This is a genomic window from Nonomuraea sp. NPDC001636 (assembly GCF_040298265.1).
Classification (GTDB): domain Bacteria; phylum Actinomycetota; class Actinomycetes; order Streptosporangiales; family Streptosporangiaceae; genus Nonomuraea.
Genome location: NZ_JBEOZT010000016.1, coordinates 55,273 through 110,555 on the forward strand (window position 1 = coordinate 55,273; position 55,283 = coordinate 110,555).

The following is a 55,283-nucleotide window of genomic DNA, read 5'->3' on the forward strand; positions in this document are numbered from 1 at the left end:
CCCTGGGCGGCCCGGCGCAGGGCGGCGCTGGCCGCGCGTTTCCCCGGTGAGCGGCTGGTCGTCCCGTCGGGCACGCTCAAGGTGCGCAGCAACGACAGCGACTACCGGTTCCGTCCGCACAGCGCGTACTCCTACCTGACGGGCGCGGGCGAGCCCGGCGACGTGCTGGTCATCGAGCCGTCCGGGCAGGCCGTGCTGTACGTGCGCCCGCGCTCGCCGCGCGAGGAGGGCGAGGAGTTCTACCGCGACCGCCGCTACGGCGAGTTCTGGGTGGGCCGCAGGCCCGACCTGGCCGAGGCGTCGGAGCTGTACCAGATCGAGTGCGCGCACATCCGCGACCTGCGGTCCGAGGGCCCGGCCCGGGTGCTGCGCGGCGTCGACGCCGCCGTCGACGCGCTGGTCCCGGCGGGCGGCCGCGACGCCGAGCTGGAGGTGTTCCTGTCGGAGATGCGGCTGGTCAAGGACGAGTGGGAGGTCGGCGAGCTGCAGTCGGCCGTGGACGCCACCGTGCGCGGCTTCGAGGACGTCGTGCGCGCCCTGCCCGCGGCCCTCGGCCACCCGCGCGGCGAGCGTTACCTGGAGGGCGTCTTCGGGCTGCGCTCGCGCCTGGAGGGGAACGCGGTCGGCTACGACAGCATCGTGGCCTCCGGCGCCCACGCCTGCGTGCTCCACTGGATCCGCAACGACGGCGCGCTGGCCGAGGGCGACCTGCTCCTGCTGGACGCCGGCGTCGAGACCGACACCCTCTACACCGCCGACGTCACCCGGACGTTCCCGCTGTCGGGCCGGTTCACCGCGGCGCAGCGGCAGGCGTACGAGCTGGTGCTGGCCGCCCAGGACGCCGGGATCGCGGCGCTGAAGCCCGGCGCGAGCTTCCGCGACTTCCATCTGGCGGCCATGCGCGTCATCTGCGAGGGCCTGCACGACTGGGGCCTGCTGAAGGACTCCCCCGACGCCCTCATGGAGTCGGGCCTGTACCGCCGCTACACGCTGTGCAGCAGCGGCCACATGCTCGGCCTCGACGTGCACGACTGCGCCAGGTCGCGGTCCGAGGTCTACCTCGACGGCGTGCTGGAGGAGGGCAACGTCCTGACGGTCGAGCCGGGCCTGTACTTCCAGCCCGACGACCTGACGCTGCCCGCCGAGCTGCGCGGCATGGGCATCCGCATCGAGGACGACCTGGTGGTCACCGCCGAGGGCGCCACCCTGATGTCGAAGGCCCTGCCCCGCCACCCCGACGAGATCGAGTCCTGGATGAACGTCGTCCGTTCGTGACGGCCCGGTCACTTTTCGTGGGCGACTGACAAGGTGTGACCCGGCTCTCATAGCTTTTGCGCAAATTCCCGACAAGGCATCGACTACTAGACAACCCGTCAGTAAGGTGACTGATCCGTAGGCGGAGGTGGTCGGTCATGGCGGGTACACGCGTGCGGACGGACGCCTGATGGCCCTGTCCGGGTACGTCGGACGCGCGGCCGGGTCGCTCCTGGGCCAGGTGGGCGAGCTGTTCGTCATCGTCCTGGAGGGCTTACGCCGCACCTGGGACGTCAGGAACTGGTGGTGGGAGTTCGTCGACCAGTGCTGGTTCCTCGCCAAGGTCACCAGCGTCCCGGTGCTGCTCGTCTCCCTGCCGCTGGGCGCCACCGTGGCGCTGCAGGTGGGCGAGCTGGCCTGGCAGCTCGGCGCCGGCTCGGCCACCGGCAGCGCGGTGTTCGTCGGCCTCATCCGCGAGGTGGCGCCGCTGGCCAGCGCGCTGCTGATCGCCGGGGCCGGCGGCAGCGCGATGACCTCCGACATCGGCGCGCGGCACATCCGCGACGAGCTGAGCGCCATGGAGGTCATGTCCGTCAACCCCGTCCACCGCCTGGTCACGCCGCGCATGTGGGCCGCCTCCACGGTCGCGGTCTGCCTGTGCCCGCTGGTCATCCTGGCCGGCGCCACCGGCGGTTACTTCTTCAACGTCGTGGTGCAGGGCGTCACGCCGGGCGCGTACTTCGACGGCGCGCTGTCCCTGGTCGTCGCCTCCGACCTGTACGTCACCCTGTTCAAGGCGTGGATCTTCGGCTTCGTCGCCGCCGCCGTGGCCTGCTACAAGGGCATGACGTGCGCGACCAGCCCGGTGGGCGTGGGCCGGGCGGTCAACCAGGCGACCGTGCTGACGTTCATGCTGGTGTTCACGTTCAACTACGTGATCTCGGCCGTCTACTTCCTGGCCTACCCGCCGAGGTCGATGTGACGGCGGCGCCGGCGGCCGGGGCCCGGCTCGCCCACCGCGGGCGGCACCTGGCCGAGCGGTTCGCGACGCTCGCCGACTGGCCGCTGTTCGCGGGGAAGGTGCTCTTCTACTCCGTCCGCGACGTCGTCCTGCGGCTGCGTTACCGCAAGGTCGTGATCAGGCAGGTCAGCGACGTCGTGGTGGGGGTCGGCGCGACCGTCGTCGGCGGCGGCATGATCTTCGTGGTGTTCACGATGGCGTTCGTCGTGGGCGCGACCGTGGGCCTGCAGGGCTACCAGGGGCTCCAGGCCATCGGCGCGGAGTCGTTCGTGGGGCTGATCGGCAGCTTCGCCAACGTCCGTGAGATCACCCCGATCATCGCCGCGACCGCGCTGGCCGCCCAGGTGGGCTCGGCGTTCACGGCCGAGCTGGGGGCGATGCGCATCTCGGAGGAGATCGACGCCCTTGAGGTCATGGGCATCAACGCCTTCACCTACCTGATCTGCACCCGGGTGGTGGCGGCGCTGCTGGCGCTGCTGCCGATCTACCTGATCGCGCTGTTCGCCAGCTTCTTCGCCACCCGGCTGATGTGCACGGCGCTGTTCGGCCTGGCGCCCGGCGCCTACGACTACTACTTCTACCTGTACCTGCCGGTCAGCGACATCGTCTACAGCCTGGTCAAGGTCGGGATCTTCGCCTTCGCCGTCATCGTGATCCACTGCTACCACGGCTTCCACGCCACCGGCGGCCCGGTGGGCGTGGGCGTGGCGGCCGGGCGCGCCATCCGCCAGTCGATCGTCACGATCGTGCTGCTGAACCTGCTGCTGTCGTTCCTGTTCTGGGGCGGCGGCGGCAACATTCCGCTGACGGGGTGAGCCGGTGTCCCGATCCGAACTTCCGCTCGCCGTCCGCGCCGGCATCGCCGCGGGCGTCGTCCTGGCGCTGGCCGCGGCGACGTTCCTGGTCGTGCGCGGCGCCACCGAGGCGCGCGGCACCCGGATCGAGGCGGTGTTCGGCCGGGCCGGGCAGGGCATGGACACCAACTCCAAGGTCAAGATCCGCGGCATCACCGTCGGCGACGTGACGGACGTGACCCTGGACGCCAGGGGCCGGGCCGTGGTCACGATGCACCTCCAGCCCGGCGTGCGGGTGCCGCGGACCGCCGTCGCGGCGGTCGAGCCGCTGTCGGTGTTCGGCCCGAAGATGATCGACCTGCGGCCGGGCCCCGGCGAGGCCACCGGGCCCTACCTGGGCAGCGGCGCGGTCATCACCCGCACCGAGGAGCCGCTCGACCTGTCCGACACGCTCGGCGACGCCTACCGGGGCCTGGACGCCGTCGATCCCCGCGAGGTCACGGTCATCGTGCACACCCTGGCCAAGGGCCTGGACGGCGAGGGCGGCAACCTGCGCGAGCTGATCGGCGACGCCGGCACGGTCGTCGGCGTGGCCCACCGGCAGCGGGAGCGGGCCCGGCGGTTCCTGCGCGACGCCGCCGCGCTCGGCACGGCCCTGTCCGACAAGGGCGACGAGCTGGTCTCGATCGCCTCCGACGCCGACGTCATCACCCCCGACCTGCTGCGCCGCGCCGACAAGGTGCGCGTCCTGCTCCAGGAGATCACCTCCGTCTCCGGCCTGGCCGCGCACGGCCTGCGCGCGCATCGCCAGGACCTGCGTGCGGCCGTGCACTCCGGCGAGCGCGTGGCCGCCCTCGTCTACGCCCAGCTCGGCCTGGCCGGCGACGGCGTACGCGGGCTGGGCAGGCTGGTGGACCTGCTCAACAAGCTGATCGAGACACCGGGGCCGGACGGCAGGGGCATGCTCCAGGTCGAGGCGTTCGTCGCCACCGACGTCTGCGAGCTGGTCGTCGGCGTCTGCGGACCCACCGACGGAAGGCGCTGAGATGACGGTCTCCAGGACGCGGGTCGCCCGCAGGTGGACGTTCGTCCGGTTCGCGCTGTTCGTCGGCGTGACGATGTCGCTGATCGTGCTGATCGCCGTCCAGGTCGCCCGGGTGGGCACCGGCGGCGGCTACCGGCTGGTGGCCGCGTTCGACGACGTGTCGGGGCTGACCGAGGGCGACCAGGTCAAGATCGCCGGAGCGCCGGTCGGCCAGGTGGAGTCGATCGAGGTGGTGGCCGGCCGGGCGGAGGTCACCATGCAGGTGCGGGACGAGGTCCGGGTGCCCACCGACACCGAGGCGGCCGTACGCTGGCGCAACGCCATCGGCCAGCGCGTGGTCTACCTGCTGCCGGGCACCGCGCCGGGCCGGCTGCCGCCGGGGTCGCGCATCGTCCGCACCTCGTCCGTGGTGGACATCGGCGAGCTGGTCGGCGACCTCGGCCCGCTGACCCGCAGCCTGGACCCCGAGCAGATCAACCGGCTCCTCACCGCCGCGGCCGGGTCGCTGAAGGGCAACGACAGGAACCTCCCGCGGCTGCTGGACAACGTCGACGCCGTCACCGGCACACTGGCCGAGCGCCGGGCGACCATCGAGAAGCTGCTGAAGGACTACGCGACGGTCACCGGCGTGGTGGCCCGGCGCGACCGGCAGATCGAACGCCTGGTGGACGACCTGGTGACGCTCTCGGAGGCGTTCGCCGGCAACCGCAAGCTGGTGGACGACGCCCTCGTCGAGCTGTCGGCCACCTTCCACACCTCCGACCAGGTGATCGGGAAGAACGCCGGCGAGCTGGGCCGGGTGGTGGAGAACCTGTCCGGGCTGACCGGCGGCATCCGGCGGCACGTCCGCGAGATCGACCGGACGGTGAGCACGTTCCAGCCGCTGTTCGCCCGCGCGTACTCGACCGTGGACCGCGGGCACTACTTCATCACCGCCGTGCCCTGCCTGGCGCTCGGCCCCTCGCCGTGCCCGTACCCCATGCGGTCGCCGCCGCCGTTGCGCAACACCCGGGTCCAGAGCGAGAAGGACCTGCGCAGGCTGCTGGTGGGCCGGTGATGGCGGTCAGGTCGTTCCGGGACCGGAACAAGGTCGTGGTGGGCCTGGTGTCGGTGGCCGTGCTGGGCGCGCTGCTGGTGGCCACGTTCCTGGCAGGCAACCTGGGGCTGCTCGAAGGCGGCTACTACGTGTCGGGCGTCTTCGTGGACTCGGGCGGCCTGCGCGCCGGCAACGACGTGCGCGTGGCCGGGGTGCGGGTCGGCGAGGTCACCGAGGTGCGCGCCGACTACGCCCAGGGCAACGTGGTCGTCACCTGGAAGGTGCACGACGGCGTGCGGCTCGGCCGGTCCACCCGCGCCGACATCGCCCTGTCGAACCTGCTCGGCGGCCGCTACGTCAAGCTCACCGGCCCGGTCGCCGCCCCGTACCTCGACCAGCTCCCCGAGGCGCGGCGGCGCATCCCCGTGGACCGGACCGGCGTGCCGACGCTCGTCAACGACGCGGTCAACGACGCCACCCGGCTGGTCCGGCGGCTCGACACCGACGCCGTGGACGACCTGCTCACCGAGCTGGGCAAGATCGACACCTCCCGGCGCGGCCGGGTGGGCAGGCTGCTGCGGAACATCGGCGCCCTGTCGGACACCGTCAGCAGGAGCGAGCCGCAGCTCCAGCGGCTGCTCGACAACGGCACGAAGATCATGAACGTGCTGGAGCGGAAGGACCGCCAGCTCGGCCGGCTCATCGACGCCGTCCAGATCATGCTGAACGAGCTGCGCGCCCGCAGGAAGGAGCTGCGCACCCTGCTCGGCGACGGCAGCGGCCTGGTGCGGAGCACCACCCGCCTGATCGACGAGCACGAGCGGGCCCTGATCCGGATCCTGGACGACACCTCGGCCGTCACCAGCCGGCTGAGCGGCAGCGGCGAGCGGCTCAACTCGCTGCTGGCCTGGGCGGGCCCGACGTTCTCCGGCCTGGCCGCCATGGGCGGTCAGGGGCCGTGGCTGGAGGCCGTCGCCACGGGACTCGGCCCGATCGACCCCGAGGTGCTGGCCGCCGTCGCCAAGGACAGGAAGGGCGACCGATGAGACGACTCCTCCCGGTCCTGCTGGCCGGGGCGCTGCTGGCGGCGAGCGGCGGGTGCTCGGTGCTGGGTGAGCAGCCGTACCGGCTGGTGGCGGTCTTCCGCAAGACGCCCTCCCTGTACGAGCAGGCCCGCGTCAAGGTCATGGGGCTGGACGCCGGACGCGTGGAGAAGATCCGCATCGACGGCGGCCAGGTACGGGTCGAGCTGCTGGTCGACCGCGAGGTGCCGCTGCCGGCCGAGGTCAAGGCCGTGGTCGCGCCGCAGAACACGCTGGGCGAGCGCAACGTCGTGCTGTACCCGCCGTGGAAGCCGGGCGACCGGCGGATCGAGCCCGGCGCCGTCATCCCGCTGGAGCGCACCGACCTGCCCGTGGAGATCGACGACGCGCTGGCCGCCTTCACCAGGCTCACCGACGCCCTCGACGGCGAGAAGCTGGGCGACGTGGCCGGCAATCTGGCCGACGGCCTGCGGGGACGCGGCCGGACGATCAACGACGCGATCGCCGGCACCGCCCGGCTCACCGACACCCTGGCCCGCCAGGACGAGCAGCTCATCGCCCTGGCCAAGGGCCTGAACCGGCTCGCCACCGGCCTCAACAGGCGGCAGGACCAGGTGACCGGCGCGATCGACTCCTTCGCCGAGGCCGGCGCGATCCTGGCCGAGGAACGGCAGCGCCTGCGCGGCTTCGTCGCGGACATGGCGGGCTTCGTCCGGCGCGGCGACCTGATCATCGAGGCCTACTCAGAACGCCTGCCGCGGGCCGCGAGCACGCTGGCCGAGCTGGTGCTGACGGTCCGGGCCAACAGCGAGTCCATGGCGCGGGCGGTCAAGGGCGCGGCCGACCTGGCCGACGTGCTGATCGACTCCTGGGACCGGGACCGGCACGTGCTGAAGATCCGGGTCGTGCTGAACGCGATGACCAGGACCTGGCTGACGCCGCTGTTCCAGGCGCTGAACCTGGGCGAGGTGCCGTGCCTGCCGGCCGGTCTGAGCAACTGTCCCTTCGAGCGGAAGAAGGCCACGCGATGAGGGCCCGCCTGCTGGCCGCGCTGCTCGCGCTCGCCGTCACCGCGTCCTGCTCGTTGCGCACGCTCGGCGCGACCACCGGCGACCTGACGCTGAACGCCGCCTTCGACGACGTCCAGAGCCTGGTGGCCGGGCACAGCGTGCAGATCGCCGACGTCCGGGTGGGCACGGTGACCGGCATCCGGCTGGAGGGCTACCGGGCCAGGGTGACGATGTCGATCCGGTCCGCGCACCGGGTGCCCGTGGGCAGCACCGCGACCGTGGCCAAGACGTCCGTGCTGGGTGAGAACTACGTCCTGCTCAGCCCGCCGGCGGGCCGGGACCTGGCCACCGGCCCGTACCTGGCGGACGGGGCCACGATCGCCGACACCTCGGTCGAACCGGACATCGAGCAGGTCACCGCCAAGGCCGGGCCGCTCGTCGAGGCGCTCGGCGCCCAGGACGTCAACGCGATCCTGGACGCCGCCTCGACCGCGTTCGCCGGCCAGGGCGCCGACGTCAACCAGCTGATCCGGCGGACCGCCGAGGTCACCGACGCCTACGCCGCGGCCCGGCGGGACCTGGCGACCGGCATCGACGCGCTGGCCGGACTGGGCGACGACCTCGCCAAGGGCAGCGACGAGCTGGACCGGCTGCCCGGCGTCCTGGCCGCCGCCACCAGCCGCGTCGCGCACGGCCGCAAGCACGTCAAGCGGGCCGTCGCGGCGCTGACCGAGCTGGCCAGGGAGGCCAACCTCACCGTGTACCCGCGGCACGCGGCCCGGCTGCGCACGCTGCTGCGCGAGCTGGAGGCCGTCTCCTCGGCCATGCAGCGGGGCAAGGACGACCTCAAGGGGCTGGTGGCGCGGATCCAGGCGTTCATCGACGCGCCGCCGATCACGGTCAACGGGCAGGTACTGATCTACGTCTGGCTGAAGGGCCTGCTGCTGCCCGGGAACCCGCTCGGGAACAAGGGGCACAAGGGGGCCGATGCCGCGAGGAAGGCCGCCGACCGGCTGAGCGACTTCCGCCTGCTGTGGGAGCCGCCGCGATGAGGAACCGGGTGCACCTGAACGTCGGCTTCTTCGTGCTGCTCGGCGTGGTCATGACGATCTGGGCGTTCAGCACGATCATCCGGCTCGACGTGATCGAGCGGCCGTACCGGGTGTCGGCCGAGTTCGCCTCCTCCCCCGGGCTCGTCCGCGGCTTCGACGTGGCGTACCTGGGGGTGCGGGTCGGCAGGATCGGCGACGTGCGGCTGGCGCCGGGGAAGATCGTCGTCGGGCTGGACATCGACAAGGAGATCAGGCTGCCCAAGGGCAGCACGGCCGAGGTGCGCCGCAAGTCCGCGGTCGGGGAGCCGTACGTGGAGCTGTCGCCGCCCGCCGCCGGCGTGGGCGGGGTCTCCCTCGCGCCCGGCGACACCATCCCGCTGTCGCGGACCACCGTGCCGCTGGACTACCGCAAGCTGTTCGAGGGCGTGGGCAGGCTGCTCGACGCGGTGCCCGCCGGCGACGCCGAGACGATCACCCACGAGCTGGCCACCGCCCTGGACGGCCGCGCCCCCGCGATCAGGACCGTCATCGAGAACACCCACGACCTGACCGGCGCCCTGGCCGACGACTCCCGGACCCTCGACGACCTGTCGGTGCAGCTCACCCGGCTCACCCACACGCTGGCCGGCCGCAAGGACCGGCTGGCCGCCGGCATCACGGACCTGAGCGCGGTCACGGGCTCGCTGCGGGCCTCGCGCACGGACCTGAACGCCTTCCTCGACCAGGGGCCCGGCGTGTTCGCCCGGCTCGACGCGGCGATCAGGAGGTCCAGGCCCGGGTTCTCCTGCCTGCTGACCGCCGCCGGGCTGCCGCACCGGCCGGTCTTCTCCGCCGCGACCGAGAAGGACGTGCACCACCTGCTGAGCGTGGTGCCGACCGCGCTGAGCCTGGCCGACGACATCAGCGATCGGCAGGGGGACACGGTGTACGGCAAGGCGTCGTTCATCTTCAGCGTGCCCGGCGGCCCTGCTCCTGCCGAGGAGTACGCGGGCCCCGTCGGCCCGCCCCGCGTCCCCCGGCTCGCCGCCTGCCCCTCACACCCCCCGGCCGGCACCACCCAGGAAACCTCCACCACCACCCCGGACCTCTCCAGGGCCACTCCGGAGACCTCCAGGGCGGCCCGGGACACCGGCGGGCCGGACGGCGAAAGCCCGAAGGCCGGGAGGAAGAAGCCCGACGCATCCGAACCGCCGTCCCCGGAGTCGTCGAGCAGCGTGGCCGCCGCCGGCGACGCGTCCCGTACCCCACCGAGCCCCACGCCGCTGATTGTCGCGATCTTCCTCGCCGTCGTGGTGAGCGGTGGCATCGTGGGCTGGATCGCGGCGGGCCGGGCAGCCCGCCGCCGTGAGGAGTCATCATGACCACCGACCACCACCTCACCGCCCCCGCCACCCCGGACACCGAGGCACCTCCCGAAGCCCCCACCGAGGTCGCGGACGGCGGGCCGGCGTCGGGGCGAGCGGTGGGCGGGCGGTTCACGCGGGCACGGGTGCTCGGCGCGCTGGCGGCGATGCTGGCCGCGGCCGTCGCCGCCACGGCCGTGCTGCAGTGGCTCGACGCGTCCCGGGCCCGGGACGCGCTGGCCCGCCTGGAGAACGAACGCGCCCTGCGCCTGGAGGTCTCCGGCGCCGCGAGCGCCTTCAGCCAGGCCCTGCTCAGCTACGACTACAAGGACCTCCAGAGCACCCGCTCGACCCTGTCCGCCCAGGCTACGGGCGACTTCCAGGCCACCTACGACGCGGCGTTCGGCGGCGCGATGTCCCAGGTGATCGTCAAGCTCAAGGCCGTCTCCCAGGCCAAGGTCCGCGAGGTCTACCTGGCCGACGCCGACGAGGCCACCGCGCACGCCATCGTCGTCGTGGACCAGCAGGTGAACACCGCGCAGGCGATTCGCTCGGTGAAGGATTCGCACCTTAAGATCACGCTTGTGAAGCAGAAGGGCGCCTGGAAGGTCCAGGACGTGACCGTGCTCGGCGCGGCCTCGGAGGACCAGTACAAGCTCGACGACCCCGCGGCGAAGAAGAAGGACTGACGATCGTCCCCCTGGCGATGGGCGGCCGCCCCGAAGAGGTGCGCGCCCCCGAGACGTGGCTGACCGAGGCCGAGCGCGAACGCGCCGACCGGTTCGTCTTCCCCGCCGACCGGGCCTGTTTCGTCGCGGCCCACCTGCTCGTCCGCCTGTGCGCCGCGGCCGTGCTGGATGTCCCGCCGGAGGGGCTGACCCTGCTGCAGCACTGCGAGGTGCACGGCCCCGGCCACGGCAGGCCGTACATCCGCGAGGCTCCGGGTCTGGGCGTGAGCTTCAGCCACACCCGCGGCTACGTGTGCGCCGCGGCCGGCCCCGGCCGGGTCGGCGTGGACGCCGAGCACGTGCCGCCGGGCCCGCTGAACGAGGGCCTGGCCGACCACGCGCTCACCCCCGCCGAACGCGCCCTGGTGACCGGCAACGACGACCTGATCCGCCACTGGACCCGCAAGGAGGCCCTGGTCAAACGCGGCGAGCTCACCCTGGACGAGCTGCGCACGACCGGCGTCGACCCGCTGCCGGTCGGCCACCTGCTGGAGTGGCGGGCCGCCCCGGACATCAGGGTCGCCGTCGTCACCGACACGCCGGCCGAGCGGATTCCCGTCCCGTCCCTGTGAGGGCCCGGCTAGCGGCGGCGGGTCGGGGTGGGGTCGAGGAAGACCAGGGTGACGCCGGAGAAGCGGTCGCGCAGCCGCCGGTCGATCTCGTCGCAGGCGATCTCCACGCCCGCCGCGCTCGCCTCGTCCCGGAAGTCGATCTTGGCGGCGACCATGATGGAGCCCGGCCCGATCATCATCGTCAGCAGCTCGACCACGTCGTCCACCTCGGGCTGGGCCAGCAGCACCGCGCGGATGCCGACCTCGATCTGCCTGGGGGCGGCCTGGCCGATCAGCAGCGACAGGTTCGACTGGATCAGGATGAGCGCGACCACCAGCAGGAGCAGGCCGATGGCGACCGAGGCCGCGCCGTCCCACAAGGCCGAGCCGGACCACTGGGAGCCGAGCAGCCCGAGCGCCGCGATCACCAGGCCCACCAGCGCGGCGGCGTCCTCGAACAGCACGGCCTTGAGCGCGGTGTCGGACGTGATCCGCACCAGCCGCGCCGGACGCACCTTGTACCGGCCGGCCTGGGCCCGCAACTGCGAGTACGCCTTCGTGAACGAGATGCCCTCGATCACGAACGAGACGGCCAGCACGATGTAGGACGGCGTGAGGTTGCCCAGCTGCTCGCCGTGGCTGATCTCGTGCAGCCCGTGGGTGACGGAGAACCCCGCCCCGCCGACCAGCGTCGCGACCGCCGCCATCATCGCCCAGAAGAACCCCGCCTTGCCGTAGCCGAACGGGTGGCGCTCGTCGGGCGGCTTGCCCGCCCGGCGAACGGAGACCAGCAGCAGCAGCTCGGTCATCGTGTCGGCGGCCGAGTGGGCCGCCTCGGACAACATCGCGGCCGAGCCGCCGATCAGCCCCGCGACGAGCTTGGCCAGGGCGATGGTCAGGTTCGCGGCGCCCGCGACCAGCACGGTCGCCAGGCTCTCCCCCGACTTCTCCTCCATCAGATCACTGTACGGCGGCCCTGCGCGGCGGCCCCCCGCAGGTAGCCGCATCGTCGGGGGCGTGCGATAGATTGGGGATCATGAGCGCGCCCCGCTGGCTTTCCCCCGCCGAACAGCGTGCCTGGCGTACGCATCTCGCGCTGCACAAGTTGCTCATGCACCGCCTCGACCGCGAGCTGCAGGAGCACCAGCTCTCGCTGAACGACTACGAGATCCTGGTCAACCTCTCCGAGAGCCCCGAGCGGCGCATGCGGATGAGCGACCTGGCCGACGCCACGATCCAGTCGCGCAGCAGGCTGTCGCACCAGATCTCGCGCATGGAGGCCAAAGGGCTGGTCACCAGGGAAGACTGCCGCGACGACCGGCGCGGCACGTTCGCCGTCCTGACCGACGAGGGCTGGGCGACGATCCAGCGGGTGGCGCCCGACCACGTCGCGAGCGTGCGCGAGCATTTCGTCGACCGGCTCACCGACGACCAGCTGGAGGCGCTGGAGCAGGCGTTCGGGCCCATCGTCGACCACCTGAAGAAGCTGCGCTGAGGCCCAACCGATATCGGTGACGGCTCACCGGCGTTCCCGGGCGCTCGCTACGATCCGCTCATGCTCCGAAAGCTGCTGATCGTTGTCGTGCTCGCGCTGATGCCGGCCTGCTCCGCGGGGGGCGGCGGGGGTGACGAGCTCCCCGCCGGGCCGGCGGTGATGAAGAAGTCCGCGGAGGCCATGAAGGCCGTCAGGTCGGCCGGTTTCTCGATCGCCACGGAGGGCAAGCCCAACGTGCCGCTCAAGAAGGCCGACGGCAGGCTCACCGCGGCGGGCGACGCCGACGGCACGATCACGCTGGAGGTGCTGGGCACCCTGCAGGAGATCACCTTCGCCCTGATCGGCGACACCGTGCACTTCAAGGGGCCGACCGGCGGCTTCCAGACGATGACCAGGCAGCAGCTCGCCCAGTTCTACGACCCGTCGGTGATCCTCGACCCGGCCAAGGGCATCGCGCAGCTGCTCGCCTCGGCGACCGACCCCAAGGTGGAGGCGGTCGAGGACGGCTCCTACCGGGTGGCCACGACGTTCTCCGGGCAGGTCGTCGGGCAGATCGTCCCGGGCGTCACGCAGGGCGTCAACGGCAAGGTCTGGATCGACAAGGCCACCGGCAGGCTCACCAAGGCGAGCCTGCCGCTGCAGAACGGCACGGTGACGGTGACGTTCAGCGACTACGACACGCCGGTCACGATCACGCCGCCCCCGTCCGGATGAGCCGGGTGAGCCGGAACGTCCCGGCGGACCGCGCCCGCCGGGTCGCGCTCGGCGCGGGCGGCGCGGTCGTGCTGCTGGCCGCGCTCGACGCCTACGTGGTCGTGACGGTCCTGATGGACATCGCCCACGACGTCGGCGTGCCGCAGAACCACCTGGAGCGGGTCACACCGGTCGTCACCGGGTTCCTGCTCGGCTACGTCGCCGCGATGCCGCTGCTCGGCCAGCTCTCCGACCGTTACGGCCGGCGGCCGCTGATCCACGCCTGCCTGGCGGCGTTCGCGCTCGGCTCGGTGCTGACCGCGCTGGCGGCCGGTGAGGCGATGGTGGTGTCGGGCCGTACGGTGCAGGGCGTGGCGGGCGGGGCGCTGCTGCCGATCACGATGGCGCTGATCGGCGACCTGTGGGAGGAGCGCGACCGGCCGCTCGCGCTGGGCGCGGTGGGCGCGGCGCAGGAGCTGGGCAGCGCCCTCGGCCCCCTGTACGGCGGCGTGCTGGCGCTGGTCCCGCCGGTCGCCGTGGCGGGCGTGGAGCTGGGCGGCTGGCACGCCATCTTCTGGGTCAACGTGCCCCTCGCCGCCCTGGCCGCCGTCGCCGTACAGCGCACGGTCCCGGCCCGGCCGCCGTCCGGCACGGCCCGTGTCGACGTCGTCGGCGGCGCGCTGCTGGCGCTGGCGCTGGCCCTCCTGGTCGTCGGCCTGTACAACCCCGACCCGGCCACGACCGTGCTGCCGCCGTGGGGGCCGCCGGTGATCGCGGCCGGGGCGGTGGCGGGCGGCGTCTTCGTCTGGTGGGAGATCCGCTCCCCCGTCCGGCTGCTCGACCTGTCGGCCGCCCGCAAGTCGCCGCTGCTGGCGACGCTGGGCGTGAGCTTCCTGGCGGGCGCGGCGCTGCTGGTGACGATGGTGTTCGTGCAGTTCGCCGCCCAGACGCTGCTGGACCAGGACGCCCTGGGCGCGGCGCTGGTCCTGGCCCGGTTCCTCGGCGCGCTGGCCGTGGGGGCGCTGCTCGGCGGCGTGCTGGCTAGGCGGGCCGGCGAACGCGCGGTGGCGGTGCCCGGCCTGCTGATCGCCGCGGCCGGTTACTGGCTGATGAGCCGCTGGCCGCTCGACCTGGCCGGAGCGGGCCTGGCCGTGGACGCCGACCTGGTCGTGGCGGGGCTCGGCCTCGGCCTGGTGATCGCGCCGGTCTCGTCGGCGGTCCTGCGGGTGAGCCCGGCCGTCCAGCACGGCGTGGCCTCGGCGGCGGTCGTGGTGGCCAGGATGATGGGCATGCTCGTCGGCGTGGCGGGCGTGTCGGCGTGGGGGTTCCACCGGTTCCAGTCGCTGACCGCTCACCTGGACACACCGCTGCCGTTCGGCGTGGACGCGCAGACCTACCAGCGGCGGCTGGCCGACTACCTGGCCCAGGTCGACGCCGCCCTGCACGTCGAGTACACCGAGATGTTCCTGCTCACGGCGTTCGTCTGCCTGCTGGGGGCGGCGGTGGCGCTGCTCATGCCGCGCCGCGCCCTGCCGGAGGCGGCGCCCGCCCTCGCGGACGCCGCCCCCGACCCCGAACTCTGACCGCGGATCAGGTGGCGCCGCCGGTCAGGGCGACAGGCGGTGCAGGTCGCGGGGGAAGGCGGTGGTCTGGCGGATGTTGGCGGCGCCGGTCAGCCGGGCCGTCCAGCGTTCCAGGCCGAGGGCGAACCCGCCGTGCGGCGGCATCCCGTACCGGAACGCCTGGAGGTAGCCCTCGTACGGCGCCACGTCCCCGTCCAGGGCCTGGACGTAGTCGTCGTACCGGTGCAGGCGCTGGCCGCCGGTGACCAGCTCCAGGCCCCTGAACAGCAGGTCGAAGCCGTTGGAGTAGCCCGGTCTGGCCGGGTCGGGATGGGTGTAGAACGGCCGCTTGGACATCGGGTAGCCGGTGACGAACAGGAACTCCGACCCGTGCTCGCGCAGCGCCCAGTCCGACAACCACCGTTCCTGGGCCGGTGACAGGTCGGGCTCGTCCTCGCCGGTCAGCCGCTGGGCCTCGGTGAAGTGCACGGCCGGGATCTCGGCGGGCACGGCGGGCAGCACGGCCCCCGTCACCTCGACGGCGGAGACGGCCCGGCGGCGCACCGACTCGACCATGCCGGCGACGACCTCCCGCAGCACGGCCATCACGTCCCGATGGTCGGCGATGAACCCCAGCTCGGCGTCGAGGCTGGTGTACTGGGCCAGGTGGCGGACGGTGTCGTGCGGCTCGGCGCGGAAGACCGGCCCGACCTCGTAGACCCGCTCGAACACCCCGACCATCGTCTGCTTGTAGAACTGCGGCGACTGCGCGAGGTAGGCGCGGCGGCCGAAGTAGTCGATGCCGAAGACGTTCGCGCCGGACTCGGTGGCCGAGGCCACGATCTTGGGCGTGTGGATCTCGGTGAAGCCGAGGCCGTCCAGCGTCTCGCGGAACCCGGCCACGCTCGCCGCCGAGATCTCCAGCGGCGCCCGCAGCAGCGGATGCCGCAGCGCGACGGGCGCGTGGTCGAGGACGGTCGGCAGCGTCGCGGCAACGACCGGCCGGTAGAGGTCGAACGGCGGCGCCTGGGCGGGCTCGGTCAGGACCTCGATCTCCGGGCCGGTCAGCTCGACCCCGCCCGGCGCCTGCCCGGCCGGGGTCACGGTGCCGGTGACCCGGACGACGCTCTCCTCCGGCGGCAGCTCCCCGTCCGCGCTGACCACCTGGGCCAGCCCGGCACGGTCGCGTACGACCAGGAAGGAGACGGATTTCAGGTGCCGGCGGCGATGGACCCAGCCGGCGATCGTCACTCGTCGGCCGGCGTGCTCAGCGAGCGACGCCGACAGGACACGAGAGATCATTACAGCTCCTCTGCAGGAAATGCATGACCCCTTGGGAGTGCGGGGGAGAAGGGAGCTCCCGGTGCCACCGCACTTTCGCCGCCCGCGAGGGGCGGCCTCCACGACCCGATGACGGGGGTCAGGCCGGCGGGGCATTTCCTCCCCGCACTCGGGAGTGTCTTCACCAGCGGACACGGGACCGCCTTCACAGCTGCCGGCGGCTCTCTGGGCCCGTGCGGCCCGCTGGCTACTCGTCTCCGTCCACGTGTTGCCGTAGATGATACGGCAACACCGCTACTTGTCCTTCTTGGGGCGCTTCTCGCGGATCTTCATCGTGACGTCGATCGGCGACCCGGCGAACCCGAACTCCTCGCGGATGCGCCGCTCGATGAAGCGCCGGTAGGTGTCCTCCAGCCAGCCGGAGGTGAACAGCACGAACTTGGGCGGCTCGACCGACGCCTGCGTGGCGAACAGGATCTTCGGCTGCTTGCCACCCCGGACGGGCGGCGGCGTCGCGTGCACCAGCTCGGTGAGGAACGCGTTGAGCCGCGCCGTCGGCACCCGGGTGGACCAGGAGTCGAGCGCCTTCTCCAGCGCCGGAACCAGCCGGTCCATGTGGCGGCCGGTCTTGGCGGAGATGTTCACCCGCAGCGCCCACGGGGTGCGCACGAGCTGCCGGTCGATCTCCTTCTCCAGGTAGTAGCGGCGGTCTTCGTCGACGAGGTCCCACTTGTTGAACGCCACCACCATGGCCCGCCCCGACTCGATCACCAGGCCGATGATCCGCAGGTCCTGCTCGGTGAGCGGCTCGCTGGCGTCGATCAGCACGATCGCCACCTCCGAGCGCTCCAGGGCGGCGCGGGTGCGCATGGCCGCGTAGAAGTCGGCGCCCTGCAGCTCGCGGTCGCGCCGCCGGATGCCGGCGGTGTCGACGAAGCGCCAGGTGCGCCCGCCCAGCTCGATCAGCTCGTCGACCGGGTCGCGGGTGGTGCCCGCCATCGGGTCGACCAGCACCCGCTCCTCGCCCGCCAGCTTGTTGAGCAGCGAGGACTTGCCCACGTTGGGCTTGCCGAGCAGCGCCACGCGGGCCGGGCCGCGCTCGCCGCCGAAGGTCACCTGCGGCGTCTCGGGCAGCGCGTCGAGCACCACGTCGAGCAGGTCGCCGCTGGAGCGGCCGTGCAGCGCCGAGACCGGGTAGGGCTCGCCCAGGCCGAGCGCCCACAGCGCGGCGGCCTCCAGCTCCAGCTGCTGGTTGTCGACCTTGTTGGCGGCCAGCAGCACCGGCTTGCCCGACTGGCGCAGCACCGCGCCCACGATCTCGTCGGCGTCGGTGGCGCCCACGGTGGCGTCGACCACGAACACGATCACGTCGGCCAGCTCGACGGCGACCTGGGCCTGCTCGGCGATGCGCAGGTTCATGCCGGTGGCGTCGGGGTCCCAGCCACCGGTGTCGACGACGGTGAAGCGGCGGCCGCGCCAGTTGGCGTCGTAGGTGACGCGGTCGCGGGTGACGCCCGGCACGTCCTCCACGACTGCCTCGCGGCGGCCGATGATGCGGTTGACCAGCGTGGACTTGCCCACGTTGGGGCGGCCCACGATGGCCACGACCGGCAGCGGCGTGGTGTCGCCGTGCTCGGTGACTTCCAGCTCGTCGAGGTCAGCCTCGACCCAATCCCCCGTTGACATGCTTGTTCATCCTTAGGTGAGTACCGCACCTGGAGGTCAGGTGCGCTCCTTGACCAGCCTCAGCACCTCCGCGATGACCTCTTCGAGGTTCAGCGCGGTGGTGTCGAGCTCGACGGCGCCATCCGCCATCGAGAGTGGGTCCGTCTTACGTGTCGAGTCCAGGGTGTCACGCCGCTCCATGGCGGCCTGCTGCGCCTCCACCGTGGAGCCGGCCAGCTCGGCGCTCCTGCGGCGGGCACGGGCCTCGGCGCTGGCCGTCAGGTAGACCTTGACGGGCGCGTCGGGGCAGACGACCTTGCCGATGTCGCGGCCCTCGACCACGATGTCACCGGCGCCGGCGATCTCCCGCTGCAGCGCGACCAGCCGCCTGCGCACCTCGGGGACGGCGGCCACGGCGGAGACCGCGCCGGTCACCTCGGCCTCCCGGATGGGGCCGCCCACGTCGACGCCGTCGACCAGGATCGTCGGCCCGTCGGGGTCGGTGCCGGAGACGATGGACGGCTCGCCGCAACGGGCCGCGATCGCCTCGGGATCGGCCAGGTCGACGCCCTGCCGGAGCATCCACCACGTCATCGCCCGGTACATGGCCCCGGTGTCGAGGTAACGCAGGCCCAGCGCACGGGCGACCCCGCGCGACACGCTCGACTTGCCCGACCCCGAAGGACCGTCCATGGCGACGACCAGACCGGACACGGCCTCTCCCTCTTCACGTGTGTTTCCCCAACCTGAAGAGGCTACCGCCTCCGGTCAGTCCGCGATCCAGCTCCCGTGGAAGCCGAGCGGGACCCTGGCGGGCAGGTGCACGACCGCGACCGGCTCGCCGGTGAAGTCCTGGGCCGACAGGATCACCAGGTCGGCCGCTCCCCTGGCCGGGTCGTTGACGTAGGTGAGCAGGTAGCCGTCGTCCTCGGCGGCGCCGGAGGGCACGAAGACCGGCTCCCCCACGTACGCGCCGCGCCCGAACCGCCGCGCCTCCTGCGTGCCGCGTTCCAGGTCGTGCTTGATGAGCGTGTTGTCGAACGCCTCGTCCGGCAGGTCCTCCAGCTCGGCGGCCGGGTAGATCGCGTCGTGCAGGTCGGCGGCGGCCGAGGTGTAGCCGTAGCGGTACGGGCTGCCGGTGCGGCGCTCGTCGATGCGGGGGAACTCCTGGGGGCGGTCGTCCAGGCGGGTGGTGGTGACCCGGCCCGCGCCGGGGTCGATGCGCCACCGGTCGAGCGTGGGCGCGCCGCCCAGGTCGAGCCGGGCGTCCACGAACCGCTTGGGGTAGCGGACGACGTCCACCACGACCTGGTCGCCGTCGTCGTAGGCGTTGAGGGTGTGGAAGACCCAGCAGGGGTCGATCGCCACCCACTGCACGTCGCCGGTCTCGCGGGAGAGCAGGCCGAGCCGGGCGGGCCGGGCGTCGTCCCACGCGTACGGCAGCGGCGCGCCGCGCTCGGCGTGGGCCATGCTGAGCGTGACCGGCAGGTCGTAGATCACGACGTACCGGCGGGTCAGCGCGAAGTCGTGCAGCATCGGGCGGTCGGCGACCGGGATGTCCCTGACCTGGGCCACCACGCCCTTGGGGTCGATCACGATGTGCTGGTGGTGGTCCCAGCCGGCGAAGTAGGCCATCGCGTGCAGCTCGCCGGTGACCGGGTCGAGGTGGGTGTGGGCGGCGTACCCGCCGGGCAGGCCGCCGACGAAGTCGCACGCGCCGACCGTGTCGAGCTCGTAACTCAGCTCGTACGGCAGCCCGCCCGCCTCGACGGTCGCGAACGTGCGCCCGGCGATGCCGATGACGTGCGTGTTGGCCGCGAAGTCCATGCCCGCGTGCACCGGGCCCGGCGCCGGCGGCTCGCCCAGCCGGCGGGCCACCTCGGCGTTGCGCACCCACCGGTTGCGGTACCACTCGGCCCGCCCGCCGCGCAGCCGCACGCCGTGGACCATGCCCTCCCCCATGAACAGGTGGGTGGCGGCCGGGTCGTCGAGGCTGAGCGGGTTGGGGCCGTTGCGCAGGTAGCGGCCGTCGAGCTCGGCGGGGATGCGGCCGGTGACCTCCAGGTCGAAGGCCGTGATCTCCTCCGTCGCGGGTGCGAAGCCGTTGCGGAAGGGGGTGCTGGTCATCGTGCGCTTCCTCTCAGGTCAGGAACGGCGTGAGCACGGAGGTGTAGAGCAGCCGGTAGCGCCGCTCCGCCTCGGCGCTGTCGAAGAAGCCGGAGATCTCCAGGCTCACCGCGCCGTGGATCGCCATCCACAGCACGTCGGCTATCTCGCCGGCGGCGGCCCCGCGCAGCCGTCCGGCCTCCAGGCAGGTGGCCACGGCCTCGACCAGGATGTCGAAGGTCCGCCGGCCGGCCGCGACCGCGTCGGGGGCGGGCTGGAAGCCGTGCATCGCGTTCTGGAACATGACCCGGTAGTAGTCGGGCTCGTCCAGCGCGTACTCGCGGTAGGCCGCCAGGCCCGCGTGCAGCGCCGGGAGCGGGTCGTCCTGGGCGGGGACGGCCAGCAGGCGCGCCTCCAGCCGGGCGAAGCCCTCCAGCCACAGCGCCTCGCTGAGGCCGTCCTTGCCGCCGAAGAGGGTGTAGATCACCTTCGTGGAGCAGCCGACCTCGCCGGAGATGCGCCGGACGGTGAGCGCCGCCGGGCCCTCGGCGACGAGCAGGTGTTTGGCGGCGTCGAGGATGGCCGTCCTGACCACGCTCTGGCCTTCCTGCTGGGCTTGCCGGTACGCGGTGACCGCCATGTGAGTAACACCGTTTCTTCTCGGTAACGCTGTTACCGACCTTTGTACGCCTCCTCCGCCCCCGCCGTCAATGCCGCCGGCCAGGAGTAAGAGCGTCCGCCCGGGTAAGGAGGTGCGGCGTGACGGAGACGAACCGAGCGCGGGTCACGGTCGTGGTGGCCACCAGGGACCGGGTCAGAACGCTGGCCCGGACGATCCCCCGCCACCCGAGGCCGGTGATCCTCGTCGACAACGGCTCCTCCGACGGGACCGCCGGGTTCGTCCGCAAGCACTTCCCCGACGTCCAGGTGGTCGAGGCGGGGGCCAATCTGGGCGCGCCGGGCCGCAACGTCGGCGTGCGCCTGGCCGAGACCCCCTACGTCGCCTTCGCCGACGACGACTCCTGGTGGGCGCCCGGCGCCCTGGAGCTGGCCGCCGACGTGCTGGACGCCCATCCCCGCCTGGCCGTGCTGGGCGCGCGCGTGCTGGTCGGGCCGCAGGAGCGGCTGGACGCGGCGTCGGAGGCGATGCGCGACTCCCCGCTCGGCGTCGAGGACGACCTGCCGGGGCCGAGCGTGCTGGGCTTCCTGGCCTGCGGGGCCGTCGTGCGCAGGGAGGCGTTCCTGGAGGCGGGCGGCTTCGACGACGTGATCTTCTTCTTCGGCGAGGAGGAGCGGCTGGCCGTGGACCTGGCCGCGCGCGGCTGGGGGCTGGCCTACGTGGACGACGTCGTCGCCCACCACCACCCCTCCCCCGCCCGCGACCCGCGCGGCAGGCAGGCGCTGGCGGCGCGCAACGCCGTGCTGACCGCCGTGCTGCGCCGTCCCTGGCCGGTGGTGGCGCGCCGGTCCCTGGAGGCGCTGCTGGGCGGTCCGGCGGGCCGGGAAGGGCTGCGCACCGCCGTGCGGCGGCTGCCCAGGGCCCTGGCCGCCCGGCGCGGGCTGCCGGTCGCCGTGGAACGGGCCCGCCGCAGACTGGAACGCACGGCCGACTGACGCCGTGGGCGGCGCTCGGCGCCCGCCCGTCGCTTCGTGCTCGATGTCCCCCGGTCGGAGGACGTCAGGGGACCTGCCAGCCGCGTTCGCGCAGGGCGTCGGCGAGCGGGGAGGCCGCATCCGGCTGGACCCACAGCTCGGCGATGCCCAGGGGCAGGCCGGGCGCGTGCTCCAGCCGCACGTCCTCGACGTTGACGCCGACCTCGTCGCACACCTGGAACAGCCGCGCGAGCTGCCCGGGACGGTCGCCGATGACCACCTGGACGACCACGTACGCGGGAGCGGGGCCGCCGTGCTTGCCCGGGATGCGCCCGTGCCCGGCGACGCCGCGCTTGAGCAGCTGGGTGAGGTCGCCGCTCGCGGTGCCGTCGCCCTCGGCCAGGGAGCGCAGCGCGGTCGCGGCCTCGGCCAGGTCGCGGGAGACCGCCTCCAGCACCTCGGCGACCGGGGTCGCGTTGCCCGACAGGATGCCGAGCCAGAGCCCGGGGTCGCCGCCCGCGATCCTGGTCACGTCGCGCACCCCCTGCCCGGCCAGGCCGAGCGCGACCTCGGTGGCGTCGGCCAGACGGGCCGCCACGGCCGAGGCGGCGACGTGGGGGGCGTGCGAGACGACGGCGACCGCCCGGTCGTGCTCCTCCGCGCCCACCTCGACGGGGTTGGCGCCGCACAGCTCGACCAGCTGGAGCACCGCCGCCCTGGCCTCGTCGGCGGCCTCGCCGGTCGGGCACAGCGCCCACGGCCGGCCGAGGAACAGGTCGGCCCTGGCCGCGCCCGGACCGGACTTCTCCCGCCCGGCCAGCGGGTGGGAGGCGACGTAGGTCGTCAGGTCGCAGCCGAGCCGCGCGGCCATGCGGATGGGCTCGGCCTTGACGCTGGCGACGTCGGTGTAGAAGCGGGCCGTGCCGCGGCTCTGCAGCTTCAGCAGCTCGTCGGCCACGTACGCCGGGGGCACCGCGATGACCGCCAGGTCGACCTGCCCGGCGGGCAGCCGCTCCGGCTCCCACTCCTCGCCCGCGCCCAGTTCCCTGGCCAGCCGGACGGCGGCCGGGTCGCGGTCGGCGAGCAGCACGCGAACGTCGTGCTTGCGCAGCGCCAGGGCCGCCGAGGTGCCGATGAGACCGGTGCCGACGACGAGCACGGTACGGAGTTCCGAGGCCATATCGATGTCCTGATTTATCGGGCTAGTGAGAGTGTTGCCTGCCGTGTCCGTCAGGCACGTGCCGCACGACGATCCGGCTCACGCCGGTCGCCTACTGGGCGATGTCCTGCCGCAGCGCCACCGCGCCCCGCAGATACACATGCTGCATCTCTGCCCGCGGACGGTCGGTCTCCACATGCGCCATCAGGCGCACCACGCGCGGCAGCGCCCCCGGCACGTCGATCTCGGTGCAGCAGATCAGCGGCACGTCGTGGAAACCCAGCTTGCGCGCCGCGAGGGCGGGGAACTCGGACTTCAGGTCGGGGGTGGCGGTGAACAGCACGCTGATCACGTCGTCGGTGGTCAGGCTGTTGCGCTCCATGATCGCCTGGACCAGCTCGGTCGTCCCTTGGATGATCGAGTCGCGGTCGTCGGCATCCACCTGGATCGCCCCGCGGATCGCCCGCACCATGAGCCCTTTTCCCCTTCCATAGCGGGAGAGCCCGTGCGGAGATGCGCACGGGCCCCTGCGTTCCGGCCAGATTACAGCTTCACGGCCGCGTAAAGCTCGCCGACCTCCTTCAGGCTCAGCGCGCGGACCGTGCCGGCCTTGGTGCGGCCCAGCTTCACCGGACCGAACTCGATCCGGGCCAGGTCGATGACCCGGTGACCGGCCTCCTCCAGCATGCGCCGCACGACGTGCTTGCGGCCCTCGTGCAGCACCACCTCGACCAGCGCCTGCTGGCCGTGCTCCTGGACGATGGCGAAGCTGTCGGCCTTGGCGATGCCGTCCTCCAGCTCGATGCCCTGCTTGAGCCTGCGGCCCAGGTCGCGCGGGATCGGCCCCGGCACCTTGGCCCAGTACTTCTTCTGCACCCCGTAGCTCGGGTGCGTCAGCCGGTTGGCCAGCTCGCCGTCGTTGGTGAGCAGCAGCAGGCCCTCGGTCTCGGTGTCGAGCCGGCCGACGTGGAACAGGCGGGGCGCCAGCTCCTCGACGTAGTCGGCCAGGCACGGGCGGCCCTGCGGGTCGTCCATGGTGGACACTACGCCGATCGGCTTGTTGAGGGCGTAGTAGACGAGGTCGGGGGCGGTCGGGATGCGCTTGCCGTCGACGTGGATGACCTGGGCGGCGGGGTCGACCTTGGCGCCGAAGCGGCGCACGACCTGGCCGTTGACCGTGACGCGGCCGTCGCCGATCATCTCCTCGCAGGCGCGCCTGCTGGCCACGCCCGCCTGGGCGAGCACCTTCTGCAGGCGCACGCCGCCGGGCACCTCGGTGGTGTCGCGCTCGTCGGTGTAGTCGTCGTCGTAGAAGGCACGGTCGCGCAGCGGCTGGCGGGCGGCCTTGACGCGCCTGGCCTGCGGGCTGCTGGAGCCGCCCTCCGGGCGTCCGCTGCCGAGCGTCTGCACGTCGTCGCGCCTCGGGGTGCGCGGCTGCTGCCCGCGGGGGTTGTCCTCGCGCCTGCCGAAACGGGCGCGGCTGTTGCCGGCGGAGGCGGACCTGGGAGCGTCGTCCCTGCGCCCGCCGCGGTCGGCACGGAAGCCACCGCGCTCCTGACGCTCGCCGTCGCCGCCACGCACGGGACGCCCGCCGCCACGGGAGCCGGCGTAACCGCCACGCTCGTCGCGCCGGTCGCCCGCGTAGCCGCCGCGACCAGCGGCGGATCCGCCACGGCCGCCGGAGAACCCGCCACGGTCACCCGAGTAGCCACCGCGCTCGCCGGAGCTGCCGCCACGGTCGCCGGCGTAACCGCCGCGCGGGCCGGAGTTGCCACCACGGTCGCCGGAGTATCCGCTGCGGCCGCCGGAGTATCCGCCACGGTCGCCCGAGTACCCGCCGCGCTCGCCACCGGCGTGACCGCCGCGCTCGCCGCGCCGGTCGCCGCCGTAGCCGCCGCGCCGGTCGTCGCCGAACCTGCTCCGGTCGCCGGACCGGGAAGCCCCGCCGAAGCCCTCACCACGCGGCCGGTCCCCGCCCTCACGACGCGGACGCTCGAAACCGCCCTCACGGCGGGGCCGGTCGAAACCGCCCTCACCGCGCGGACGGTCGAAACGGTCGCCGCCGCGCGGGCCGCGGTCACCACGGTCGTCGCGGGGACGGTCGTCGCGGGGACGGTCGTCGCGGGGACGGTCGTCGCGGAAGCGGTCGCCGCGGTCGCCACCGGCGGGCCGGTCGGCGCGCTGGTAGCGGTCGTCGCGGTCGTCACGCGCCGGACGGTCCGCGCGGTCGCCGCGTGAGTAGCCGTCACGGTCACCACCGGAACGGCCGAAGCGGTCACCACCGGAAGCGGGCCGACCGGAACGGTCACCACCGAAACCAGGACGCCCGGAACGGTCACCACCGAAGCCGGGACGCCCGGAACGGTCACCGCCGGAACTGGGGCGACCCGAACGGTCACCACCGAAACCGGGGCGACCCGAACGGTCACCGCCGAAGCCGGAGCGCTCGCCGCCGGAGCGGCCGGAGCGGTCGCCGCCGGAGGCGGGACGGCCGGAGCGGTCGCCGCCGCGGGACCCGGAGTCCTGGCGGGCGCGGTCGTCGCGGTCGCCGAAGCGGGCGCGGGCGCCGCCGCGCTCGGCGCGAAGGGAGTCGCGGCGGGGGTCGTCCCCGCCGAAGCCGCCGCCGGAGCCGTCGCGGCGGTTGTCGTCGGAGCGGAAGGCGGGACGCCCGCCGCGGCCGGAGCCGCCGGTACGTCCACGACCGCGTCCATCACCGGACGGGGTGCTGCGCCTGTTGATCACTTTGTTGTCTCCTCGAGGTTCTCCACGTCGTCGGGGAGGAAGGGGGCGAGCTCGGGAAGCTCGCTCAGATCCCGCAGTCCCAGACGTTCCAGGAAGTATGAGCTTGTCCGGTAGAGCACTGCCTGGCTCTCCGGGTCGGTGCCGGCCTCCTCGACCAGCCCCCTGGCGACGAGCGTCCGCATGACGCCGTCGCTGTTGACGCCGCGTACGGCGGCGACACGGGCGCGGCTCACCGGTTGCCGGTAGGCCACGACCGCGAGGGTCTCCAGCGCGGCCTGGGTCAGCCGCGTCTGCTGGCCGTCGCGGACGAACCGCTCGACCAGCGCCGCGCAGTCGGCCCGCGTGTAGAAACGCCAGCCACCCGCGACTTCCCGCAGATCAAAACCCCGCCCGGCGGCCGTATATTCCGCCGCCAGCCCCCTGAGTGCCGCCGCGACCTCATGGGTGGGGCGCTCCAGCACCTGGGCCAGCGTGATCTCGGCGACGGGCTCGTCGACGACCATCAGGATGGCCTCCAGGGCCGCCTCAAGAGCGGGCCCCTCCACCTGAGCCTCCCCCTCCGGGGTGTCCTGCTGGTCTTCCTCCCGGTCGGCGGCGGTGTCCGCGGGCCGCTCGGGGCCCGCGGAAGGCGACTCGGGAAAGGTCGACTCGGACGACGGCGACTCGGACGACGGCGAGGGCTCCGGCGGCGCGACCGGCAATTCGGGGCCGGCGGGCAGGTCGGACGCCTCCTCCGGCGAGGACGGCTGCACGAGGGAGCCCGGGAGCGTCATCCAGGCGGGCAGCGGTGACCCCGAGTCGGGGGCCTTGCGGGGGCCCGGCAGGGGGTTGGGGTTGTCAGTCATTCGATGGTTTCTCCGCGGATTCCTCGTAGTCGTCCCCCACCGCGACGTCGCCGTCGTCGGCGCCCGTCCAGGTCACGTGGAGCTCTCCCAGCGCCTCGACCTGCTCGAACGTCACCGCGGACTCCCGGAACAGCTCCAGCACGGCCAGGAAGCGGGCGATGACCTCGAAGGTGCCCTCGCAGTCGGCCGTCAGCGCGCGGAAGGTGGCCCGGCGCAGCCTGCGCAGGTGCATGACCAGGATGGCCGCCTGCTCCTTGACGCTGGCCAGCGGCTGGTAGATGTGGCCGACGCTGACGGTGGGCGGCAGTTTCGGGGTGAACGCCTTGGCCGCGATGCGGGCGAGCTGCTCGGGCCCGATGCCGAGGATGAGCTCGGGCAGCAGGTTGGCGAACTGCGGCTCCAGCGACACCGTGCGGGGGAAACGCAGGCTCTCCTCGGCCATCCGCCCCGCGAAGACCTTCGCGACCTCCTTGTACGCCTTGTACTGCAGCAGCCGGGCGAACAGCAGGTCTCTGGCCTCCAGGAGCGCGAGGTCCTCTTCGTCCTCCACCTCGCCGGACGGCAGCAGCCGGGCCGCCTTCAGGTCGAGCAGCGTGGCCGCGACCAGCAGGAAGTGGCTGGTCTGGTCGAGGTCCCACTCCGGGCCCTTGGACCGGATGTAGGCGATGAACTCGTCGGTGACCTTGGAGAGCGAGACCTCGGTGATGTCGAGCTTGTGTTTGGCGATGAGGCCGAGGAGCAGGTCGAAGGGGCCTTCGAAGACGTCCAGGTGTACCTGGAAGCCTTGGGGGGCCTCGGTCTGCTCTGCGGTCACCTGGCCATTGTCGCAGGAGCCGGCCAGCGCGAGAGCACCTCGCGGGCCAGTTCGCGGTAGGCGTTGGCGCCGAGGGACGACGGGTCGAAGGTGGTGATCGGCTCGCCGGCGACGGTGGCGTCGGGGAAGCGGACCGTACGGTTGATCACCGTGTGGAACACCTTGTCGCCGAACGCCTCCACCACGCGGGCCAGCACCTCGCGGCCGTGCAGGGTACGGGCGTCGTACATGGTGGCGAGCAGGCCCTCGATCTCAAGGTCTTCGTTGAGCCGCTCCTGGACCTTGGAGATGGTGTCCATGAGCAGCGCGACGCCGCGCAGCGCGAAGAACTCGCACTCCAGCGGCACCATGACGCCGTGGGCGCAGGTGAGCGCGTTGATGGTGAGCAGGCCGAGCGACGGCTGGCAGTCGATGAGGCAGACGTCGTAGTGCGGCAGCAGCGGCTTGATCACCCGGCCGAGCACCTGCTCGCGGGCGACCTCGGTGACGAGCTGCACTTCGGCGGCCGACAGGTCGATGTTGCTGGGCAGCAGGTCGAGGCCCTCGACGCCGGTCTCCAGCAGGACGTCCTCGGCGGTGACGCCGCGGTCCATCAGCAGGTTGTAGACGGTCAGGTCGAGCTGGAGCGGGTTGATGCCCAGGCCGACCGAGAGCGCGCCCTGCGGGTCGAAGTCGACCAGCAGCACCTTCAGCCCGCACTCGACCAGCGCCGCGCCCAGGTTGATGGTGGTGGTCGTCTTGCCGACGCCGCCCTTCTGGTTGACCATCGCGACCACTCGCGCCGGGCCGTGCACCTGCGGCGGGACCGGTTCAGGGAACACCGGTCGCGGGCGCTGGGTGGGGCCCAGGTTGACGCCGTTGGAAGGCGCGTTGGTCTTGGTGTCACCCCAGGGGTTGTCGGGGGTCCCCGGGGTCGAACCCTTGGTCGTCACAGTCACCAGCTCGAACCTCCCTGACGATCCCGAACCGGACCGTCCGGACGGACACTATGGCGTCACCACTAAACGCGGCAAGGCGGCACGCCGGGGCACCGCGCACGCGCAAAAGACTATAGATCACTGCCGGGCGCGCGGGTGCGCCGCGGCGTAGACCTCGCGGAGTTTGTCGACCGTCACCAGGGTGTAGACCTGCGTGGTCGTGACGGAGGCGTGGCCGAGCAGCTCCTGGACCACCCGGACGTCCGCGCCGCCGTCGAGCAGGTGGGTGGCGAAGGAGTGGCGCAGGACGTGCGGGCTGATGCCGGCCAGGCCGGCGCGTTCGGCCGCGGCCTGGAGCACTTCCCAGGCTCCCTGCCTGGTCAGCCGGCCGCCGCGGGCGTTGAGGAAGACCCCGGGGGTGCCGCGGCCGTGGGCCAGCAGGCCGGGCCTGGCGCGGACGAGGTAGGCGTCGAGCGCCGAGCGGGCGTAGCGGCCGAGCGGGACGACACGGGTGCGGCCGCCCTTGCCGCGCAGCCGCACCTGGTCGGGTTCGAGGTCGTCCACGGCCAGGCCGACGGCTTCTGAGATGCGGGCGCCGGTGCCGTACAGGACCTCCAGCAGGGCGCGGTTGCGCAGGGTGAGCGGGGCGCCGTCTGGGCCGGAGGCGGCGATGAGGCGTTCGACCTCGTCGACGGCGATCGCCTTGGGCAGCCTGCGGAGCTGGCGCGGCGGGCGCACCTCGTGGGCGGGGTCGTGGGCCGTGACGCCTTCGCGCAGGGCGAACCGGTGGAGCCCCCGTACGGCCGAGACGGCCCGCGCGGCCGAGCTGGCCACGAGGGCGGGATGTTCCCGGTCGCCCTCGCGCAGCGCGGCGAGGAAGGCCTGGACGTCGGCCTCCCCCACCTCGTCGAGCTTCAGCCGCCCGCGCGCCTGCAGATGTTCGAAGTATCGCCGCAGGTCACGGCGGTAGGACGCGAGCGTGTTGGCAGCCAGGCCCCGCTCCACCGCCAGATGGGCGAGGTAGCTGGAGAGAACCGCCTCCACGACATGGTCCTTCCGTCACGCCTCCGGGGCGTCGGCGGGGCGCAACAGGGCGAATCCCTCAACCGAAGCCGCATATGCGGCGAGGATACCGGCCACGGCCGGGGAATTGTGGATCATTCCCATGAGCGCCTTCTCGACCGCGTCGGACAGCGGCACCCATTCGACCGGCATGCCGATCTCCTCGTGCCGGTGGACGAAGGTGTTCTCCTCGTCGGGGATCCTGCTCAGGCCGCGGGCGAGGAAGACCCTGATCCGCTCGTCGGTCATGCCGGGAGAGGAGCGCAGGTCGACCAGGGTGTGCCAGGTGTCGGCGCGGTAGCCGGACTCCTCGGCGAGCTCGCGGGCCGCGGTGTCGGCGAGCGGTTCGCCCGCCACGTCGCGGATGCCGGCCGGCAGCTCCCACATGAGCTGCCGGGTGGGGTGGCGGTACTGCCTGATCATCAGGACGCGGTCGTGGTCGTCGAGCGCGAGCACGGCGACCGAGCCGGGGTGGACGACGTAGTCGCGGTCGGCGACCTCGTCCTGGGGCATCCTGACCGTGTCGGTGACGACCTTGATCACGTAGCCCTGGAAGTGCTCCTCGGACGCGACGACGTCCCACGCCTCGGGCGTGTCTCTGATCATGGTCGCACTCGCTTCCGGTTCTCCGTGGTCACGCGAGCCACCGCCGCCGGACCGGGGCTCGCCGCTGCGGTGACGTTCACTTGCCGACCTTGGTGGTCACGCGGCTGTCGGCGTAGGCGAGGGCGGCGCCGATGAGGCCCTTGAACATCGGGTTGGCCCGGGTGGGACGGGAGCGGAACTCGGGGTGCGCCTGCGTGCCGATGAAGAACGGGTGCACGTCGAGGGGCAGCTCGGTGTACTCCACCAGGCGGCCGTCGGGCGACAGGCCGGAGAAGACCAGGCCGACGTTCTCCAGGCGCTCGCGGTAGGCGTTGTTGACCTCGTACCTGTGACGGTGGCGCTCGTCGGCCTTGGCCTTGCCGCCGTAGAGCTGCCTGGCCAGGGTGCCCTCGCCGAGCTTGGCGGTGTAGCTGCCGAGCCGCATGGTGCCGCCCATGTCGCGCTCGCCGGCGACGACGTCCTCCTGGTCGGCCATGGTGGAGATGACCGCGTGCTTGGTGTCGGGGTCGAACTCGGCGGAGTTGGCGTCCTCGATGCCGGCCATGTTGCGGGCCGCCTCAATGACCATGCCCTGCATGCCGAGGCAGATGCCGAGCAGCGGGATCCGGCCCTCGCGGGCGTGCCGGATGGCGCCGATCTTGCCCTCGATGCCGCGCACGCCGAACCCGCCGGGGATCAGCACGCCGTCGACGCCGTCGAGCTCGCGCTCGGCGCCCTCGGGCGTCTCGCAGTCGTCGCTCTTGACCCAGCGGATGTTGACCCGCGCGTCGTTGGCGAAACCGCCGGCGCGCAGCGCCTCGGTGACCGACAGGTACGCGTCGGGCAGGTCGATGTACTTGCCGACCAGCGCGATCGTGACCTCCTTGGCCGGGCGGTGCACGCGGCGCAGGAGCTGCTCCCACTCCTTCCAGTCGACGTCGCGGAAGGGCAGGCCGAGGCGGCGCACGACGTAGGCGTCGAGGCCCTCGGCGTGCAGCACCTTGGGGATGTCGTAGATGGAGGCGGCGTCGACGGCGGAGACGACGGCGTCCTCGTCGACGTCGCACATGAGGCTGATCTTGCGCTTGATCGCCGTCTGGACCGGACGGTCGGAGCGCAGCACGATCGCGTCGGGCTGGATGCCGATGCTGCGCAGCGCGGCCACGCTGTGCTGGGTCGGCTTGGTCTTCAGCTCGCCGGACGGGCCGATGTAGGGCAGCAGCGACACGTGCAGGAAGAAGACGTTGTCGCGGCCGACCTCGTGCCTGATCTGGCGGACGGCCTCCAGGAACGGCAGCGACTCGATGTCGCCGACCGTGCCGCCGACCTCGGTGATGACGACGTCGACGTCGGGGCCGGCCATGCCCCGGATGCGGTCTTTGATCTCGTTGGTGATGTGCGGGATGACCTGGACGGTGTCGCCCAGGTATTCGCCGCGCCGCTCCTTGGCGATGACGTTGGAGTAGACCTGGCCGGTGGTGACGTTGGCCGAGCCGTGCAGGTCGGTGTCGAGGAACCGCTCGTAGTGGCCGACGTCGAGGTCGGTCTCGGAGCCGTCGTCGGTGACGAAGACCTCGCCGTGCTGGAACGGGTTCATCGTGCCGGGGTCGACGTTGAGGTAGGGGTCGAGCTTCTGCATGGTGACCCGGAGACCGCGCCCCTTGAGCAGCCGGCCGAGGCTGGAGGCCGTGAGCCCCTTGCCGAGACTGGAGGCGACACCGCCGGTGACGAACAGATGCTTGGTTTGCGATGCGCTGCGCAAAGGGGCTCCCGTGGCTCGAATGGTGGCCGAAGTGTCCACGGGCTCTCAGGATATCAAACAACGCCCCTCACATGCCCGAACGGCATGACCTGGCGGTAACTTTGGGCCCTATGTCACTAGTACGCCGGGCCATGGGCGCGCTGATTCACCGTGCGTACGCGGCGATCCGCCACGCCGGGGCGATCACCCCGGACTCCACGGCGGGTTACCGTTTCCGCCGGATCGGCGAGGGAGTCAGCATCGCCTTCCCACCGGGGGCGATCTTCGGCGAGCGGTGGATCGAGATCGGCGAGCACACGCTGATCGGCGAGCGCGTGTCGATCTCCTGCGGCATGTGGCCGGGCGTCGAGCTCGGCCCGGACTCGATCCTGCGGATCGGCGGCTCGTGCTCGATCGGCAGGGGCTCGCACATCGTGGCCCACCAGTCGATCGACATCGGCGACCACGTCTTCACCGGCCCGTACGTCTACATCACCGACCAGAACCACGTCTACGACGACCCCGAGACGCCGATCGGGCGGCAGTGGCCGCGCAACAGCCCGGTCTCGATCGGCGCCGGCTCCTGGCTCGGCACGGGCGCGATCATCCTGCCGGGCACGGTCCTCGGGCGGCAGTGCGTGGTGGCCGGGGGCGCGGTGGTGCGCGGCGAGTTCCCCGACCACAGCGTGGTCGCCGGGGTGCCCGCCAAGCGCGTCCGCGGGTACACGCCGGAGCTCGGCTGGCACGCCCCCGGCGCGGCCGAGGCGGCCGCCGCGATCGCTCTGGCGCTCGACGGGCAGTCCGGGCCGTCCTGAGGTCCGGGACGTACGGGCCCGGGAACGGGGATGGACCGAACAAGCTTCTGGAGGTTAGCGTCGGTGCATGCGGACCGCCATCTGTGAGCGCCTGGGCGTCGAGTTCCCGTTGTTCGCCTTCAGCCACTGCCGCGACGTGGTGGCCGCGGTCACGAACGCGGGCGGGTTCGGGGTGCTGGGGGCCGTCGCGTACTCCCCGGAGCGGCTGGACGCCGAGCTGACCTGGATCGACGAGCGGGTGGGCGGGCGGCCGTACGGGGTGGACGTGCTCGTCCCCGGCCGGATCGACGCCTCGGCGCTCGACCTGCGGGCCCACCTGCTGGACTTCGTGCCCGACCGCCACCGCGACTTCGTCGCCCACCTGCTGTCCAAGTACGGCGTGAACGCGCCGCCGCAGCCCCTGAGCGCGGTGGCCGACGAGTTCGGCCGGCGGGTGACGGCACCGGGGGCGACCGCGCTGGTCGACGTGGCGCTCAAGCATCCGATCGGGCTCATCGCCAGCGCTCTCGGACCGCCGCCGCCGGAGATGCTGGCGGGCGCCAGGGCGGCGGGCGTGCCGGTGGCCGCGCTGGTCGGAACCGTGGAGCACGCCCGCAGGCAGGTGGCGGCCGGGGCGGACATCGTCGTGGCCCAGGGCACCGAGGCGGGCGGCCACACCGGCGAGATCTCTACGATGGTGCTCGTGCCGCAGGTCGTGGACGCGGTCGCGCCGGTCCCGGTGCTGGCCGCGGGCGGCATCGCCTCGGGACGCCAGATGGCCGCGGCCATGGCGCTCGGGGCCGAGGGCGTCTGGTGCGGCTCGGTGTGGCTGACCACCGAGGAGGCGGAGACGTCGCCCGCGCTGCGGCGCAAGCTGCTGGCCGCCTCGTCGCTGGACACCGTCCGGTCCCGGTCGCGTACGGGCAAGCCGGCGCGGCAGCTCAGGTCGGCCTGGACCGAGGAGTGGGACTCCGGGCAGGAGAGCCCGGGGCCGCTGGGCATGCCCCTGCAACTGCTGCTGGCCGAGGGGGCGATGGCCCGCATCGGCGCGGCGGCCGACCGCGGCGACCCCGGGGCCGTGGAGCTCGTCACCTACTACGTGGGCCAGGTGGTGGGCCAGCTCGACCGGGTGCGGCCGGCCCGTGACGTCGTGTACGACATGATCAGCGAGTTCACCGACGCCGTGGCCCGCCTCTCGTCGTCCTGAGTGGTTCCTCCCGGATGGCCCGGTAGCATGCGCGTGTGGTCGGGACACCGCCTGAGCTGGAGCGTGGCACCGGGGTTCCCGCGCACACGCAGATCGAGCAGTGGCTGCTGGCGGCGATCTCCTCCGGCGAGATGGCCCCGGGCGACCGGCTGCCCGGCGAGCGGGAGCTGGCCGCGCGCCTCGGCGTGAGCCGGATGACCCTGCGCCAGGCCCTGGCCACCCTCGAACGCGACGGCGTGCTGATCAGGCTCCCCGGCAGGTCGGGCGGCGCGTTCGTGGCCGAGCCGCGCATCGAGTGCGACCTGACGGGCCTGGCCGGGTTCACCGAGCAGATGCGCCGCGCCCACCTGCGGGCCGAGGCGCGGATCCTGACGGCCGCCACCGTGCCCGCGCCGGCGGCCGTGGCCGCCGCGCTCGGCGTCGGGCCGGGCGAGCCGGTGCACGAGGTGGCCCGGGTGCGGTCGGCGGGCCGTTCGCCGGTGGCCCTCGAACGGTCCTTCTTCCCCGCGCTGCCCGGCTTCCTGGACGAGGACCTCGGCGGCTCGCTCTACGCCCTGCTGGCCGGCCGCTACGGGCTGGAGCCGCGGACCGCGGTCGAGCACCTGGACCCGGTGATCGCCGGTCCTGAGGAGGCGGCCGAGCTGGGCATCGCGGCGGGCGCGCCGCTCATGCTGATCGAGCGCACGGCCTACGCCGCCGACGGCGCCCCCGTCGAGTACGCCCGCGACCTGTTCCGCCCCGACCGGGTGCGCCTGTCGGTGCGCAGCGGCGTCACCGCACCCGCGACCCCGCCGGGTCGTGCAGCGGCTCCCTGACCACGACGCCCGGCACCCACTCCCCCTCGACCTCGACCTCCACCTCGGCCCCCGGCCCGACCGGCAGGTACGCGTAGGCGATCGACTGCTCGACCGTGTACCCGTAGCCGCCGGAGGTGACCCGGGCCACGACCTGGCCGTCCACCCGTACGGGCTCGTTGCCCAGGGCGACCGCCCGCGGGTCGGTCAGGGTGAGGCAGCGCAGGCGGCGGGCCGGGTCGGGATCGAGGGCGTCGCGGCCGAGGAAGTCCTTGCCGGGCTTGACGCAGAACCCGAGCCCGGCCTCGTACGGCGTCGTCCCGGGCCCGATGTCGGCGCCCCACACCCGGTAACCCTTCTCCAGCCGCAGGCTGTCGATGGCCCGGTAGCCGCCCGCGACCAGCCCGTACGGCTCGCCCGCCCGCCACAGCGTCTCCCACAGCGCGAGCCCGTACTCGCTGGAGCAGTACAGCTCCCAGCCGTGCTCCCCCACGAACGTCACCCGCAGCGCCAGCGCGGGCACGTCGCCCACGGTGAGCTCACGGGCGGACATGAACGGGAGGTCCGGCGGGTCCGGGGTCAGCCCGGCCAGGATGTCGCGGGCCTTTGGGCCCCACAGGGCGAAACACGCGTACTGGCCGGTGACGTCGGCGATCCTGGCCGTCGAGCCGGTGAGCGCGGCCTGCCGGCGCAGCCAGGCGAGGTCGCGGGAGCCGGACGCGGTGCCGGTGACGATCAGGAACTCCTGCTCGCCGCGCCGGGTGACGGTGAAGTCGCACTCGATGCCGCCGCGCCGGTTCAGCGCCTGGGTGTAGGTGACGGCGCCCACCTGGCGGGCCACGTGGTTGTCGCACACCCATTCCAGCAGGGCGGCGGCGTCCGGACCGGTGACCTCGATCTTGGCGAAGGAGCTCTCGTCGAACAGCCCGGCCGTGCTGCGGGTGGCGCGGTGCTCGGCCCCGACGGCGGGCGACCACAGGCGTCCGGCCCAGCCGCGGGGGCGTTCCTCCTCGTCGCCGGGGGCGGCGGAGTAGTGGTTGACCCGCTCCCAGCCGGCCTTCTCGCCGAAGACGGCCCCGTGGGCGGCGTGCCAGGAGTAGGCGGGCGAGACCCGCAGCGGGCGTCCGGCCGCGCGCTCGTGGCCCGGGTAGCGGATGTCGTAGTACGTCTCGTAATTCTCGACCGAGCGTTTGACCGTGTACGACGGCGACCGGTACTGGCCGCCGAAGCGGCGCACGTCCATGTGGTGGACGTCCATGCCGGGGTCGCCGTCGACGATCCAGTCGGCCATGACCCTGCCGATGCCGCCCGCGCCGGCGATGCCGTGGGCGCAGAACCCGGCCGCCACGAAGAACCCGCCCACCTCGGTCTCCCCCAGGCAGAACTCGTTGTCCGGGGTGAACGCCTCCGGCCCGTTGATCAGCTTGCGGATGCCGACGTCGGCCATCGCGGGCACCCGGATCCTGGAGTTGGCGGAGATCTCCTCCAGGCGCGGCCAGTCCTCGGGCAGCAGCCTGCCGTTGAAGTCGGCCGGCACGGCGTCGTAGGAGGTCGCGGAGGCGGTCCAGGGGGCGCAGGTGCGCTCGTAGCCGCCCATGACCAGGCCGCGCACCTCCTGCCGGTAGTAGACGAGCAGGTCGGGGTCGCGCAGCGTAGGCAGGACGGGGTGGTCGTGGCAGGCGTCGGTGACGACGTACTGGTGGGACATCGGCACGATCGGGATGCGCACCCCGGCCATGCGGCCGATCTCGGCGGCGAACATGCCGCCGCAGTTGACCACGATCTCGCAGGCGATGTCCCCCTGGTCGGTGCGGACGCCGGTGACGCGCCCACGCTCGACGTCGATGCCCAGCACCCGCGTACGGGTGCGCAGGCGGGCGCCGCCCTCGCGGGCGCGGGCGGCCAGGGCGTAACACAGCATCGAGGGGTCGATCTGGCCGTCGGTCGGCAGGTACGCCGCCCCCACCACCCCCGACGGGTCCATCAGCGGGAACAGCTCCACCGCCGCGGCGACCGGGATCTCCTCCAGCGGCAGCCCGAACGTCCTGGCCCAGCCGATCTGGCGGCGGATCTCGGCCATCCGCTCGGGGCTGGAGGCCAGCTTGAGGCCGCCGCACTCGGTCCAGCCGGCGTCGAGGGTGCGGTAGAGCTCGACGGAGTACTGGTTCATCCGGGTCAGGGTGGGGTCGGAGCGGAGCTGGCCGACCAGGCCCGCCGAGTGGAAGGTGGAGCCGCTGGTGAGCTCGTCCCGCTCCAGCAGGACGACGTCGCGTTCGCCGCGCAGGGTGAGGTGGTAGGCGACGGACGCGCCGCCCACCCCGCCGCCGATGATCACGATGCGGGCCGAGTCGCTCATGGTCGCGAGGCTAACCCGCGTACCGTAAAAGGTCTAGACCGTTTAGGACGGCGGAGCTAGCATCGATCATGGCGATCGCCCGGGTCCTCGACCGCATCCCGCTGCTGTCCGGCCTGCCGCGCTCCGTCGAGGAGCTGCCCGGCGGGATGACCAACCGCAACTACAAGGTCACCACCCCGGACGGGGTCTACGTCGTGCGGGTGGCCGCCAGCGACGGCTCCCTGCTGGGCATCGACAAGGACGCCGAGCACGCCGACTCGCTCGCCGCCGCGCGGGCCGGGGTCGGGGCGCCCGTGCACGCCTACCTGCCGGAGGCGGGCGTGCTGGTGATCGGGTTCCTGCCGGGCCGGACGTTCACCGAGGCCGACCTGTGGGAGCCGGCGAACCTGGCGCGGGTGGCGGAGGTGTGCCGGCGGCTGCACGCGGGGCCGCGCTTCGTCCGCGATTTCGACATGTTCGAGGTGCAGCGGGGGTATCTGCGGATCGTCCAGGAGCGAGGTTTCCGACTTCCTGCGAAATATCTGGATTTCATGCCCGTCGTCGCAGAAATCAGGAAATGTCTGGCGGTACGCGCCGAGCCCACCGTCCCCTGCCACAACGATCTCCTCCCCGGCAACATCGTCGAGAGCGGCGACCGCCTGCACCTCATCGACTACGAGTACGCCGGCAACAACGACCCCTGCTTCGAGCTGGGCAACCTCTGGAGCGAGGCCGACCTGCCGCCCGGCCACCTGGAGGAGCTCGTCACCGCCTACTACGGCCGCCGCCTGCGCCACCGGATCGCCCGCGCCCGGCTGCTCGGCCTGATGTCCAAGTACGGCTGGACCCTGTGGGCCTCGATCCAGGACGGCGCCAACGACACGATCGACTTCGACTTCTGGTCCTGGGGCATGGAGAAGTACGAGCGTGCGGCGGCCGAGTTCACCCGGCCGGGCCTGACCCGCGTGATGGAGGCCGCGGCGGGGGCAGACTAGGGGGATGTTCGCCGCGCTGACCGGCCTCGGCCTCTCCACCGCCGCCGGCCTTAACGCCTACATCCCGCTCCTGGTCGTGGGCGTGCTGGCCAACCTCACCGACAAGGTGCGGCTGCCCGACGGCTACGCCTGGCTGTCGAACTGGGGCGTGCTGGCGATCATCGCGGTGCTGCTGCTCGCCGAGATGGTGCTCGACAAGGTGCCGGCCGTCGACACCGTCAACGACGCCATCCAGACCGTGGTGCGCCCGGCCGCGGGCGGCGTGGTCTTCTCCGCCACCAACCCCGCCGCCGAGCTCGACCACTCGACCTGGATGACCGAGAACCCGTGGGCCGGCTGGCTGCTGGGCATCGTGATGGCGCTGGCCGTCCACACGCTGAAGGCGACGGCCCGTCCGGTGATCAACGCGGGCACGGCGGGGGTGGGCGCGCCCGTGGTGAGCACCGCCGAGGACGCCGGCTCGCTCGGCATGAGCCTGATCGCGGTGTTCCTGCCGGTGCTGGTGATCGTCGCGCTGCTGCTGTTCGTCCTGTTCGCGTGGTGGACCTTCCGGCGGGTACGCCGGCTGCGCGCCCGGCGCAGGATCAGGAGGAATCCACCCGCAGGCTGAGTGCGTCTCACCCTGCGGGCTGATCCGCCGCCCCGTCCGGCGCTCCTACGGTGTTCCCTCATGAAGCGAGTCATCATCACGGGGGGAGTCGCTGCTCTCGGGCTGGCCGCGGCGCTCGCGCCCGTCCCGGCGTCGGCGTCCGCGCAGGCGAGCGTCACGGTCGTCGCCGCCAAGCTCGACGGCCCGCGCGGCCTGGCCTTCGGCCCCGACGGCGCCCTGTACGTCGCCGAGTCCGGTTCCGGCGGCACGATCAAGTGCGCGACCGTGCCCGCCGAGCCGGGCGGCGAGGCGAGCAAGGTGTGCCTCGGCCTCACCGGGAAGATCTCCAAGCTGGCCGACGGCACGCTGACCACCGTCGTCAAGGACCTGCCCTCGGCCGGCTCCGACAGGCTCGGCACCGGCCCGCACGACGTCGCCTTCGCCGCGGACGGCTCCATGCTGGTGCCCGTCGGCCTGGGCGGCAACGGCAAGCTGCGGGCCGACCTCGGCCCCAAGGCCCGCACCCTCGGCACGCTGCTGAAGATCAAGGATGGGAAGTCGTCCGTCATGGGCGACCTGCTGGCGTTCGAGGTCAACCACAACCCCGACAAGAAGGACAAGGGCAGCGCGATCGACTCGTACCCGTTCGCGGTCGTGCCGACCCCGCAGGGCGGCGCGCTGGTCACCGACGTGGGCGGTAACGACGTGCTCCAGGTCAGCGCGTCGGGCAAGGTGACGCTGCGGGCGGTGTTCCACGCGCGCAAGGTCGCGGCCCCGGCCATGCTCAAGCTGCCCAAGGGCAGCAAGGTGCCGATGCAGTCGGTGCCGATGGGCATCGCGGCCGCCCCCGACGGCTCGTACTACGTGGCGGAGCACGCCGGGTTCCCGCAGCCCGAGGGCGTGGCCAGGGTGTTCAGGCTGGCCGGGAAGAAGGCCGAGACCGCCGTCAAGGGCTTCACCACCGCGGTCGACGTCGCCTTCGACGCCTCGGGCCGCCTCCTCGTGCTCGGCTCGGTCGGCCCGGTGCCCGCCGACCACCAGCCCCGTACGTCGCTCTACCGCATCGAGGCCGACGGCACGCGCACCGAACTGCTCAAGCCGGGCACGCTGACCGTGCCGCTGGGCATGGCGGTCGCCGGCGACGGTTCGGTCTACGTGTCGAACAAGGGCTTCACCCCCGGCAAGGGCGAGATCGTCCGGGTGGAGCTGCCCGCATAGACGTGTGAGCGCCATGGCCCCCAACCCCCGTGGCGCGCTCACACGGAGGGCCCGGCAGCAGCGTCCGCGCTGCCGGGCCCTTCACCATGTCGTCACCATGTCGTCACCATGTCGTCACCATGTCGTCACCATGTCGGTCAACGTCCGTCAACGCGCCCTCAGCCAGCCCTCCAGCACGCGGACGAACTCCGCCGGGCGCTCCTCGTGCAGCCGGTGGCCCGAGCCCTCCCAGCACACGACCTTCGAGTCCGGATGCTTGAGCAGCCCGGACTCCCACGCCGCGCGTCCCGGGTCGGCCCAGATCGACAACACCGGGCAGCCCCGGCGGGCCAGGTACTCGTCGCTGGCCGGCCGCACGCCGATGGCCCCCGGGGCGGTGAACATGGCCTCGAACGCCTCGGCCAGCACGTGCGGGGGCATGCCGGACAGGCGCCGTTTGTGCCAGCGCCGGATGACGGCGGGGGTCGCTGAGGTGGTGCACCACCGGTCGATCTCCTCGGCGGCGGCGTGCGGGTGCGCGCCGCGCAGGCCCGCGATCATGCCGGGGAAGCCCGCGGCGAGGTCCTGGCTCATGCCGTAGCCGGGGTCGAGGGTGACCAGCGCCCGTACGCGGCCCGGATGCTCGACCGCGAGGATCGAGACGACCTGGCCGCCCATGGAGTGGCCGACCGCGACCACCTCGGGGACGTCCAGGCGGTCGAGCAGCGTGTTCAGGTCCTCGGCCATCGCCTGGGGGGTGTTGCCGGTCTCCGGGACCGAGGAGTAGCCGTGGCCGCGCAGGTCCACGGCGATGACGCGGTGGCGGGCGGCCAGGGCGTCGAGGTGCCAGGACCACTGGTGGGAGTCGGCGCCCCAGCCGTGCACGAGCAGCAGCGGCGGGTCGCCGGCGCCGTCGTCGGTGTAGAAGAGGCTGATGGTTGCCGAAATTTTGGCGTACGGCATGAAAAATCCCCTTATTTGAGGGCGCGGATGGCGGCGCACACCCGGTCCGTGGCGTCGGCGGCGGCGGGCAGGACCGGGCCCGTGCCGAAGAAGCCGTGGAACAGGCCCTCGTACCGGACGCACTCCGCCTCGACCCCGGAGTGGCGCAGGTGGCGGGCGTACGCCTCGCCCTCGTCGCGCAGCGGGTCGTGCCCGGCCGTGATCACCAGGGCCGGCGGCAGGCCGCTCACGTCCGCGCCCAGGGGCGAGCTGTACGGCTCCCCGCGCCGCTCCCGGTCGGGCTGGTAGCAGTCCCAGAACCACCGCATGTGCGCCGTCGTCAGGAAATATCCCTCGCCGTTCTGGTCGTACGAGGGCCAGTGGCGGACGGCGTCCGTCGCGGGATAGACCAGCACCTGCAGCACGATCGGCGGCCCGCCCTCCTCGCGCGCCCGCAGGCAGGTGACGGTGGCGAGGTTGCCGCCCGCGCTGTCGCCCGCCACCACCAGCGCCCCCGGGTCGGCGCCGAGCCCGGCCGCGTGCTCGTGGGCCCACCGGGTGACGGCGAAGGCGTCCTCGACGGCGGCCGGATAGGGGTGCTCGGGCGCGAGCCGGTAGTCGGCGGCGACCACCACCGCCCCGGACCCGGCGCAGATCTGCCGGCAGACGCCGTCGTGGCTGTCCAGCGACCCCAGGGTGAACCCGCCGCCGTGGAAGTACACGACGAGCGGCCGCCTCTCAGGGCCCTCCGGCGGCCAGTAGACCCGCACGGGGACGCCCGCCGCGTCGCGGTCCTCCACCCGGCCCACGGGCACCGGCTCCGGGCTCGGGACCGAGGCCAGCACCCGCCGCGCCTCCTCCGGGTCCCAGGGGCCCTCGCCCTTGGGGAAGAACTCGCTCATCAGGTCGATGACCGCGCGGGTCGGCTCGTCAACGGCCATCTCCGGCCTCCTCCCGCGCGGCGGGAGCGGCCTCGCGCGGGACGGAGCCGAGCAGGGCCGTCTCCCCCGCCGTCCAGCCGCCGTCGATCGCCAGCTCCGCGCCCGTGACGTACGAGGCCGCGTCGGACAGCAGGAACGCGATGGCCTCGGCGACCTCCTCGGGCTCACCCCATCGCCCGGCGGCGGCCAGCGGGAACGTGCCCTCGCCCGAGACCGCGCCCAGCGAGGCCGTCATCGGGGTGACGATCATCCCGGGATGCACCGAGTTCACCCTGATACGGTCCCGCCCGAACTCCAGCGCCGCGATCTTGGTCAGCCCGCGTACGCCCCACTTCGACGCTCCGTACCCGCCCGTGCCGGGCAGGGCGGTCAGCCCCGCGACCGACGAGAGGTTCACCACGGCCCCGCCGCCGGACGCCCGCATGGCCCCGGCCACGGCCTTCAGCCCGAGGAACACGCCGACCAGGTTCACCTGGAGCACCCGCTCGAACTCCGCCAGGGTCTGCTGCTCGATGGTCCGCACGGTGACGATCCCGGCGTTGTTCACCAGCCCGTCGAGCCGGCCGTGCGCCTCGACGGCCGCGGCCACGACGGCCGCCCACTGCTCCGGGTCCGTCACGTCGTGCGGGACGAACGTGCCCCCGACGTCCTTGGCGGTGGCCGTCCCCTCCTCGGTGAGCACGTCGGTGAGCACGACCCGCGCCCCGGCCGCCGCGCACCGGCGGGCCGTGGCCGCGCCCATGCCCCGGGCGGCGCCCGTGATGATCACTACCTTGCCGTCGAGCACGCGCACCCCTCATCCGAGACGACCGAACATGTGCACTGAAACACGCGCCCACGTCCCCGATCAAGGGCTTGCTCGGGCGGGTCCGCCGGAACCCGGTGTTCCCGTCGTGCGTTGAACCCCTTGGGCGTCGAACTATCCTTCTAGGCAACAACCCAACGGGAGGTGGCGGAGATCAGCGAGTTCCTTGTCATCGTGCTGGCCATCCTGGCGTTCCTCCTGCTGCTGACCGGCGTGGGCGTCTACCTGCTGGTCAAACTGGGCAAGAAGGCGGCCAAGAAGGCCCGGCAGGCCACCACCCGGCTGACCACGCACGTCAACGCCATGGGCACCGGCGACGCGGCCGAGGTCGAACGCCTCCGCCTCGACCTGCGCCGCGAGGTGACCCTCACCCGCCAGGCCGTCGAACAGGCCCAGCAGCGCGGCTGGGGCCTCGGCGACCTGCCCCGGCTGCTGGCCGACCTGTCGGCCCAGGCCGACGTGCACGACGGCCAGCTCGCCATGTACGCCCAGCAGCGCCGCGTCTCGCCGTACGTCGACCACGCCGCCCTCGACCGGCTGCGCGAGCACCAGGCCAAGCTGACCGCCATGTGCGCCCGCATCCGCGCCGACCTCCTGGGCGACCAGATGCACCACGCGTCCTCCGGCATCGACGAGCTGTACTCGCGCACGGAGCTGGAGATCGAGGCCCGCCGCCGTCCCCCGGACCCGCTGGACCAGATCGACGAGCTCTACCGCCGCTCGACGGAGCAGCGCAAAGACCACTCCTGAGCGCCGCCTGACGTGGCACCATGAGCGCGCCGAGCGCTCGTCCGGAAGGTGCCCGCCCGATGCCCCCAGCTCTGCCCGCCTGGTCGCGCCCCTTCACCGCGGCCGGCCCCCTCGACGCACTCCCGCCGGGCTCTCCCCGGCGCGCCGAGCTGATCGACGGCGTGCTCGCGACGCGGCCGCCACAGAGCGCCTTCCGCGTGTTCGCGACCCGGCTGTTCGAGCGGTCGCTCAGGCCGCCCGCGCACCTGGCGGTGATCCGCTCGATGACCGTGGCCCTCGGGCCGCGCCTGCTGCTCTCGCCGGACGTCCTGGTGGCCGGCAGGGCGGCGATCGGCCCGGCCACCACGTCGTTCCGTCCTGATCAGGTACACCTCGTCTGCGAGGTGGTCCCGGCGGCGTCCCGTGAGCGGGATCGCCGCACCAGGCCCATCAGGTACGCCGGGGCGGGCATCGGGCACTACTGGCGGGTGGAGTGCGAAGACGGCCAGCCGGTGGTGCACGCCTTCCGCCTCGACCGCGACGCCGGGGCGTACGTGTCCGCCGGCGTCCATCGCGGGCGGATGCGCCTCGACGCCGGGTTCGACGTGGACATCGACCTCGGCCTGGAATGGCCGCCCGCCTGACTCCGGGCGCGGCCAGGAGGGCCATGAAGGGCCCAGGCGGTCCTGAGGCCCCTCGGCGGCGCGGACCGGACGGGGTCAGCGGTGCCGGCGGTACCGCAGTTCCATGATCCCGCCGTCGGAGGCGAAGCTGGAGACCAGGTCGAGCCGGTAGGACTTGGGGAAGCCGTCGAACAGCCGGGTGCCCTCGCCCGCGACGTAGGGGAACACGCTCAGCCGGAACTCGTCGATCAGGTCGAGCCGCATGAGCGACCGCCAGAGGCCGACCCCGCCCCAGACCAGGATGTGGCCGTCGCCGTCCAGCCGGAGCTTGTCGATCTCTTCTGCCGTGTCGCCGCCTGCGACGGTGGTGTCGGCCCAGTCGGCCGTCTTCATGGTCCGGGAGAAGACGACCTTGCGCCCGGCGGTCAGGATGTCGGCGAACGGGTGGTCGGTGGCGGCCGTCATGCCCTTGGCGATGCCCTCGTAGGCGTTGCGGCCCATGACGTGCGCGTGCGCGCTCCGCAGGAAGTCGAGGTAGGCCGGGGAGTCGGGCCGGTCGTTCTCGGGCAGGCCGAAGCAGAACTTCCAGAAGTCGGTGCCCTCGTCGGCGAGCAGGCCGTCGAGGGAGTAGTTGAACACCGTCGCTATAAGCTTCCGCATGATCGAATCTCCGTGGTCGCGGGTCGTCGGGATCGTGCAGGCCGCGGGGGCGTACGCGTGCCGGGGCATCCGTGGTCCGTGCAGCCGAAACGCCAGACATCGGCGCCGCCCGGAACTCATCGGCGGCCCAGCGCCGGGACGGGACGCGTTTTCGACCGTCCGGAACCCGAGGCCGCCTCGATCTGCCGGGCCCTGGTCCCACGGACGACTTTCCCGAGAGGAAAACTGATGCTACTTTCCTTACAGGAAAGCAGTAGCCGACCCCGGAGAAGGCCCATGAACCAGCACGACGCCCAGACTTCGCTCGACGACATCCACCGCCTCCAGGCCAGGACCAGGCAGCAGATCGTCCGCCAGAGCTTCGCGCTCCCCCGCGTGATCGTCTCCGCGCTCGGCCTCTTCGTCATGCTCGCGGCCATCGACCTGCCGAGCCCATGGTTCTACCTCGGCGCGGCGCTCGGGGTGGTCGTGTACGCGGGCGTGGGGATCGTCTGCGAGCACCGGGCCTCGGTCCGGCGGCAGGCCACCGGCCGGGAGGCCCTGTTCCACGGCGTGCTGCTGGCCTGCGTCATGGTGGCCTTCGGCATCGGCCGGATCGCCTCCTTCGCGCTGTTCGACCTGCCGCCGCACGGGCTGGTGTCGCAGGGGGTCGCGGGCGCGGTCGTGGCGGCCGTGCTGTACGTCGCGGCCACGCCCGTCAACCGCCTGGTCATGAGGTCGATCGTGCGGCAGGACGGCGGGGTCGCCTGATGGATCCGCTCTTCGACGAGTTCCTGCACGTCCCGGCGCGTCTGTCCATCGTGGCGCTGCTGGCCCCGGCCGACTGGGTGGACTTCGGCTTCCTCAGGGACTCGGTCGGCACCAGCGACTCGGCGCTGTCCAAGCAGGTCTCCGCGCTGGCCGCCGCCGGGTACGTGGTCGTCCGCAAGGACCAGGACAAGCGGGCGCGGCGGACGTACGTGCAGCTCACCCCGCAGGGGCGGTCGGCCTTCCAGCGGCATGCGGCGGCACTGGAACGGATCGTCGCCCTCGCCCGCGACTCCGCCGGCCGCCCCGCCGCCGACCAGAGGTGACGGGCCCCGCCGAGCCCTCCGCCCGGCCGCGCGTCACGCTCAGCTGTCCCAGTCCGCGTAGATCACGGCGGCCAGCTCCTGTTCCGTGGCGCCCTTGCGGGCCAGGGCCTTGGTGGCCTGGGCCTGGGCCGTCGTGGGCAGGCGGCCCTCGATCAGCACGGGCAGCGAGAGCCGGCGCACCAGCACCTCCGTGGCCGCGATCCCGTACGGGCGGCGCGTCACGGCCACGTTGACCCGCAGCGCGTGCTCGTTGCCGGGCGGCACGCCGGGACGGTCGATCTCGACGGCCGAGTAGCGGAAGCCGTTCGCGAGGTCGCAGGAGGCGCATCCGGCCGGGCCGCGGCTCAGCCGGCCGCCGCACTCGGGGCACGTCAGGCGGTCGTAGGCGGCGTCCACGACCCGCCACGGGTGCCTGTCGGGCTCGTCGACCACCATGCGGGCGATGAGCTGCTCGTCCGGCGGGGCCACGGTGCCGAACTCCGCCAGCAGGAAGGCACGCCAGCCCTCCTCGACCAGTTCGTCCACCAGCCCGGCGCAGCGGTCGCAGTCCGGCGCGCCGGCGGGTTCCTGATGTCCGCACACCTCACATCGCCGCATGGCCGAACCGTACAAGCCGGGCAGGTCGCGGCGCACCCGGTTATCGGGCCGTCGTTTATTCGATTGCGAGTGCCGGGCCGGACCCGGCATACTCGTCCGCGTCGATCGCAGCGAGACGAAGGGAGGCTGAGACCGTGACGACCGTTGCCCGCGTGCCGTTTTCCGCGACCTCAGACCTTCCCACCAGGTGTCCGCTGACCTGATCCGTCCGGCGAGCCGGTGGGGCCTCGAAACTGGAGACATCTCACCGTGCCCAAGCACTCGCAGCACCGCCGCCGTGGCAAGTTCGCGCTCGACGCCGACGACATCGAATGGCTCGACAGCACCCCCGAGACCGATGACGGGCCGCCCGAGGGCGACCGCTGGTCCACCTGGGACCAGAGCACGCCCACCGAGAAGGGGCCGAAGCCGTACCCCGGCTGGCTGGTCACCGAGCTGGCCGCCGTCGACACCGAGCTCGGCCTGCTCAAGACCGGCAAAGAGGCCGACGTGCACCTGATCTCGCGGGGCGTGCCCGGCACCGACCGGGTCTGCCTGCTGGCGGCCAAGCGTTACCGCTCCTCCGAGCACCGCCTGTTCCACCGGGACTCCGGTTACCTGGAGGGCCGCAGGGCCCGCGAGAGCCGGATGAACCGGGCCATGGCCAACCGCACCGCCTTCGGCAAGCAGGTGATCGCCGCGCAGTGGGCGGTGGCCGAGTTCGGGGCGCTCTGCCGGCTCTGGGAGCTGGGGGTGCCGGTGCCGTACCCGGTGCAGATCGTGGGGACGGAGATCCTGGAGGAGTTCGTCGGCACCCCCGACGGGTACGCCGCCCCGCGCCTGGCCCAGGTCTCCGACGGCCTCGACGACCTGTGGGAGCAGCTCGTGGCGGCCATGGTGACGCTGGCCGGGGAAGGGCTGGCGCACGGGGACCTGTCGCCGTACAACCTGCTGGTGCACCAGGGCCGGCTGGTGATCATCGACCTGCCGCAGATCGTCGACGTGATCGCCCATCCCGCGGGCCCGTCGTACCTGGAACGGGACGCCCGCAACGTGGCCACCTGGTTCGCCGCCAAGGGCGTGGCCGCCGCGGACCCCGACGCGCTCGCCGACCTGCTCCGCAAGGAGTCCGGCCGGACGTGACGGAGGGACGGTGCGCGGCCCGGCCGCCCGCCCGCGGATCGGCTACGCGCGGGCGGGGGCGGGCAGGGGCCGTTCCTCCCCCGCCGCCGCCGGGAGCCGGGCGTCGAGGAGGACGCGCACCGCGCCCACCCACACCATCGCCGAGCCCAGCAGGTGGGCGAGGACGACGACCTCGGGCAGGTCCGTCACGATCTGCGTCAGGCCGACCAGCCCCTGGCCGAGCAGCACGGCGAGGAACAGCGTGGTGCGCCGGTGGGCCGCCGAGCCCGGCTCGCGCCGGGTCCTGAGCCACAGGGCGACGGCCAGGCCGAGGCTGAGCGCGGCGGCGGCCCCGTGCAGCCAGACCATCGCCGTCCAGTTGACCGGCATGCGCGGCACGTCGGAGGAGTCACCCGCGTGCGGCCCGGCGCCGGTGACGATCGTGCCCACCGCGACCAGCAGCGCCACGGACGCCACCAGCGCCGCCGGAAGGCGGCCCACCGGCACGGAGAGCGGCCGCGCGGGCCGGTCGAGCAGGCGGGCCTGGTGCCAGACGACCGTGGTGGCGGTCAGGAACAGCACGGCGGCCAGGAAGTGCGCGGCGACGAGGTACGGGCTCAGCCGCGCCCACACGGTGAGGCCGCCGACGACCGCGTTCAGCACGACGATCCAGAACTGCACCCACCCCCACCGGGTCAGCTCGGGCACCGGACGGCGCTGCAGCCGGGCGACGACGATGAGCCAGCCGACGGCGACGCACACGACCCCGGACAACACCCGGTTGGTGAACTCGATCGCGCCGTGGACGCCGAGCTCGGGCGTGGCCGCGAAACCGGCCTCCGAGCAGCGCGGCCACCCGTCACAGCCCAGCCCGGACCCGGTCAGGCGGACGACTCCGCCGGTCACGATGATCATCAGGCTGGTGGCCAGCGCCGCGCCCGCGGCCCGTCGCAGGGCGGCTCGGTCGAAGGCGACCCGGGCGGCGAGCCACTGGAATGGAGTGGTCATGGGGGAAGAGGTCTCTCTACTGCTCGGCGAACCGCCGCGGGTGGCGGCCGAAAGGCGATCAAGACTTCACTCTACAGCGCGTAGAGCACCCCGCCCGGCTCCGCCTCCTCGGCAGGCGTCCAGAGCCGTGCGGCACCCCCTTGCGACCCGGGACGGCCACCTCCGCCGATGCCGGAGGTGGCCTGCTCCCCCGTGGGTCAGCTGGTTTCGTTCTTCTTGGTGACCTCACCGGTGGCGGCGTCGACCATCACCTCGTGCTTGGTCCCGTCCGGGGTCATCACGTCCGACTTCCAGACGGTCTTGCCGTTCTCGGTGTCGAGCTTCAGCTCGGTGACGCGTCCCTCCGGTACGGCCGCGGCGACCTTGTCGGCGGCCTGGGCGTAGTCGAGCTTGGCCTCGGTGATGCGGGTGTGCATCTTGGCCTTCTCCTGCTCGTCCATCTGCTCGGCCGTCGGCCCCTTGACGACCTTGCCGGACTTCACGTCGACCTGGTGTTCCGTGCCGTCGGAGCCGACGACCTTGACGTCCCAGACCATGCCGTTCTCCTCGCTCTCGACGGAGACGACCTTGGATCCGGGCACCGCGGCCATCGCGACCTTGGCGGCGTCCTTGAGCTCTCCGGCTCCTGGCTTCATCGACGTGGCGCCCGGCGAGGGGGACATGGTCCCCGTTTCGGGCGGGCTTTCCATCGACGGAGACGGGCTTCCCATGGTGGGGCCCGGCGTCGGCTCGACGGCGAACTGGCCGACTTCTCGTACGGCGCCGCAGCCGGCTGCGAGCAGCGCCGCACCGACCAGAGCCCCGATGATCGACTTGTTCATACCTGGACCGCTGCCCCAGGAACCCGACTTCATTCCCGCAGGTCAGAACCCTGGGCCATGGCCGGGGCCAGCGGAACGCGCCCCGCGGGACCCGCCGCCGGCCCGCCTTCCCCTACTGGACCGCTGTTTCGCGCATGCCGCCCGCCACTACTTGACGCCCGCCTCGCGCATGTCGCGCAGCTCGCGCTTGAGCTCCTTGATCTCGTCGCGCAGCCGGGCGGCCACCTCGAACTGAAGGTCGGCGGCCGACTGGTGCATCTGCTCGGTCAGCGACTCGATCAGCGACTCCATCTGCGCCCGCGGCATCTCGCCCGCGATGGCCTTGGCGTGCTGGCCCGCCTGGCGGGCGGCGAAGCCGGGCACCGGGGCCTTGCCGCGCGACTGCTGACGGCCGCCGCCGAGCAGCTTGTCGGTGTCGGCGTCCTCGCGCTGGAGGGAGTCGAGGATGTCGGCGATCTTCTTGCGCAGCGGCTGCGGGTCGATGCCGTTGGCCTCGTTGTAGGCCATCTGCTTGGCCCGGCGCCGGTTGGTCTCGTCGATGGCCCGCTCCATCGACGGCGTGATCTTGTCGGCGTACATGTGCACCTGGCCGGAGACGTTACGGGCGGCGCGGCCGATGGTCTGGATCAGGGAGGTCTCCGAGCGCAGGAAGCCCTCCTTGTCTGCGTCGAGGATGGCCACCAGCGACACCTCGGGCAGGTCGAGGCCCTCGCGCAGCAGGTTGATGCCGACCAGCACGTCGAACTCGCCGATGCGCAGCTCGCGCAGCAGCTCGATGCGGCGCAGCGTGTCGACCTCGCTGTGGAGGTAGCGCACCCGGATGCCGAGCTCCAGGAGATAGTCGGTCAAGTCTTCGGACATCTTCTTGGTCAGCGTGGTGACCAGGACGCGCTCGTCGCGCTCGGCGCGCTCGCGGATCTCGTGGACCAGGTCGTCGATCTGCCCCTTGGTGGGCTTGACGACGATCTCGGGGTCGACCAGGCCGGTGGGCCGGATGACCTGCTCGACGACGTCGCCCTTGACCCGCCCCAGCTCGTACGGGCCGGGCGTGGCCGACAGGTAGACCGACTGCCCGATGCGCTCCAGGAACTCCTCCCACTTCAGCGGCCGGTTGTCCAGCGCGGACGGCAGCCGGAACCCGTGGTCGACCAGCGTGCGCTTGCGCGAGGCGTCGCCCTCGTACATCGCGCCGATCTGCGGCACGGTCTGGTGGGACTCGTCGAGGACCAGCAGGAAGTCTTCGGGGAAGTAGTCGAGCAGCGTGTTGGGCGCGGTGCCGGCGGCGCGGCCGTCGAGGTGGCGGGAGTAGTTCTCGATGCCGGAGCAGGTGCCGATCTGGCGCATCATCTCGATGTCGTAGGTGGTGCGCATGCGCAGCCGCTGGGCCTCCAGCAGCTTGCCCTGCCGCTCCAGCTCCGACAGGCGCGCGGCCAGCTCGGCCTCGATGCCGGCCACGGCCGCCGCCATGCGCTCCTCGCCGGCGATGTAGTGGGAGGCGGGGAAGATGTAGAGCTCTTCGTCCTCGGTGATGACCTCGCCGGTCAGCGGATGCATGGTGGCGAGCTTCTCGATCTCGTCGCCGAACATCTCGATGCGCACGGCCAGCTCTTCGTACTTCGGGATGATCTCGATCGTGTCGCCGCGCACCCGGAACGTGCCCCGGGTGAAGGCCAGGTCGTTGCGCGTGTACTGCATGTCGACCAGGCGGCGCAGGAGCTGGTCGCGGTCGACCTCCATGCCGACGCGGAGCCTGGCCATGCGGTCGACGTACTCCTGCGGGGTGCCCAGGCCGTAGATGCACGAGACGGAGGCGACCACGATGGTGTCGCGGCGGGTGAGCAGCGAGTTGGTGGCCGAGTGGCGCAGCCGCTCGACCTCGTCGTTGATCGAGGAGTCCTTCTCGATGTACGTGTCGCTCTGCGGCACGTACGCCTCGGGCTGGTAGTAGTCGTAGTACGAGACGAAATATTCGACCGCGTTGTTGGGCAGCATCTCGCGCAGCTCGTTGGCGAACTGGGCGGCCAGCGTCTTGTTGGGCTGCATGACCAGCGCGGGCCGCTGCAGGCGCTCGATCAGCCAGGCGATCGTGGCCGTCTTGCCGGTGCCGGTGGCGCCCAGCAGGACGCTGTCCTTCTCCCCGGCCCGGACGCGGCGCTCCAGCTCGGCGATGGCCGTCGGCTGGTCGCCGGATGGAGTCATCTCGGTGACGACCTCGAAAGGCGCCACCTTCCGCTGCAAATCTGTGACCGGACGCATGCTGCCACTGTAGGCGGCGCCACCGACAGAAACCGTCAGGCCGTGGGCTGCCCGATCCGGGGGAACGGCGTGGTGGAGAACACCACCTCGACCGGCACCCCGAAGTACGCGGCCATGCGCAACGCCAGGTGAAGACTCGGGCTGTATTCGCCCCGCTCCAGGTATCCCACGGTCTGGTAGTGCACCCCCAGCGCCTGCGCGAGCTGCCTGCGGGTCACCCCCCGCTCGGCGCGCAGCAGCGCGATGCGGTTGTGGACGGTCTCGCTCATCAACCCTCCAGGTAGCAGACCTGCTCCATCCATAACACCCCTGCTATGGGACGTAACAGTCATATGACGACACATTGCAAGCGAACAGCAAGTCATACCCGATACGGTCGGATTCGCCTGTAGCGGAAAAGGAAGGTTCGATGTCACGACCCCGAGAGGCACTGATCCAGGCAGGTCAGGGCATAGCCCAAGCGGTCGCTCAAGGAGGTGACGTACGGCAGGCGATGAGCCAGGCGATCGGCCAGGTCACCGACCAGGCCGGCCAGTTCACCGGCCAGCTCACCGGCCAGGCCCCCGGCTTCGCGCTCAACCCGCACGACTTCGCCGCCGCCCGCGACGGCGGCGCCTCCGTCGGCACGCTGATCGAGGCCAGGTCCGCCTCGCTGAACGAGGCCGGCGAGATCGTCAACCGCAGCTTCGCCGAGAACGGCATGCACGTCATCTCGCCGGTGGTGATCCCCAAGGGCAGCACGGCCAAGGTGGTCATCCCGCTGATCGTTCTCGTCGTCCTGGGCCTGATCGGCGCGCTCGGCGGCATCGTGCCGGGGTCGAGCATCTTCTTCGGCCCCCATTACTGGGTCGTGCTCGTCCTGGCCGCGGCGTTCCTGTGGTGGCGCAGGAGCGTGGTGATGGTCCCCGAGGGCTGCAAGGCGCTGATCACCAAGTTCGGCAAGCTGGTGCACATCGCCGACCCGGGCCGGGTGACGCTGTTCAACCCGTGGAAGCGGGTCAGCTACATCGTCAACACCACGCGTGAGTACCCGTTCAACGCCCCCATCAGGGAGGCGCCGACCCAGCAGGGCGTCAAGGCCAGCGTCGACCTGTTCCTGCAGTTCAGGATCGAGAACCCGGCCGAGTTCATCTTCGTGCTCGGCTCGGTCAGCGGCTTCCAGTCCAAGCTGCAGAACGCCATCAGCGAGGTCACCCGCTCGCTGATCTACGCCCAGCGGGCCGAGGACATCTACGACCTGGTGGGCGAGAGCACCCTCGGCATGCTGGAGAACCTGAACCAGCAGTTCCTGCCCGCCGTACGGCTCACCGACGTGAACATCACCCACGCCGAGCCGTCCAGCCAGGAGTACCGCATGGACCTGGCCGCCCCCGAGATGGTCCGGGTGGCCAAGGAGGCCTACACCTACGAGTACGAGCTCCAGCTCCGCAAGGAGCAGAACGAGGGCGACCTGGTCAAGGAGCTGGCGGGGCTGCAGGAGACGCTGAGCGCCATCCAGGCCGAGATCGCCGGCTACCAGGCCCGTATGGACACCGCGCTCGAACGCGCCAGCCACCAGGCCACCGCGCAGGCCAGGCAGCGCCTGGTCGAGGCCGAGTCCACGGCCAACGCCAACGCCGCGCTCCTGGAGGCCCAGGCCCTGGACATCCGGGCGCTGTCGGCCGCCGAGGCCCCCGAGATCCTCGACTACCGCTTCCAGCAGGACCTGCTGACCAAGCTGGAGTCGGTGGCCACCCGGCTGCCGCAGGTGGTGCAGGTGGGCGAGCAGACCGACATCGACTTCCTGGCCCTGGCCCAGCAGCTCGTGGGCGGCAAGGGCGCGACGCTGTTCTCCGCCGAGGACATGGCCGCCATCCGCGGCCGGCTCGACGCGATCGCCGCCCGCGTCAGCAGCCGCGAGGACGAGATCGCGGCCCTGCTGAAGAAGGCCGCCGCCGACGTGAGCGAGCCGCAGGCCACGCCCGAGCCCGACAACGACCTGGAACGCACGGTCGAGCGCCTGCTGCCCGGCCACCTGAGCGAGGGTGAGGTCCGATGACCCGCGAGTTCTCGAAGATCAAGGAGTCGCTGGCCTCCTGGTCCGACATCCGCCAGCTGCTGCGCGGCGGCGAGCAGGGCCAGCTCGTGCCGGTGGTGATCCCCAAGGACCGGCGCGGCTTCGCCTGGATGGCGCTCGTCCTGCTGGCCCTGTACTTCGCCGGGATGGCCGCGCTCACCGACCTCACCGTGCCCGCAGCGCTGGCCGCGCTGTTCTTCCTGGTCGTGGCGCTGGTCACGATATGGCGCAAGGCGATCATCGAGATCGAGGAGGGCACCACCGGCGTGCGCAGCCGCTGGGGGGCGATCACCGGCACGCTCCCGCCGGGCCGCCACTACCTGTGGCTGCCGTGGGACCGGGTGGACGCGGTCGTTGACACCTCCACCGAGATCCCGTACTCGGCGCCGATCGTGGCCTGCCCGACGGCCGAGAACGTGCCGCTGAAGTCGATCGAGTTCTTCCTGAAGTTCCGCATCGTGGACCCGGTGGCGTTCGTCCGGACGATCGGCGCGGGCAACTTCGACCTCGTGCTCTCCAGCGCCGTTCAGGACGCGATCAGGCAGCGCAGCCGGCGGGTCAACACCGAGCGCGCCTACGACCTGCGCGGCTCCGACGTCGGCGACATGCAGGAGGCGCTCAACCGCCAGCTCGGCCGGTACGGCGTGCGCGTCACCGGCGCCAACATCCCCGACGTCCAGCTCCCCGACCAGTACCAGCAGCACCTGGCCACCCGGGAGAAGGTCGCCAAGGAGCTGTCGGCCTACGAGCGCGAGTGGGAGCTGACCCGCAAGCGCCGCATCGACACGCTGCTCATGGAGATCGAGCGCTCCAAGAAGACCCGCGACGCCCGCGTGGTCGAGGTCAAGGCCGCCCACAACACCGCGCGCAAGAACGTGGCGCGCATGCTGGAGGAGCAGGAGACCGAGGCCCAGCGCGTGACGTGGGAGATCGAGGCGCGCGGCAGGGCCGACCTGACCGCCGCCGAGAACGAGGCCAAGGCCCTGCGCAGGCTGGCCGAGTCCTACCGCGACAACCGGGCCGTGCTGCAGTACGAGCTGGCCCGCCGGCGCCTGGACGTGGGCGCCAAGCTAGCCGAGAACGCCCCCCAGCCGCTGGTCGTACGGACCCAGCAGGGCCAGGCCGACTCGGCGCTGTCCACCCTCGTCCTGGCCCAGCTGCTCCCCCGCCTCTCGGGCACGGGACACGCCGCCGCCAACGGCCAGACCCCCACCGCATAGGAGAGACCCCATGGTGTTCCGCAAGTTGATGGCCGCCTTCGGCGCGGGCGTCGAGGTCGACACGGTGCTGACCGACGCGTCCGTGCGTCCCGGCGAGCCGCTGCGCGGCGTCGTGCACTTCCGCGGCGGCGGCTCCGACTACAAGGTCGAGGGCATCCACCTCGACCTGACCGCCGTGGTGGAGGTCGAGAGCGGCGACAACGAGTACAAGACGACCTACAGCTTCCTGCGCCAGCAGGTGGCCGGGACGTTCCAGCTCGCCTCGGGCGCCCAGCACCAGCAGCCGTTCGAGATCATGGTGCCGTGGGAGACGCCGATCAGCGCGATCGGCGGCCACCCGCTGCACGGCATGCGGCTCGGCGTCCAGACGGAGCTGGCGCTGGCGGGCGCGATCGACAAGGGCGACCTCGACCCGCTGTTCGTCAGCCCGCTGCCGGCCCAGGAGCACGTCATCGCCGCCCTCGACCGGCTGGGTTTCGGCTTCAAGAAGGCCGACCTGGAGCGCGGCACGCTGTACGGCTCGACGATGCCGTTCTTCCAGGAGATCGAGTACTACGCGGGCGGCCAGTGGCGGCGGCACTTCAACGAGCTGGAGCTGACGTTCATCGCCGGGCCGCGGCAGATGGACGTCATCCTGGAGGCCGACAAGCGCGGCGGCTTCCTGACCTCCAGCCACGACACCTACAACCGCTTCACCGTGCGCTACGACGACCACCCCGGCGCGGCCGACCAGGCGTTGCAGCACGGCCTGGAGCAGATGGCCCGCCGCCGCGGCTGGTTCTAGCCGGGTGCTCCCCGGGCCGGGCGGCGTCCCGGCTCAGGGGACCCGGTACATGCGCTCGGTCCAGGCCCGGTAGCGCCAGGTGTGGCCGACGCGGTAGTCGTGGCCCAGGTAGACGCCGAAGACCTGGCTCTTGAGCTCGCGCAGCGCCCCCGCGACGTTGGGGGCCCAGCCGGTCATCGGGTAGCCTCGGTAGGAGACCGCCCGCAGCCCCAGCCCGCTCGCCGCGGCCAGCGCGAAGCGGGCCGAGGCGACGTGGTCGGGGTGGTCGCACAACCCCCGGCCGGTGGGCGGCTCGGGGTCGAGCGTGCGCAGCACCGTCGGCCGGAAGCGAGCGTAGAGCGCGCGCAGCACGCCGACGACGTCCCGCCTGCCGACGCAGCGCGGCTCGGGGCCGGCGCCGAACCGGCGCACGCAGGAGCGGTCCTGCCACAGTCTGGTCAGCGCGTCGCGGCCGCCGTCGGCGCGCGGGTCGCCGCCGTCGGGCAGCCCGACGAAGGCGAGCCTGATCGCCGGCCTGTCGGCCAGCTCCTCCAGGCGGACGGGGAAGCCGCCCGCCGTGATCGTGGTGACCCGCCACACGTCGGGCGCGCCGGCCAGGAAGGCGTACGCGGCCCGCAGG

Annotated in this window: 55 protein-coding genes (2 of these 55 only partly in view); 29 read left to right on the forward strand and 26 right to left on the reverse strand. The window is 72.4% G+C overall.

From position 1 onward, the window contains the following. The 11 genes from ABT158_RS27675 to ABT158_RS27725 form a co-directional block, all read left to right on the forward strand. Positions 1-1,275: the 3' portion of an aminopeptidase P family protein gene (locus tag ABT158_RS27675; RefSeq protein WP_352358161.1), read on the forward strand. 120 nt of this gene lie to the left of the window's left edge; the window shows 1,275 of its 1,395 coding nt (coding positions 121-1,395); its start codon lies off the left edge, out of view; its stop codon occupies positions 1,273-1,275. 169 nt (positions 1,276-1,444) lie between these two features. Further along, positions 1,445-2,236 (forward strand): MlaE family ABC transporter permease, encoded by a 792-nt coding sequence (locus tag ABT158_RS27680; protein ID WP_352358163.1) that lies wholly within the window; start codon positions 1,445-1,447, stop codon positions 2,234-2,236. Further along, positions 2,233-3,090, forward strand: coding sequence for an ABC transporter permease (locus tag ABT158_RS27685; RefSeq protein ID WP_352358165.1), 858 nt, complete (start codon positions 2,233-2,235; stop codon positions 3,088-3,090). Before ABT158_RS27680 ends, ABT158_RS27685 begins: the two co-directional genes overlap by 4 nt. Positions 3,091-3,094: 4 nt before the next feature. Beyond that, on the forward strand, positions 3,095-4,114 hold the full coding sequence (locus ABT158_RS27690; RefSeq protein WP_352358167.1) for an MCE family protein: 1,020 nt from the start codon (positions 3,095-3,097) through the stop codon (positions 4,112-4,114). Between the two features lies 1 nt (position 4,115). Continuing rightward, a complete protein-coding gene (locus ABT158_RS27695) occupies positions 4,116-5,171 on the forward strand; it encodes an MCE family protein (protein WP_352358169.1) in 1,056 nt (351 codons plus the stop codon). Continuing rightward, positions 5,171-6,196, forward strand: coding sequence for an MlaD family protein (locus ABT158_RS27700; protein WP_352358171.1), 1,026 nt, complete (start codon positions 5,171-5,173; stop codon positions 6,194-6,196). Before ABT158_RS27695 ends, ABT158_RS27700 begins: the two co-directional genes overlap by 1 nt. Next, complete coding sequence (locus tag ABT158_RS27705) at positions 6,193-7,224, forward strand: MCE family protein (protein ID WP_352358173.1); 1,032 nt, start codon at positions 6,193-6,195, stop codon at positions 7,222-7,224. The genes ABT158_RS27700 and ABT158_RS27705 overlap by 4 nt, the downstream gene beginning before the upstream one ends. Continuing rightward, positions 7,221-8,255, forward strand: coding sequence for an MCE family protein (locus tag ABT158_RS27710; protein ID WP_352358175.1), 1,035 nt, complete (start codon positions 7,221-7,223; stop codon positions 8,253-8,255). The genes ABT158_RS27705 and ABT158_RS27710 overlap by 4 nt, the downstream gene beginning before the upstream one ends. After that, positions 8,252-9,616, forward strand: a complete 1,365-nt coding sequence (locus ABT158_RS27715) for an MlaD family protein (RefSeq protein WP_352358177.1) — start codon at positions 8,252-8,254, stop codon at positions 9,614-9,616. Before ABT158_RS27710 ends, ABT158_RS27715 begins: the two co-directional genes overlap by 4 nt. Then, positions 9,613-10,287: a hypothetical protein gene (locus ABT158_RS27720; RefSeq protein ID WP_352358179.1), complete on the forward strand. Its 675-nt coding sequence runs from the start codon at positions 9,613-9,615 to the stop codon at positions 10,285-10,287. The genes ABT158_RS27715 and ABT158_RS27720 overlap by 4 nt, the downstream gene beginning before the upstream one ends. Before the next feature lie 17 nt (positions 10,288-10,304). Next, the gene (locus tag ABT158_RS27725) at positions 10,305-10,898 is read left to right on the forward strand and encodes a 4'-phosphopantetheinyl transferase family protein (RefSeq protein ID WP_352358181.1); all 594 of its coding nucleotides are present in this window, start codon (positions 10,305-10,307) and stop codon (positions 10,896-10,898) included. Between the two features lie 8 nt (positions 10,899-10,906). Here ABT158_RS27725 and ABT158_RS27730 read toward each other — a convergent pair whose 3' ends face one another. Then, positions 10,907-11,833, reverse strand: coding sequence for a cation diffusion facilitator family transporter (locus ABT158_RS27730; protein WP_352358183.1), 927 nt, complete (start codon positions 11,831-11,833; stop codon positions 10,907-10,909). An 80-nt stretch (positions 11,834-11,913) separates the two neighbouring features. On the opposite strand from ABT158_RS27730, the gene ABT158_RS27735 reads away from it, so the two are divergent. From ABT158_RS27735 to ABT158_RS27745, 3 genes are read left to right on the forward strand one after another with little or no spacing between them, the layout of a single operon-like run. Continuing rightward, positions 11,914-12,372 (forward strand): MarR family winged helix-turn-helix transcriptional regulator, encoded by a 459-nt coding sequence (locus tag ABT158_RS27735; protein WP_352321897.1) that lies wholly within the window; start codon positions 11,914-11,916, stop codon positions 12,370-12,372. Between the two features lie 60 nt (positions 12,373-12,432). Next, complete coding sequence (locus tag ABT158_RS27740; RefSeq protein ID WP_352358186.1) at positions 12,433-13,086, forward strand: LppX_LprAFG lipoprotein; 654 nt, start codon at positions 12,433-12,435, stop codon at positions 13,084-13,086. Positions 13,087-13,091: 5 nt separating this feature from the next. Then, positions 13,092-14,648 carry an MFS transporter gene (locus ABT158_RS27745; RefSeq protein ID WP_352358188.1) on the forward strand — a complete coding sequence of 519 codons (1,557 nt, stop codon included), beginning with the start codon at positions 13,092-13,094 and terminating at the stop codon, positions 14,646-14,648. A 24-nt stretch (positions 14,649-14,672) separates the two neighbouring features. On the opposite strand, the gene aspS is transcribed toward ABT158_RS27745, so the two are convergent. From aspS to ABT158_RS27770, 5 genes are all read right to left on the reverse strand, one after another. After that, positions 14,673-15,929 carry an aspartate--tRNA(Asn) ligase gene (gene aspS, locus ABT158_RS27750; RefSeq protein WP_352358190.1) on the reverse strand — a complete coding sequence of 419 codons (1,257 nt, stop codon included), beginning with the start codon at positions 15,927-15,929 and terminating at the stop codon, positions 14,673-14,675. Between the two features lie 273 nt (positions 15,930-16,202). After that, a complete protein-coding gene (gene der, locus ABT158_RS27755) occupies positions 16,203-17,594 on the reverse strand; it encodes a ribosome biogenesis GTPase Der (protein WP_352358193.1) in 1,392 nt (463 codons plus the stop codon). A gap of 36 nt (positions 17,595-17,630) precedes the next feature. Beyond that, on the reverse strand, positions 17,631-18,287 hold the full coding sequence (gene cmk / locus ABT158_RS27760; protein WP_352358195.1) for a (d)CMP kinase: 657 nt from the start codon (positions 18,285-18,287) through the stop codon (positions 17,631-17,633). A 54-nt stretch (positions 18,288-18,341) separates the two neighbouring features. Continuing rightward, positions 18,342-19,700 (reverse strand): carotenoid oxygenase family protein, encoded by a 1,359-nt coding sequence (locus ABT158_RS27765; RefSeq protein ID WP_352358197.1) that lies wholly within the window; start codon positions 19,698-19,700, stop codon positions 18,342-18,344. A 13-nt stretch (positions 19,701-19,713) separates the two neighbouring features. Beyond that, complete coding sequence (locus tag ABT158_RS27770; protein ID WP_352358199.1) at positions 19,714-20,319, reverse strand: TetR/AcrR family transcriptional regulator; 606 nt, start codon at positions 20,317-20,319, stop codon at positions 19,714-19,716. Positions 20,320-20,438: 119 nt separating this feature from the next. Here ABT158_RS27770 and ABT158_RS27775 point away from each other — a divergent pair, with 119 nt between their 5' ends. Beyond that, positions 20,439-21,293 (forward strand): glycosyltransferase family 2 protein, encoded by an 855-nt coding sequence (locus tag ABT158_RS27775; RefSeq protein ID WP_352358201.1) that lies wholly within the window; start codon positions 20,439-20,441, stop codon positions 21,291-21,293. 64 nt (positions 21,294-21,357) lie between these two features. Here ABT158_RS27775 and ABT158_RS27780 read toward each other — a convergent pair whose 3' ends face one another. The 9 genes from ABT158_RS27780 to pyrG form a co-directional block, all read right to left on the reverse strand. Further along, entirely contained in the window at positions 21,358-22,452 is a 1,095-nt protein-coding gene (locus ABT158_RS27780; protein ID WP_352358203.1) for a prephenate dehydrogenase, read from the reverse strand. 91 nt (positions 22,453-22,543) lie between these two features. Beyond that, positions 22,544-22,903 carry a chorismate mutase gene (gene aroH, locus ABT158_RS27785; RefSeq protein ID WP_352321915.1) on the reverse strand — a complete coding sequence of 120 codons (360 nt, stop codon included), beginning with the start codon at positions 22,901-22,903 and terminating at the stop codon, positions 22,544-22,546. Positions 22,904-22,974: 71 nt separating this feature from the next. Then, positions 22,975-25,173: a pseudouridine synthase gene (locus ABT158_RS27790; protein ID WP_352358206.1), complete on the reverse strand. Its 2,199-nt coding sequence runs from the start codon at positions 25,171-25,173 to the stop codon at positions 22,975-22,977. Next, a complete protein-coding gene (gene scpB / locus ABT158_RS27795) occupies positions 25,170-25,718 on the reverse strand; it encodes an SMC-Scp complex subunit ScpB (RefSeq protein WP_352358454.1) in 549 nt (182 codons plus the stop codon). The genes ABT158_RS27790 and scpB overlap by 4 nt, the downstream gene beginning before the upstream one ends. 292 nt (positions 25,719-26,010) lie before the next feature. Next, complete coding sequence (locus ABT158_RS27800; RefSeq protein WP_352358208.1) at positions 26,011-26,832, reverse strand: segregation and condensation protein A; 822 nt, start codon at positions 26,830-26,832, stop codon at positions 26,011-26,013. Further along, positions 26,829-27,764, reverse strand: a complete 936-nt coding sequence (locus tag ABT158_RS27805) for a ParA family protein (RefSeq protein ID WP_387645452.1) — start codon at positions 27,762-27,764, stop codon at positions 26,829-26,831. The genes ABT158_RS27800 and ABT158_RS27805 overlap by 4 nt, the downstream gene beginning before the upstream one ends. Positions 27,765-27,887: 123 nt before the next feature. Continuing rightward, entirely contained in the window at positions 27,888-28,793 is a 906-nt protein-coding gene (locus tag ABT158_RS27810) for a site-specific tyrosine recombinase XerD (RefSeq protein WP_352358212.1), read from the reverse strand. 15 nt (positions 28,794-28,808) lie between these two features. Next, positions 28,809-29,417 carry an NUDIX domain-containing protein gene (locus ABT158_RS27815; protein ID WP_352358214.1) on the reverse strand — a complete coding sequence of 203 codons (609 nt, stop codon included), beginning with the start codon at positions 29,415-29,417 and terminating at the stop codon, positions 28,809-28,811. Between the two features lie 76 nt (positions 29,418-29,493). Further along, on the reverse strand, positions 29,494-31,158 hold the full coding sequence (pyrG, locus tag ABT158_RS27820; RefSeq protein WP_352321926.1) for a CTP synthase: 1,665 nt from the start codon (positions 31,156-31,158) through the stop codon (positions 29,494-29,496). 110 nt (positions 31,159-31,268) lie between these two features. On the opposite strand from pyrG, the gene ABT158_RS27825 reads away from it, so the two are divergent. The 3 genes from ABT158_RS27825 to ABT158_RS27835 all read left to right on the forward strand — a co-directional run bounded on the left by ABT158_RS27825 (position 31,269) and on the right by ABT158_RS27835 (position 33,953). Further along, positions 31,269-31,952: an acyltransferase gene (locus ABT158_RS27825; protein WP_352358217.1), complete on the forward strand. Its 684-nt coding sequence runs from the start codon at positions 31,269-31,271 to the stop codon at positions 31,950-31,952. 67 nt (positions 31,953-32,019) lie between these two features. Next, positions 32,020-33,138: an NAD(P)H-dependent flavin oxidoreductase gene (locus tag ABT158_RS27830; RefSeq protein WP_352358219.1), complete on the forward strand. Its 1,119-nt coding sequence runs from the start codon at positions 32,020-32,022 to the stop codon at positions 33,136-33,138. A 35-nt stretch (positions 33,139-33,173) separates the two neighbouring features. Then, complete coding sequence (locus tag ABT158_RS27835; RefSeq protein ID WP_352358221.1) at positions 33,174-33,953, forward strand: GntR family transcriptional regulator; 780 nt, start codon at positions 33,174-33,176, stop codon at positions 33,951-33,953. Here ABT158_RS27835 and ABT158_RS27840 read toward each other — a convergent pair. Continuing rightward, positions 33,910-36,288 (reverse strand): GcvT family protein, encoded by a 2,379-nt coding sequence (locus ABT158_RS27840; protein WP_352358223.1) that lies wholly within the window; start codon positions 36,286-36,288, stop codon positions 33,910-33,912. The genes ABT158_RS27835 and ABT158_RS27840 overlap by 44 nt on opposite strands. A gap of 68 nt (positions 36,289-36,356) precedes the next feature. On the opposite strand from ABT158_RS27840, the gene ABT158_RS27845 reads away from it, so the two are divergent. The 3 genes from ABT158_RS27845 to ABT158_RS27855 are packed head-to-tail and all read left to right on the forward strand — an operon-like array spanning position 36,357 to position 39,069. Further along, the gene (locus ABT158_RS27845; RefSeq protein ID WP_352358225.1) at positions 36,357-37,262 is read left to right on the forward strand and encodes a phosphotransferase; all 906 of its coding nucleotides are present in this window, start codon (positions 36,357-36,359) and stop codon (positions 37,260-37,262) included. A gap of 4 nt (positions 37,263-37,266) precedes the next feature. Continuing rightward, positions 37,267-37,872: a DUF4126 domain-containing protein gene (locus ABT158_RS27850; RefSeq protein WP_352358227.1), complete on the forward strand. Its 606-nt coding sequence runs from the start codon at positions 37,267-37,269 to the stop codon at positions 37,870-37,872. A 60-nt stretch (positions 37,873-37,932) separates the two neighbouring features. Then, the gene (locus ABT158_RS27855) at positions 37,933-39,069 is read left to right on the forward strand and encodes a ScyD/ScyE family protein (protein ID WP_352358229.1); all 1,137 of its coding nucleotides are present in this window, start codon (positions 37,933-37,935) and stop codon (positions 39,067-39,069) included. A gap of 147 nt (positions 39,070-39,216) precedes the next feature. Here the strand turns inward: ABT158_RS27855 and ABT158_RS27860 are convergent, their stop codons facing one another. The 3 genes from ABT158_RS27860 to ABT158_RS27870 are packed head-to-tail and all read right to left on the reverse strand — an operon-like array spanning position 39,217 to position 41,718. Next, positions 39,217-40,011, reverse strand: coding sequence for an alpha/beta fold hydrolase (locus ABT158_RS27860; RefSeq protein ID WP_352358231.1), 795 nt, complete (start codon positions 40,009-40,011; stop codon positions 39,217-39,219). An 11-nt stretch (positions 40,012-40,022) separates the two neighbouring features. Further along, positions 40,023-40,931 carry a LipP1 family hormone-sensitive lipase gene (lipP1, locus tag ABT158_RS27865; protein WP_352358233.1) on the reverse strand — a complete coding sequence of 303 codons (909 nt, stop codon included), beginning with the start codon at positions 40,929-40,931 and terminating at the stop codon, positions 40,023-40,025. Continuing rightward, positions 40,921-41,718 carry a glucose 1-dehydrogenase gene (locus tag ABT158_RS27870; RefSeq protein WP_352358235.1) on the reverse strand — a complete coding sequence of 266 codons (798 nt, stop codon included), beginning with the start codon at positions 41,716-41,718 and terminating at the stop codon, positions 40,921-40,923. Before ABT158_RS27870 ends, lipP1 begins: the two co-directional genes overlap by 11 nt. 162 nt (positions 41,719-41,880) lie before the next feature. Between ABT158_RS27870 and ABT158_RS27875 the strand changes: the two genes are divergently transcribed. Together ABT158_RS27875 and ABT158_RS27880 are read left to right on the forward strand one after the other, a co-directional pair. Then, a complete protein-coding gene (locus tag ABT158_RS27875) occupies positions 41,881-42,486 on the forward strand; it encodes a hypothetical protein (protein WP_352358237.1) in 606 nt (201 codons plus the stop codon). Positions 42,487-42,545: 59 nt separating this feature from the next. Further along, positions 42,546-43,109, forward strand: coding sequence for a Uma2 family endonuclease (locus ABT158_RS27880; protein WP_352358239.1), 564 nt, complete (start codon positions 42,546-42,548; stop codon positions 43,107-43,109). A 75-nt stretch (positions 43,110-43,184) separates the two neighbouring features. On the opposite strand, the gene ABT158_RS27885 is transcribed toward ABT158_RS27880, so the two are convergent. Further along, on the reverse strand, positions 43,185-43,748 hold the full coding sequence (locus ABT158_RS27885; RefSeq protein WP_352358241.1) for a dihydrofolate reductase family protein: 564 nt from the start codon (positions 43,746-43,748) through the stop codon (positions 43,185-43,187). Positions 43,749-44,024: 276 nt separating this feature from the next. Here ABT158_RS27885 and ABT158_RS27890 point away from each other — a divergent pair, with 276 nt between their 5' ends. Next, positions 44,025-44,498, forward strand: a complete 474-nt coding sequence (locus ABT158_RS27890) for a hypothetical protein (RefSeq protein WP_352358243.1) — start codon at positions 44,025-44,027, stop codon at positions 44,496-44,498. Next, the gene (locus ABT158_RS27895; protein WP_352358245.1) at positions 44,498-44,821 is read left to right on the forward strand and encodes a winged helix-turn-helix domain-containing protein; all 324 of its coding nucleotides are present in this window, start codon (positions 44,498-44,500) and stop codon (positions 44,819-44,821) included. The genes ABT158_RS27890 and ABT158_RS27895 overlap by 1 nt, the downstream gene beginning before the upstream one ends. Positions 44,822-44,860: 39 nt before the next feature. On the opposite strand, the gene ABT158_RS27900 is transcribed toward ABT158_RS27895, so the two are convergent. Beyond that, a complete protein-coding gene (locus tag ABT158_RS27900) occupies positions 44,861-45,418 on the reverse strand; it encodes a hypothetical protein (protein ID WP_352358247.1) in 558 nt (185 codons plus the stop codon). A 249-nt stretch (positions 45,419-45,667) separates the two neighbouring features. Here ABT158_RS27900 and ABT158_RS27905 point away from each other — a divergent pair, with 249 nt between their 5' ends. Next, positions 45,668-46,540: a serine protein kinase RIO gene (locus tag ABT158_RS27905; protein ID WP_352358249.1), complete on the forward strand. Its 873-nt coding sequence runs from the start codon at positions 45,668-45,670 to the stop codon at positions 46,538-46,540. A gap of 42 nt (positions 46,541-46,582) precedes the next feature. Here the strand turns inward: ABT158_RS27905 and ABT158_RS27910 are convergent, their stop codons facing one another. The 4 genes from ABT158_RS27910 to ABT158_RS27925 all read right to left on the reverse strand — a co-directional run bounded on the left by ABT158_RS27910 (position 46,583) and on the right by ABT158_RS27925 (position 50,873). Then, a complete protein-coding gene (locus ABT158_RS27910) occupies positions 46,583-47,527 on the reverse strand; it encodes a COX15/CtaA family protein (protein ID WP_352358251.1) in 945 nt (314 codons plus the stop codon). 197 nt (positions 47,528-47,724) lie between these two features. Further along, a complete protein-coding gene (locus tag ABT158_RS27915; protein WP_352358253.1) occupies positions 47,725-48,348 on the reverse strand; it encodes a PepSY domain-containing protein in 624 nt (207 codons plus the stop codon). 147 nt (positions 48,349-48,495) lie between these two features. Further along, on the reverse strand, positions 48,496-50,604 hold the full coding sequence (gene uvrB, locus ABT158_RS27920) for an excinuclease ABC subunit UvrB (protein WP_352358255.1): 2,109 nt from the start codon (positions 50,602-50,604) through the stop codon (positions 48,496-48,498). A 35-nt stretch (positions 50,605-50,639) separates the two neighbouring features. Further along, a complete protein-coding gene (locus ABT158_RS27925) occupies positions 50,640-50,873 on the reverse strand; it encodes a helix-turn-helix transcriptional regulator (RefSeq protein ID WP_352358257.1) in 234 nt (77 codons plus the stop codon). 140 nt (positions 50,874-51,013) lie between these two features. On the opposite strand from ABT158_RS27925, the gene ABT158_RS27930 reads away from it, so the two are divergent. From ABT158_RS27930 to ABT158_RS27940, 3 genes are read left to right on the forward strand one after another with little or no spacing between them, the layout of a single operon-like run. Continuing rightward, positions 51,014-52,642 carry an SPFH domain-containing protein gene (locus ABT158_RS27930; RefSeq protein ID WP_352358259.1) on the forward strand — a complete coding sequence of 543 codons (1,629 nt, stop codon included), beginning with the start codon at positions 51,014-51,016 and terminating at the stop codon, positions 52,640-52,642. Continuing rightward, positions 52,639-53,880 carry an SPFH domain-containing protein gene (locus ABT158_RS27935; RefSeq protein WP_352358261.1) on the forward strand — a complete coding sequence of 414 codons (1,242 nt, stop codon included), beginning with the start codon at positions 52,639-52,641 and terminating at the stop codon, positions 53,878-53,880. The genes ABT158_RS27930 and ABT158_RS27935 overlap by 4 nt, the downstream gene beginning before the upstream one ends. A 10-nt stretch (positions 53,881-53,890) precedes the next feature. Next, positions 53,891-54,664: a sporulation protein gene (locus tag ABT158_RS27940; RefSeq protein ID WP_352358263.1), complete on the forward strand. Its 774-nt coding sequence runs from the start codon at positions 53,891-53,893 to the stop codon at positions 54,662-54,664. Positions 54,665-54,697: 33 nt separating this feature from the next. Here ABT158_RS27940 and ABT158_RS27945 read toward each other — a convergent pair whose 3' ends face one another. Continuing rightward, a protein-coding gene (locus tag ABT158_RS27945) for a PIG-L family deacetylase (protein WP_352358265.1) crosses the window boundary here: on the reverse strand, positions 54,698-55,283 show its 3' portion. Its footprint extends 299 nt past the window's final position; 586 of the gene's 885 nt are visible here — the last part of the coding sequence; the start codon falls outside the window, past its right edge — the gene reads right to left on this strand; its stop codon occupies positions 54,698-54,700.

Bases quoted from the DNA above. Each gene is read 5' to 3' on its own strand.
- ABT158_RS27940 (WP_352358263.1), top strand. From the start codon at position 53,891: ATGGTGTTCCGCAAGTTGATGGCCGCCTTCGGCGCGGGCGTCGAGGTC.
- ABT158_RS27815 (WP_352358214.1), bottom strand. From the start codon at position 29,417: ATGATCAGAGACACGCCCGAGGCGTGGGACGTCGTCGCGTCCGAGGAG.
- ABT158_RS27900 (WP_352358247.1), bottom strand. From the start codon at position 45,418: ATGCGGCGATGTGAGGTGTGCGGACATCAGGAACCCGCCGGCGCGCCG.
- ABT158_RS27860 (WP_352358231.1), bottom strand. From the start codon at position 40,011: ATGCCGTACGCCAAAATTTCGGCAACCATCAGCCTCTTCTACACCGAC.
- ABT158_RS27695 (WP_352358169.1), top strand. From the start codon at position 4,116: ATGACGGTCTCCAGGACGCGGGTCGCCCGCAGGTGGACGTTCGTCCGG.
- ABT158_RS27855 (WP_352358229.1), top strand. From the start codon at position 37,933: ATGAAGCGAGTCATCATCACGGGGGGAGTCGCTGCTCTCGGGCTGGCC.
- der (WP_352358193.1), bottom strand. From the start codon at position 17,594: ATGTCAACGGGGGATTGGGTCGAGGCTGACCTCGACGAGCTGGAAGTC.
- uvrB (WP_352358255.1), bottom strand. From the start codon at position 50,604: ATGCGTCCGGTCACAGATTTGCAGCGGAAGGTGGCGCCTTTCGAGGTC.
- ABT158_RS27930 (WP_352358259.1), top strand. From the start codon at position 51,014: ATGTCACGACCCCGAGAGGCACTGATCCAGGCAGGTCAGGGCATAGCC.
- aroH (WP_352321915.1), bottom strand. From the start codon at position 22,903: ATGGTGCGGGCGATCCGCGGGGCGATCCAGGTGGATGCCGACGACCGC.
- ABT158_RS27740 (WP_352358186.1), top strand. From the start codon at position 12,433: ATGCTCCGAAAGCTGCTGATCGTTGTCGTGCTCGCGCTGATGCCGGCC.
- lipP1 (WP_352358233.1), bottom strand. From the start codon at position 40,931: ATGGCCGTTGACGAGCCGACCCGCGCGGTCATCGACCTGATGAGCGAG.
- ABT158_RS27915 (WP_352358253.1), bottom strand. From the start codon at position 48,348: ATGAACAAGTCGATCATCGGGGCTCTGGTCGGTGCGGCGCTGCTCGCA.
- ABT158_RS27910 (WP_352358251.1), bottom strand. From the start codon at position 47,527: ATGACCACTCCATTCCAGTGGCTCGCCGCCCGGGTCGCCTTCGACCGA.
- ABT158_RS27925 (WP_352358257.1), bottom strand. From the start codon at position 50,873: ATGAGCGAGACCGTCCACAACCGCATCGCGCTGCTGCGCGCCGAGCGG.
- ABT158_RS27845 (WP_352358225.1), top strand. From the start codon at position 36,357: ATGGCGATCGCCCGGGTCCTCGACCGCATCCCGCTGCTGTCCGGCCTG.
- ABT158_RS27780 (WP_352358203.1), bottom strand. From the start codon at position 22,452: ATGGCCTCGGAACTCCGTACCGTGCTCGTCGTCGGCACCGGTCTCATC.
- ABT158_RS27705 (WP_352358173.1), top strand. From the start codon at position 6,193: ATGAGACGACTCCTCCCGGTCCTGCTGGCCGGGGCGCTGCTGGCGGCG.
- ABT158_RS27890 (WP_352358243.1), top strand. From the start codon at position 44,025: ATGAACCAGCACGACGCCCAGACTTCGCTCGACGACATCCACCGCCTC.
- ABT158_RS27880 (WP_352358239.1), top strand. From the start codon at position 42,546: ATGCCCCCAGCTCTGCCCGCCTGGTCGCGCCCCTTCACCGCGGCCGGC.
- ABT158_RS27715 (WP_352358177.1), top strand. From the start codon at position 8,252: ATGAGGAACCGGGTGCACCTGAACGTCGGCTTCTTCGTGCTGCTCGGC.
- ABT158_RS27885 (WP_352358241.1), bottom strand. From the start codon at position 43,748: ATGCGGAAGCTTATAGCGACGGTGTTCAACTACTCCCTCGACGGCCTG.
- ABT158_RS27735 (WP_352321897.1), top strand. From the start codon at position 11,914: ATGAGCGCGCCCCGCTGGCTTTCCCCCGCCGAACAGCGTGCCTGGCGT.
- ABT158_RS27710 (WP_352358175.1), top strand. From the start codon at position 7,221: ATGAGGGCCCGCCTGCTGGCCGCGCTGCTCGCGCTCGCCGTCACCGCG.
- ABT158_RS27770 (WP_352358199.1), bottom strand. From the start codon at position 20,319: ATGGCGGTCACCGCGTACCGGCAAGCCCAGCAGGAAGGCCAGAGCGTG.
- ABT158_RS27765 (WP_352358197.1), bottom strand. From the start codon at position 19,700: ATGACCAGCACCCCCTTCCGCAACGGCTTCGCACCCGCGACGGAGGAG.
- ABT158_RS27730 (WP_352358183.1), bottom strand. From the start codon at position 11,833: ATGGAGGAGAAGTCGGGGGAGAGCCTGGCGACCGTGCTGGTCGCGGGC.
- aspS (WP_352358190.1), bottom strand. From the start codon at position 15,929: ATGATCTCTCGTGTCCTGTCGGCGTCGCTCGCTGAGCACGCCGGCCGA.
- ABT158_RS27830 (WP_352358219.1), top strand. From the start codon at position 32,020: ATGCGGACCGCCATCTGTGAGCGCCTGGGCGTCGAGTTCCCGTTGTTC.
- ABT158_RS27840 (WP_352358223.1), bottom strand. From the start codon at position 36,288: ATGAGCGACTCGGCCCGCATCGTGATCATCGGCGGCGGGGTGGGCGGC.
- ABT158_RS27850 (WP_352358227.1), top strand. From the start codon at position 37,267: ATGTTCGCCGCGCTGACCGGCCTCGGCCTCTCCACCGCCGCCGGCCTT.
- ABT158_RS27935 (WP_352358261.1), top strand. From the start codon at position 52,639: ATGACCCGCGAGTTCTCGAAGATCAAGGAGTCGCTGGCCTCCTGGTCC.
- ABT158_RS27680 (WP_352358163.1), top strand. From the start codon at position 1,445: ATGGCCCTGTCCGGGTACGTCGGACGCGCGGCCGGGTCGCTCCTGGGC.
- ABT158_RS27725 (WP_352358181.1), top strand. From the start codon at position 10,305: ATGGGCGGCCGCCCCGAAGAGGTGCGCGCCCCCGAGACGTGGCTGACC.
- ABT158_RS27720 (WP_352358179.1), top strand. From the start codon at position 9,613: ATGACCACCGACCACCACCTCACCGCCCCCGCCACCCCGGACACCGAG.
- ABT158_RS27700 (WP_352358171.1), top strand. From the start codon at position 5,171: ATGGCGGTCAGGTCGTTCCGGGACCGGAACAAGGTCGTGGTGGGCCTG.
- ABT158_RS27895 (WP_352358245.1), top strand. From the start codon at position 44,498: ATGGATCCGCTCTTCGACGAGTTCCTGCACGTCCCGGCGCGTCTGTCC.
- ABT158_RS27825 (WP_352358217.1), top strand. From the start codon at position 31,269: ATGTCACTAGTACGCCGGGCCATGGGCGCGCTGATTCACCGTGCGTAC.